This is a genomic window from Plantactinospora mayteni (assembly GCF_016862935.1).
GTDB classification, from domain to species: Bacteria; Actinomycetota; Actinomycetes; order Mycobacteriales; family Micromonosporaceae; genus Plantactinospora; species Plantactinospora mayteni.
The window spans coordinates 113,447-170,582 of the sequence record NZ_BONX01000012.1; the positions used below are offsets into that span (position 1 = coordinate 113,447).

General features: G+C 71.7%; 46 protein-coding genes and 1 pseudogene (2 of these 47 cut by a window edge). 22 read left to right on the forward strand and 25 right to left on the reverse strand.

The window, feature by feature from the left end; translation table 11 throughout:
- The 3 genes from Pma05_RS11585 to xylA all read right to left on the reverse strand — a co-directional run.
- Nucleotides 1-634 carry the 5' portion of a hypothetical protein gene (locus tag Pma05_RS11585; RefSeq protein WP_203857352.1) on the reverse strand. Its footprint begins 425 nt before the window's first position, so the window shows 634 of its 1,059 coding nt (coding positions 1-634); it begins with the start codon at nucleotides 632-634; its stop codon lies off the left edge, out of view.
- Nucleotides 635-789: 155 nt separating this feature from the next.
- Nucleotides 790-2,205, reverse strand: coding sequence for a xylulokinase (gene xylB / locus Pma05_RS11590; protein ID WP_203857353.1), 1,416 nt, complete (start codon nucleotides 2,203-2,205; stop codon nucleotides 790-792).
- A gap of 299 nt (nucleotides 2,206-2,504) precedes the next feature.
- Nucleotides 2,505-3,692: a xylose isomerase gene (gene xylA / locus Pma05_RS11595; protein ID WP_203857354.1), complete on the reverse strand. Its 1,188-nt coding sequence runs from the start codon at nucleotides 3,690-3,692 to the stop codon at nucleotides 2,505-2,507.
- Nucleotides 3,693-3,827: 135 nt separating this feature from the next.
- On the opposite strand from xylA, the gene Pma05_RS11600 reads away from it, so the two are divergent.
- Nucleotides 3,828-5,141, forward strand: coding sequence for an ROK family protein (locus Pma05_RS11600; protein ID WP_239312205.1), 1,314 nt, complete (start codon nucleotides 3,828-3,830; stop codon nucleotides 5,139-5,141).
- Nucleotides 5,142-5,652: 511 nt separating this feature from the next.
- On the opposite strand, the gene Pma05_RS11605 is transcribed toward Pma05_RS11600, so the two are convergent.
- On the reverse strand, nucleotides 5,653-6,129 hold the full coding sequence (locus Pma05_RS11605) for a MarR family winged helix-turn-helix transcriptional regulator (RefSeq protein WP_203857355.1): 477 nt from the start codon (nucleotides 6,127-6,129) through the stop codon (nucleotides 5,653-5,655).
- Between the two features lie 116 nt (nucleotides 6,130-6,245).
- Between Pma05_RS11605 and Pma05_RS11610 the strand changes: the two genes are divergently transcribed.
- A complete protein-coding gene (locus Pma05_RS11610) occupies nucleotides 6,246-7,427 on the forward strand; it encodes a PP2C family protein-serine/threonine phosphatase (protein ID WP_203857356.1) in 1,182 nt (393 codons plus the stop codon).
- Between the two features lie 373 nt (nucleotides 7,428-7,800).
- On the opposite strand, the gene Pma05_RS11615 is transcribed toward Pma05_RS11610, so the two are convergent.
- On the reverse strand, nucleotides 7,801-7,989 hold the full coding sequence (locus tag Pma05_RS11615) for a hypothetical protein (protein WP_203857357.1): 189 nt from the start codon (nucleotides 7,987-7,989) through the stop codon (nucleotides 7,801-7,803).
- Nucleotides 7,990-8,354: 365 nt separating this feature from the next.
- Between Pma05_RS11615 and Pma05_RS43970 the strand changes: the two genes are divergently transcribed.
- The 4 genes from Pma05_RS43970 (at nucleotide 8,355) to Pma05_RS11635 (ending at nucleotide 11,812) form a co-directional block, all read left to right on the forward strand.
- On the forward strand, nucleotides 8,355-9,722 hold the full coding sequence (locus Pma05_RS43970) for a helix-turn-helix domain-containing protein (protein ID WP_203857358.1): 1,368 nt from the start codon (nucleotides 8,355-8,357) through the stop codon (nucleotides 9,720-9,722).
- A complete protein-coding gene (locus Pma05_RS11625) occupies nucleotides 9,719-10,270 on the forward strand; it encodes a GNAT family N-acetyltransferase (RefSeq protein ID WP_203857359.1) in 552 nt (183 codons plus the stop codon). Before Pma05_RS43970 ends, Pma05_RS11625 begins: the two co-directional genes overlap by 4 nt.
- A 260-nt stretch (nucleotides 10,271-10,530) precedes the next feature.
- Nucleotides 10,531-10,863, forward strand: coding sequence for a PCC domain-containing protein (locus Pma05_RS11630; protein ID WP_203857360.1), 333 nt, complete (start codon nucleotides 10,531-10,533; stop codon nucleotides 10,861-10,863).
- 190 nt (nucleotides 10,864-11,053) lie between these two features.
- A complete protein-coding gene (locus tag Pma05_RS11635) occupies nucleotides 11,054-11,812 on the forward strand; it encodes an SDR family NAD(P)-dependent oxidoreductase (protein ID WP_203857361.1) in 759 nt (252 codons plus the stop codon).
- 97 nt (nucleotides 11,813-11,909) lie between these two features.
- Here the strand turns inward: Pma05_RS11635 and Pma05_RS11640 are convergent, their stop codons facing one another.
- The 3 genes from Pma05_RS11640 to Pma05_RS11650 form a co-directional block, all read right to left on the reverse strand.
- Nucleotides 11,910-13,394 carry a sugar transferase gene (locus Pma05_RS11640; RefSeq protein ID WP_239312208.1) on the reverse strand — a complete coding sequence of 495 codons (1,485 nt, stop codon included), beginning with the start codon at nucleotides 13,392-13,394 and terminating at the stop codon, nucleotides 11,910-11,912.
- Between the two features lie 325 nt (nucleotides 13,395-13,719).
- Nucleotides 13,720-15,429 (reverse strand): substrate-binding domain-containing protein, encoded by a 1,710-nt coding sequence (locus tag Pma05_RS11645; RefSeq protein WP_203857362.1) that lies wholly within the window; start codon nucleotides 15,427-15,429, stop codon nucleotides 13,720-13,722.
- 241 nt (nucleotides 15,430-15,670) lie between these two features.
- Nucleotides 15,671-16,723: a lactonase family protein gene (locus Pma05_RS11650; protein ID WP_203857363.1), complete on the reverse strand. Its 1,053-nt coding sequence runs from the start codon at nucleotides 16,721-16,723 to the stop codon at nucleotides 15,671-15,673.
- Between the two features lie 202 nt (nucleotides 16,724-16,925).
- On the opposite strand from Pma05_RS11650, the gene Pma05_RS11655 reads away from it, so the two are divergent.
- From Pma05_RS11655 to Pma05_RS11670, 4 genes are all read left to right on the forward strand, one after another.
- Nucleotides 16,926-17,669 (forward strand): GntR family transcriptional regulator, encoded by a 744-nt coding sequence (locus Pma05_RS11655; RefSeq protein WP_239312211.1) that lies wholly within the window; start codon nucleotides 16,926-16,928, stop codon nucleotides 17,667-17,669.
- On the forward strand, nucleotides 17,660-18,403 hold the full coding sequence (locus tag Pma05_RS11660; protein WP_203857365.1) for a (Fe-S)-binding protein: 744 nt from the start codon (nucleotides 17,660-17,662) through the stop codon (nucleotides 18,401-18,403). Before Pma05_RS11655 ends, Pma05_RS11660 begins: the two co-directional genes overlap by 10 nt.
- A gap of 139 nt (nucleotides 18,404-18,542) precedes the next feature.
- Nucleotides 18,543-20,018 carry a lactate utilization protein B gene (locus Pma05_RS11665; RefSeq protein WP_203857366.1) on the forward strand — a complete coding sequence of 492 codons (1,476 nt, stop codon included), beginning with the start codon at nucleotides 18,543-18,545 and terminating at the stop codon, nucleotides 20,016-20,018.
- Nucleotides 20,019-20,224: 206 nt separating this feature from the next.
- A complete protein-coding gene (locus Pma05_RS11670; RefSeq protein WP_203857367.1) occupies nucleotides 20,225-20,764 on the forward strand; it encodes a LutC/YkgG family protein in 540 nt (179 codons plus the stop codon).
- Between the two features lie 51 nt (nucleotides 20,765-20,815).
- On the opposite strand, the gene Pma05_RS11675 is transcribed toward Pma05_RS11670, so the two are convergent.
- From Pma05_RS11675 to Pma05_RS11695, 5 genes are all read right to left on the reverse strand, one after another.
- Entirely contained in the window at nucleotides 20,816-21,418 is a 603-nt protein-coding gene (locus Pma05_RS11675) for a GTP-binding protein (protein ID WP_203857368.1), read from the reverse strand.
- Nucleotides 21,399-21,791, reverse strand: coding sequence for a DUF742 domain-containing protein (locus Pma05_RS11680; protein ID WP_203857369.1), 393 nt, complete (start codon nucleotides 21,789-21,791; stop codon nucleotides 21,399-21,401). The genes Pma05_RS11675 and Pma05_RS11680 overlap by 20 nt, the downstream gene beginning before the upstream one ends.
- Nucleotides 21,781-22,203 (reverse strand): roadblock/LC7 domain-containing protein, encoded by a 423-nt coding sequence (locus Pma05_RS11685; protein ID WP_203857370.1) that lies wholly within the window; start codon nucleotides 22,201-22,203, stop codon nucleotides 21,781-21,783. The genes Pma05_RS11680 and Pma05_RS11685 overlap by 11 nt, the downstream gene beginning before the upstream one ends.
- Nucleotides 22,204-25,089 (reverse strand): sensor histidine kinase, encoded by a 2,886-nt coding sequence (locus tag Pma05_RS11690; RefSeq protein ID WP_203857371.1) that lies wholly within the window; start codon nucleotides 25,087-25,089, stop codon nucleotides 22,204-22,206.
- Nucleotides 25,090-25,551: 462 nt separating this feature from the next.
- Nucleotides 25,552-27,012 (reverse strand): MFS transporter, encoded by a 1,461-nt coding sequence (locus Pma05_RS11695; protein ID WP_203857372.1) that lies wholly within the window; start codon nucleotides 27,010-27,012, stop codon nucleotides 25,552-25,554.
- A gap of 397 nt (nucleotides 27,013-27,409) precedes the next feature.
- On the opposite strand from Pma05_RS11695, the gene Pma05_RS11700 reads away from it, so the two are divergent.
- From Pma05_RS11700 to Pma05_RS11710, 3 genes are all read left to right on the forward strand, one after another.
- Complete coding sequence (locus Pma05_RS11700) at nucleotides 27,410-28,000, forward strand: hypothetical protein (RefSeq protein ID WP_203857373.1); 591 nt, start codon at nucleotides 27,410-27,412, stop codon at nucleotides 27,998-28,000.
- A gap of 14 nt (nucleotides 28,001-28,014) precedes the next feature.
- Nucleotides 28,015-29,415 (forward strand): hypothetical protein, encoded by a 1,401-nt coding sequence (locus Pma05_RS11705; RefSeq protein ID WP_203857374.1) that lies wholly within the window; start codon nucleotides 28,015-28,017, stop codon nucleotides 29,413-29,415.
- Between the two features lie 230 nt (nucleotides 29,416-29,645).
- The gene (locus Pma05_RS11710; protein WP_203857375.1) at nucleotides 29,646-30,014 is read left to right on the forward strand and encodes a hypothetical protein; all 369 of its coding nucleotides are present in this window, start codon (nucleotides 29,646-29,648) and stop codon (nucleotides 30,012-30,014) included.
- A 100-nt stretch (nucleotides 30,015-30,114) separates the two neighbouring features.
- Here the strand turns inward: Pma05_RS11710 and Pma05_RS11715 are convergent, their stop codons facing one another.
- Entirely contained in the window at nucleotides 30,115-31,866 is a 1,752-nt protein-coding gene (locus Pma05_RS11715; protein WP_203857376.1) for a glycoside hydrolase family 6 protein, read from the reverse strand.
- Between the two features lie 611 nt (nucleotides 31,867-32,477).
- Here Pma05_RS11715 and Pma05_RS11720 point away from each other — a divergent pair.
- From Pma05_RS11720 to Pma05_RS11735, 4 genes are all read left to right on the forward strand, one after another.
- Nucleotides 32,478-34,106 (forward strand): hypothetical protein, encoded by a 1,629-nt coding sequence (locus tag Pma05_RS11720; protein ID WP_203857377.1) that lies wholly within the window; start codon nucleotides 32,478-32,480, stop codon nucleotides 34,104-34,106.
- A complete protein-coding gene (locus Pma05_RS11725; protein WP_203857378.1) occupies nucleotides 34,090-34,821 on the forward strand; it encodes a class F sortase in 732 nt (243 codons plus the stop codon). Before Pma05_RS11720 ends, Pma05_RS11725 begins: the two co-directional genes overlap by 17 nt.
- Before the next feature lie 241 nt (nucleotides 34,822-35,062).
- Nucleotides 35,063-35,797: a hypothetical protein gene (locus tag Pma05_RS11730; protein ID WP_203857379.1), complete on the forward strand. Its 735-nt coding sequence runs from the start codon at nucleotides 35,063-35,065 to the stop codon at nucleotides 35,795-35,797.
- Nucleotides 35,781-36,575, forward strand: coding sequence for a class F sortase (locus Pma05_RS11735; protein WP_372441455.1), 795 nt, complete (start codon nucleotides 35,781-35,783; stop codon nucleotides 36,573-36,575). The genes Pma05_RS11730 and Pma05_RS11735 overlap by 17 nt, the downstream gene beginning before the upstream one ends.
- Before the next feature lie 118 nt (nucleotides 36,576-36,693).
- Here Pma05_RS11735 and Pma05_RS11740 read toward each other — a convergent pair whose 3' ends face one another.
- Complete coding sequence (locus Pma05_RS11740) at nucleotides 36,694-41,745, reverse strand: NAD-glutamate dehydrogenase (RefSeq protein ID WP_203857380.1); 5,052 nt, start codon at nucleotides 41,743-41,745, stop codon at nucleotides 36,694-36,696.
- Nucleotides 41,746-42,139: 394 nt separating this feature from the next.
- On the opposite strand from Pma05_RS11740, the gene Pma05_RS11745 reads away from it, so the two are divergent.
- Nucleotides 42,140-44,104 (forward strand): penicillin-binding transpeptidase domain-containing protein, encoded by a 1,965-nt coding sequence (locus Pma05_RS11745; RefSeq protein ID WP_203857381.1) that lies wholly within the window; start codon nucleotides 42,140-42,142, stop codon nucleotides 44,102-44,104.
- Nucleotides 44,105-44,201: 97 nt separating this feature from the next.
- On the opposite strand, the gene Pma05_RS11750 is transcribed toward Pma05_RS11745, so the two are convergent.
- The 3 genes from Pma05_RS11750 to Pma05_RS11760 all read right to left on the reverse strand — a co-directional run bounded on the left by Pma05_RS11750 (nucleotide 44,202) and on the right by Pma05_RS11760 (nucleotide 46,033).
- Nucleotides 44,202-44,435: a TM2 domain-containing protein gene (locus tag Pma05_RS11750; protein WP_203857382.1), complete on the reverse strand. Its 234-nt coding sequence runs from the start codon at nucleotides 44,433-44,435 to the stop codon at nucleotides 44,202-44,204.
- A 106-nt stretch (nucleotides 44,436-44,541) separates the two neighbouring features.
- Nucleotides 44,542-45,099 (reverse strand): TetR/AcrR family transcriptional regulator, encoded by a 558-nt coding sequence (locus tag Pma05_RS11755; RefSeq protein WP_203857383.1) that lies wholly within the window; start codon nucleotides 45,097-45,099, stop codon nucleotides 44,542-44,544.
- Between the two features lie 85 nt (nucleotides 45,100-45,184).
- The gene (locus tag Pma05_RS11760; RefSeq protein ID WP_203857384.1) at nucleotides 45,185-46,033 is read right to left on the reverse strand and encodes an oxidoreductase; all 849 of its coding nucleotides are present in this window, start codon (nucleotides 46,031-46,033) and stop codon (nucleotides 45,185-45,187) included.
- Between the two features lie 119 nt (nucleotides 46,034-46,152).
- On the opposite strand from Pma05_RS11760, the gene Pma05_RS11765 reads away from it, so the two are divergent.
- The gene (locus tag Pma05_RS11765) at nucleotides 46,153-47,055 is read left to right on the forward strand and encodes a LysR family transcriptional regulator (RefSeq protein ID WP_203857385.1); all 903 of its coding nucleotides are present in this window, start codon (nucleotides 46,153-46,155) and stop codon (nucleotides 47,053-47,055) included.
- Between the two features lie 716 nt (nucleotides 47,056-47,771).
- Here Pma05_RS11765 and Pma05_RS42505 read toward each other — a convergent pair.
- From Pma05_RS42505 to Pma05_RS11785, 4 genes and pseudogenes are all read right to left on the reverse strand, one after another.
- A pseudogene (locus Pma05_RS42505) lies at nucleotides 47,772-48,735 on the reverse strand (arginase family protein); the annotation flags it as partial.
- A 65-nt stretch (nucleotides 48,736-48,800) separates the two neighbouring features.
- Entirely contained in the window at nucleotides 48,801-49,739 is a 939-nt protein-coding gene (locus Pma05_RS11775; RefSeq protein ID WP_203857387.1) for a tetratricopeptide repeat protein, read from the reverse strand.
- A 190-nt stretch (nucleotides 49,740-49,929) separates the two neighbouring features.
- Entirely contained in the window at nucleotides 49,930-51,618 is a 1,689-nt protein-coding gene (gene icmA / locus Pma05_RS11780; protein WP_203857388.1) for a coenzyme B12-dependent isobutyryl-CoA mutase large subunit, read from the reverse strand.
- A 272-nt stretch (nucleotides 51,619-51,890) separates the two neighbouring features.
- Nucleotides 51,891-52,325, reverse strand: a complete 435-nt coding sequence (locus Pma05_RS11785; RefSeq protein ID WP_203857389.1) for an Asp23/Gls24 family envelope stress response protein — start codon at nucleotides 52,323-52,325, stop codon at nucleotides 51,891-51,893.
- Nucleotides 52,326-52,616: 291 nt separating this feature from the next.
- On the opposite strand from Pma05_RS11785, the gene Pma05_RS11790 reads away from it, so the two are divergent.
- Nucleotides 52,617-53,069, forward strand: a complete 453-nt coding sequence (locus tag Pma05_RS11790) for a DUF2000 domain-containing protein (protein ID WP_203857390.1) — start codon at nucleotides 52,617-52,619, stop codon at nucleotides 53,067-53,069.
- Between the two features lie 12 nt (nucleotides 53,070-53,081).
- On the opposite strand, the gene meaB is transcribed toward Pma05_RS11790, so the two are convergent.
- Nucleotides 53,082-54,026: a methylmalonyl Co-A mutase-associated GTPase MeaB gene (meaB, locus tag Pma05_RS11795; RefSeq protein WP_203857557.1), complete on the reverse strand. Its 945-nt coding sequence runs from the start codon at nucleotides 54,024-54,026 to the stop codon at nucleotides 53,082-53,084.
- A gap of 200 nt (nucleotides 54,027-54,226) precedes the next feature.
- Complete coding sequence (locus Pma05_RS11800; protein ID WP_203857391.1) at nucleotides 54,227-55,426, reverse strand: acetyl-CoA C-acetyltransferase; 1,200 nt, start codon at nucleotides 55,424-55,426, stop codon at nucleotides 54,227-54,229.
- Nucleotides 55,427-55,491: 65 nt separating this feature from the next.
- Between Pma05_RS11800 and mce the strand changes: the two genes are divergently transcribed.
- Nucleotides 55,492-55,962, forward strand: a complete 471-nt coding sequence (gene mce / locus Pma05_RS11805; RefSeq protein ID WP_203857392.1) for a methylmalonyl-CoA epimerase — start codon at nucleotides 55,492-55,494, stop codon at nucleotides 55,960-55,962.
- Between the two features lie 27 nt (nucleotides 55,963-55,989).
- Here mce and Pma05_RS11810 read toward each other — a convergent pair whose 3' ends face one another.
- The gene (locus Pma05_RS11810; protein WP_239312213.1) at nucleotides 55,990-56,919 is read right to left on the reverse strand and encodes a phytanoyl-CoA dioxygenase family protein; all 930 of its coding nucleotides are present in this window, start codon (nucleotides 56,917-56,919) and stop codon (nucleotides 55,990-55,992) included.
- 154 nt (nucleotides 56,920-57,073) lie between these two features.
- Between Pma05_RS11810 and Pma05_RS11815 the strand changes: the two genes are divergently transcribed.
- On the forward strand, nucleotides 57,074-57,136 hold the 5' end (the start) of the coding sequence (locus Pma05_RS11815) for a TIGR03621 family F420-dependent LLM class oxidoreductase (RefSeq protein WP_203857393.1). 981 nt of this gene lie beyond the right edge of the window; only the first 63 of its 1,044 coding nucleotides appear in the window; the start codon lies at nucleotides 57,074-57,076; its stop codon lies beyond the right edge, outside the window.

Here is a 57,136-nt window from a genome sequence, read left to right on the forward strand (position 1 = left end):
CGAGCAGCTTCTGCCGGCCGATCACCGCGTGCTGGTTCCGCTGCATGTACCGGTCCAGCCCCAGTGGATCGTCCGGAAAGTCGAACGCGATCTCGGCCAGCGCCTCCACCCGGTCGTGCCGGCCCCGGTCGTTGTAGTAGGTGATCATCCAGCTCATCGCCTTCGGGGCGTACTGCGGATCGCTGGTGGCCCGCGCCTTCGCCATGGCGTCGCGGGCCCGGTCGGGCTCGCCGGCCCGCTCGTGGTTGAGTGCGATGTGGAACCACGCCACCGCGCTGTACCCGAGCCGGTACGGCCCGGCGAGCTGGTTCCAGAACCGGTTCGCCAACTCGTAGTCCTCGACCCGGGTGGCGTGCCCGGCGAGCAGCAGCTTCGCCGCCGGGGTGTAGATCGGATGGTCCCCCTCGGCGGCGATCCGCAGCGCCTCCGCGCCGCCCTCCAACTGCCGGTGCGTGTACGGCACCGCCTTCGCCAACGCGAGGAGGAACGCCGCCTCGGTCCGGTACGGGGCGCCGGGCGCCGCCTCCGTGAGCCCCTTGAGCTGCGCGGCGGCCGACTCCGGCTCTCCGGTCAGCAACAACTCGAATGCGTCCCGGCACACCGCCGCGCGCCGGACGCGTTCGGTCTCCTCCATCAGTGCCTCCTCGGACAGTTTCACCAGCCCGTAAGGAAGCTACACACCTCGCCGCCATCCGACTACCCACCGTGTCTGCGGTTGGCGCTCCGGCACCGCCTGCCACTCGGTGTCGAAGCCTCGCGGAGCCTCGCGGAGCCTCGCGGAGCCGCCCGCTAGTCCGCCGGCCGGTCCAGGACCAGGTCACGGGCCCGGGCGTACTGCTCCCGGATCTGCGGGACGGCACTGCCGACGTACTCCTGGGACTCACCGGCCGACCAGGCGGGCGGCTCCGCTCCACCCCGGACGACCCAGGCGGCCTGCCGGGCTGCCCCGTCGGCGACGTACTCCCCCGGCTCCGGCACCAGCACCGGGCACCCGAAGACCTCCGGGGCGATCCGGCGTACCGCCTCGGAGCGGGCCCCGCCACCCACCAGGATGATCCGGTTCACCGTCGCCCCCTCGGCGAGCAGCGCGTCCAACCCGTCCGCCAGGGCGCAGAGCATGCCCTCCACGGCGGCCCGGGCCAGGTGCCCCGGCGTCGACGTCCGCAGGGTCAGCCCGTGCACCGCACCCGTCGCCAGCGGCCGGTTCGGGGTCCGCTCACCCTCCAGGTAGGGCACCATCACCAGCCCGTCCGCACCGGCCGGCGTGTTCAACGCCAGCTTGGCCAGCTCGTCGAGCCCGACGCCCAGCATCGCCGCCGCCGCGTCCAGCACCCGGGCCGCGTTCAGGGTGCAGACCAGCGGCAGGAACCGCCCGGTCGCATCCGCGAAGCCGGCCACCGCACCCGACGGGTCCGCCGCCGGAGTGTCCGCGACGCTGAACACCGTGCCCGAGGTACCGATCGAGACGACCACGTCACCCGCGACCGCACCGACCCCCAGCGCCGCCGCCGCGTTGTCCCCGGTCCCCGGCCCCAACACCGCCCCGCCCGGCAACCGCCCGGCCACCTCCGCCGGCCCCAGCACGGTCGGCACCGCCAGCGCCCGCCCGAACGCCCGCTCCAGCAGATCGATCCGGTACTCACCGGTCGCCGGTGACCAGTATCCGGTCCCGCTCGCGTCCCCCCGGTCGGTACGCAGCGCGGCCAGCCCGGCCGCGCCAGCCAGCCGCCAGGTCAACCAGTCGTGTGGCAGGCAGACCGCCGCCACCCGCGCCGCGTTCTCCGGCTCGTGCCGGGCCAGCCAGCGCAACTTGGTGACGGTAAAGCTTGCCACCGGCACGCTGCCGACCGCCGCCGCCCAGGCCCGCCGCCCGGCCTCGCCGCCGCCCAGCTCCTCGACCAGCTCGTCCGCCGCCCCCGCCGACCGGGTGTCGTTCCAGAGCAGCGCGGGCCGGACGACCTCACCCGCCTCGTCGAGGCAGACCATCCCGTGCTGCTGCCCGGCAACCGCCACCGCCGCCACGTCGTCGAGCCCACCGGCCTCGCCGATCGCCGATCGCAACGCGTCCCACCAGGCTCGGGGATCGACCTCGGTCCCGTCCGGATGCGCCGCCCGGCCACTGCGGACCAGCGCCCCGGTCTCGGCGTCCCGGATCACCACCTTGCACGACTGGGTCGACGAGTCGACCCCGGCAACGAGCGCCATCTCCCGCCCTCCTTCTGGGCTCACGTCAACGTTGTCGCAGTCCCGGCCTCAACCGGCTGTCGCAGGTCAACATCGGAAAGTTGGTCGTACCCATAGGCGTACCCACATCGGAGCGCGAGCCTGGTCCCGCACCCCGACCAGGTCAGGGGTTGGGGGCCGGATCGCCCGCGTCGGGATCAAGCCTGACCGCCCAGAGCGGGTGATCCGGCCCCCAACCCCAGCCACGACGCACAGCGGGCAAACCCGAAACCCCCACCCCCGCGGACAGCGAGCAAGACCTCAGGCAGTGGGCAAGGAACTCAACGAGCCCCGAGCAGATGCTCCACCGCAAGCTGGTTCAACCGCACGAACCCAAATCCCCGCGCCGCCACCGCGTCGACGTCCAGCTCCTCGAACGCACTCCGATCGGCAAGCAACTCCGCGTACGTCTCCCCCGGGTTCAAGGTAGGCGTCGACAACTCACCCACCTTGCTCGCCGCCAGCGCCTCCCGTACCTCCGGATCGGCCCGGAACGCCGCCGCCCGCTCCTTGAGCAGCAGGTACGTCCGCATGTTCGCCGCCGCCGACGCCCACACCCCGGTGTAGTCCTCGGTACGCGACGGCTTGTAGTCGAAGTGCCGGGGCCCGGTGTACGCCGGTCCGCCCTGCGGCCCACCGTTCTCCAGCAGGTCCACCAGGGCGAACGAGTTCAGCAGGTCACCGTGCCCGAAGACGAGATCCTGGTCGTACTTGATCCCGCGCTGCCCGTTCAGGTCCAGGTGGAAGAGCTTGCCGGCCCAGAGTGCCTGCGCGATCCCGTGCATGTAGTTGAGCCCGGCCATCTGCTCGTGCCCGACCTCGGGGTTCAGCCCGACCAGCTCCGGGTGCGCCAGCTCGTTGATGAAGGCGAGCGCGTGCCCGACCGTCGGCAGCAGGATGTCGCCGCGCGGCTCGTTCGGCTTCGGCTCGATCGCGAACTTCAGCCCGTACCCCCGGTCGATGACGTACTCGGCGAGCAGGTCGACCGCCTCGCGGTAGCGGTCCAGCGCCGCCCGGATGTCCTTGGCGGCGTCGTACTCCGCGCCTTCCCGGCCGCCCCACATCACGAAGGTCTGCGCGCCCAGCTCGGCGGCGAGGTCGATGTTGCGCAGCACCTTGCGCAGCGCGAACCGGCGTACGTCCCGGTCGTTGCTGGTGAAGCCGCCGTCCTTGAAGACCGGGTGGGTGAAGAGGTTGGTGGTGACCATCGGCACCACCAGACCGGTCTCCTCCAGCGCCTTGCGGAACCGGGAGATGTGCTGCTCCCGGGCGGTGTCGTCGGAGCCGAACGGGATCAGGTCGTCGTCGTGGAAGGTGATCCCGTACGCGCCCAGCTCGGCGAGCCGGTTGACCGCCTCGACCGGGTCGAGGGCCTCCCGGGTGGCTTCCCCGAACGGATCCCGGGCGGTCCAGCCCACGGTCCAGAGGCCGAAGGAGAACTTGTCGGCTGGGGTTGGTTGGGCTGCCATGGCTGACCTCCAGGGGAACCGACTCGACGTCGAGGTGAGGGGCACAGGTGTGAAATCCCGGGTTGACGCTCCGGCAACCCGGCCGATTTGTTTATCGGTTGAATTATTTGAGCACCGTATGGCATTGTCAATACCGTGGCGCAACCCGCGGCGGTGCCGGTCGGCGCGGCGGTAACCGCCGTCCGCCAGGCGAGCCTGCGCGAGCACAACCTGGCCCTGGTGCTGCGGCAGATCGCCGCCGCCGGGCGTCCACCGTCCCGGGCCGACCTGGCCACCGCGACCGGCCTGACCCGGGCCACCGTCTCCGCGCTGGTCGACGACCTGATCACCGGACGGCTGCTCACCGAGGTCGCCCCGACCCCCCGGTCCGGCGCCGGTCGGCCCGCGGTCGGCCTCACCCTCGCCGGGCACGGGCCGGCCGGACTCGGCCTGGAGATCAACGTCGACTACCTCGCCGCCGTCCTGGTCGACCTCGCCGGGACGGTACGACACCGCACGGTGCGCCGGGTCGACCTCCGGCTGGTACCCCCCGCCGAGGCCCTGGCGCTGGTCGGCGAGCTGATCACCGAGGCGGGAGCCGAGGCGGACCGGCAGGACCTGGCGCTGGCCGGTACGGCGCTCGCGGTGCCCGGCCTGGTCACCGCCACCGGGCTGGTCCGGCTCGCACCGAACCTCGGCTGGCGGGACGTGGACGTTCCGGCGCTGCTCGGCGGGCATCCGGTACTCGGCGGACGCGGGTTGGGAGTGGACAACGAGGCCAACCTCGCCGCGCTCGGCGAACTGCACGCCGGCCCGCCCGACTCCGCCAACTTCATCTACATCTCCGGCGAGGTCGGCATCGGCGCCGGGATCGTGCTGCACGGGACCCTGTTCCGGGGCGCCCGGGGCTGGAGCGGCGAACTCGGCCACGTGCCGGTACACCCGGAGGGCCGGCCCTGTCGGTGCGGCGGTCGCGGCTGCCTTGAGCAGTACGCCGGTCAGGAAGCCATCCTGGCCGCCGCCCGCCTGACCGACCCACCCACCGTCGACCCCGCATCACCCGACGAAGGGACCGGCCCCGCTCCACGGCGACCGGCGGTCCCGGCTCCGGTCCCGGCTCCGGGCGTGGCGATCGGCCGGCTGGTCGAGGCGGCCACCCGGGAGGATCCGGTCGCCGAACGGGCACTGGTCGAGGCGGCCACCGCGCTCGGGGTCGCCGTCGCCGGGGTGATCAACCTGCTGGACGTGGACACGGTGGTGCTCGGCGGCGTCTACGCGCCGCTGGCCCGCTGGCTGGCCCCGACGGTGGAGGCCGAGATCCGCCGGCGGGTACTGACCGCCGCCTGGTCCCCGGTGACCGTCCGGGCCGCCCTGCTCGGCGGGGACGCCGCCGCGCTCGGCGCCGCCGGCTCGGTCGTCCGTACGGTGCTGGAGCAGCCCGCCCGGTGGCTCGGTCGCGCCGGCCGGTAGCCACCCGCGGGCGCTGCCCCGACGTCCGCCCGACCGATCAACCCGCGGGGGTGCTGCCCGGACGTCCGCCCAACCGAGCCATCCGCGGGTGCCGCTCGGACGTCCGCCCGACCCAGCAACCTGCGGGGGTGCTGCCCGGACGTCCGCCCGACCGGGCCACTCGTTACCCGTTCGGCCCCGCCGAGCCTGCCCCGCACAGGCACCATGGGATCGGCCACGGCAACCGGGGCGACCGCGGCGCCGGGGCCGGACGCCGCTCGCTATTGTTGCCCCCGGACAACTATTCCGACCATCAACCATTGGACCTTCGGCAACCTGGACAGCGCGGCGCATGCGCCCCGACTTCCACCTGCGGCCACGACGGACCGCAGGGGGAGGTGGCAGGAGGGTCCATTCTGTGGCGACAGGAGTGCCAGCGCCGATGTGCACACCTCGACAACCCGGACGACGGGCTGCGGACCTTCCCGCCGCCCCGCGTCCGGACAGCGCCGACGGACGGCCGACGGCCCGCTCAGGCCGATCGTTCGGTCGGCGCGATGTTGGCCCGGAACGCCCGGTCGAACTCGACGAGCCCACGCAGCAGCGCCTGCCGGCCGGCGGGACTCATCCCGGCGAGCGTCTCGGCCAACCGCTCCCGACGGTCGGCGCGGACCTCGACGAGCAGCTTCTGACCGACCGTGGTGAGATGCAGGGAGATCTCCCGGCGATCCGCCCGGCCCGGCTCGCGTTCGAGCAGCCCGGCCGCTACGAGCCGGTCGCAGAGCCGGCTGGCCGAGGAGAGCAGCATGCCGAGGATCCCGGCCAGTCCCCGGAGGTTGATCCCGTCGAACTGCTCGACCACCATCAGGGCCCGCAACTGGGAGCTGGACAGGCGCCCGCTCGTCCGCTCCCGGGCGGCGTCCCAGACCGACAGCAGCGCCGCCGCGGCATTGTCCACCGCGGTGGCGAGGGTCGGATCCGGTCCGCCAGGACCGCCGGAGTCAACCATGGTGATCCTGACACTACCGCCGCCACGCGGCCGACCGCATCGGTGCGCGCCCGCACAGCCCGTCCGGATCACCCGGAACCGTACGCCGGTACGCCCTCGCCAGCGGCGGACCGCAGATGACGGGCCGAATGGCCGACATCCGCCGTACCCTGGCCGAGGCTCCGGCGGATCTCGTCGTCGAGCGGCTCGGCACGGAGCTGACCAGGGCGTACGGGATGGTGGAGACCGAACTGCTCCAGGTCGACTACCGGTTGGCCGCCCTGGTGCCGCTGCACGGTGGCGATCCGGTGGTCGGGGCCGGCACCCCGGCCTGGCGGTGCTTCGACCACCAGACCGAGGTGCTCCAGGACGAGGCGCTGTATCTCCCGGTCACGATGCGCGGCGAGCGGCTCGGCGTACTCCGGCTCACGCCCGCGCCCGGGGACCCGGACCGGCGCGACGAGTTGGCGCAGGTCGCCACCGCGCTGGCGCACGAGCTGGTCGCGGTGCGGCCCGGCACCGACAAGTACGCGGTCGGCGCCCGGACCCGCCGACTGACCCTGGCCGCCGAGATGCAGTGGGAGTTGCTGCCCGGCCGGAGCCGGATCCGTCCCTCGTTCAGCCTGGCCGGCCAGCTCGAACCGGCGTACGCGGTGCGCGGCGACAGCTTCGACTGGGCCGACGACGGCCAGCGGCTCTGGCTCTCCACCGTCAACGGCATGGGCGAGGGGGTGACCGCCTCGATGCTCACCTGTCTCGGCACCAACGCGCTGCGCAACGCCCGCCGGGCCGGTCTCGACCTCGCCGACCAGGCGGCCCTGGCCGACCAGGCGATCTACGCCTACCACCAGGGCATCCAGCACCTCTCCGCGCTGCTGCTGGAGCTGGACCTGCACAGCGGAGTGGTGACAGCGGTGGACGCCGGCTCGCCCCGGCTGCTCGTGCTGCGCGAGGGCGAGATACTCGAACAGCCGCTGGACGACCAGTTCCCGCTCGGCATGTTCGACGGCACCATCTACCAGTCGCAGAGTTTCCGGTTGTCCCACGGCGACCGGCTCTTCGTGGTCAGCGACGGAGTCCTCGACGCGAGTTCCCGCACCGCCCGGTACGGCGACACCGCGCTCTACCGCTCCGTCCGGCGGACCAGGTCGATGGCACCGCTCGAGGCGGTACGGTCACTCCTCGGCGACCTGCGGGCGTTCGTCGGCAGCGACCTGATCGACGACGCCGTGGTGGTCTGCCTGGACTGGCACGGCAGCCGGACCGAGCCCTCCCGCTCCGGCGACCGCCAGCCCGACCCGGACGACCGGGGGCAGTAGGCGTTCCCAGAAAGCAACCCGCCCCGGACCGGGGAGACAGTCCGGGGCGGGTCACCATCGGGTGATGAGTGGAAAGTCAGTGTCGGCGGCGGGGAACCCAGTGAACGATCTGGCCGACGATCAGCGCGGGATGCGTGTCGGGTAGTGCCTGCAACGCGCGGGTGAGGTGCACTCCGAGGTACGTCATCAGAGCCATGCGATCGCCTCCGAAGCTCTTGAGAAGCCTCGTACGGGCCTCCGAACAGGGCCAGGGGGTGTACTCGCACTTCTGGCAGTTGTAGCGCTCATCGGGCTCGTGTTCAGCGACTCCGGCCGCTCTGGCGCGTCGCCGCGCTGCGAACCGCTCCCATCGTGCCGATGGCCCGATCACGCGTCACGCTCGCGCGTCGAGCCGGGAGCGGTGTTCCTGGGCCGGGGTCAGCGTGCCTGCCCTGCCGTTGTTCAGGTGTGAGCTGGTGGGTGCATCCCACCGAGGCCGCCGGTTGCTCGCCCGGGGACGGCTCGGCGGTGGAGCGTCCGACAGGGCGAGAATCTCGGCCCGTTCCGCCTCGGTCAGGTCCATGGGAGTCTCCCGAGGGCTGGACCAACAGTCCCGTTGCGTCAGCGGCGGAACGGATGGACGATCGGGCCTCGGCAGCAGTTCGACCGAGTCCGGGCAGATCCAGCGGTGGCCGCACCGGCAGTAGCGCCATAGGCGCCACCACGCCCGGCGGTGCCGGGACTTGACCTTGTGAGCATGCTTCACGTCTTGCCTCCCGTCGGCGTAAGGGGACGAGGGCGGCGCCACGGCTCCAGTTCCAAGCGCCACCACGTGGGCGCCTCCGCTTCTGTTCTGGGCAGGGGCGCGTGCTTTCACTCTGTAGGCAGAACACATACGCTCGGGAGTCGAACCCATGCGGCAACAAACGTGCGGCAACCGGAGTAAAGATGCGGACTGGGCCACAGCTACGTCACGCGAGACGCGCCGCAAACCTCACGCTCGCCGAGGTCGCACGGCTCGGAGACCTGTCCGCAGGCCACCTCTCGCGTATCGAATCCGGGAAGCGGCCGGTCACGCCGGCCACCGTCGATCTGTATCAACGGGCGATACGAGGCGCTATCGCTGAGCTTCCCTCGCCGCCGATGGTGGACGACGTGAGACGATCAAGCTTCTCGGCACTCGCTGGCGCCACCGCCGCAAACGTCGTCACGGGCGACCCACCCGAGATGAACCAAAGTTGCGGATGTCCTCCCAGACCCAGAGATGAGGATAGTTCGGTGAATCGTCGCGCGGTTCTGTACGGTCTTGCAGGAGCGGCTGGCACGCTGAGCGGTGCGGCAGGACCACTTGCCGACCGCTTGGAGTCGCTCCGGCGTGGCGTCGATAGAGAAATGGATTCCGACACCACCAACGCAGACGTTGACGAGTGGGAGCGAGTTGCATTCGAACACGCACACGAGGTCGGCCTGCTGTCGCCTGAGCGTGTGCTTCCCGAACTCGTAGCGGATCTAGACGAGGTACAGGCACGATTGTTGAGGGCCTCCGGAGATTTGCGTGTCGGCCTGGCACGCGTTTGTGGTCAACTGAGCGCACTCATCGCGATCACCCTTCTCAATCTCGATAACGCGCAGCCGGCAAGGCGCTACTGGCGCACAGCGATACGTGCCGTTGACAGCACAGCAGACCGCAACCTTCAATCATTGATACGAGGCCGACGTGCGGTGTACGCACTATATGACCAGCGCTCTGCATCAACTGTCCTCGCACTTGCCGACGAAGCAGTTGGCGCCTCGCAGGGAATCGTGTGTGCGGGCACAGTGAGTGGCCAGGCGGCTCGCACTCAAGCATTAGCCCTATTGGGCCGACACGACGAAGCCCGAGCTGCACTTCGCCAGCTGTTCACGTTATTTGCCCAGCTACCACAGGATACGACCACAGACCGACGCTCCCAATGGGGATGGAGTGAACAACGTCTACGGCACGTCGAAAGTCACGTACATTCATGTGCCGGTCGCACTAGTGACGCAACAAGCGCGCAAGACGCGGCGCTGTCGCTGTACCCGCCTCGCGCCTACCAGGGTCCAACTCAAATCGAACTACACAGGGCCATCTGTCTAATTGCCGCCGGCGACCCATCCGAGGGTGCCCGCCACGTGGTTCGAATCGTAGGCGCGCTTCCGGATCCCTTGCGTCGGGACGCACTCGTGCGCCGGACAGCCGCACTGGCACTTGATGTGGTGCCGGCCAGCGCGGCGAAATTGCCGGCTGTTTCTGAAGCACATGAACTGTTGGCGCTGCCGATTGGGATGCCATGATCAACACACCTGAGATTGCGTTTTCTCATTACGATGCAGAAAGCACGGAGGAGATTCTTGACACAATCGTTGTCCCAATATACGAAGCAACACACGCCGACGTTATCGGCAATCCTTTCTACAGCGCGGGGCGGTTCATCGAGCGGGTCCTCGGCTACCTGAAGGCACCTAACTTCGAAATTGTTGCGGGGCAGGTCGACGGACATCCAGTTGGACTGGCCTTTGGATATACCTTGCCCGAGGCCGCCCGATGGTGGCAGGGCCTCACGACGCCAGTGGAATCGGACCTGATTCGAGAGGACGGGCGGCGCACCTTCGCCTTGTGCGAACTGATGGTGCACCCCGATTGGCAGCGCCACGGTATCGCCCATGCACTACACAAGGAGCTTTTGCTTCACCGATCCGAGGAACGCGCGACGCTTTTGGTTCGCGAGGATAATACCGCCGCCCAGAAAGCGTACGCCAAATGGGGTTGGAACAAGATAGGAGAGCTCAAGCCGTACCCAGACTCACCAAACTATGACGCTCTAGTTCTGCAAATAGGATAATCGGCAAGGAGGGACGTTAAGCCCCGATCGACAGTCGGTTCAAGCGCAACCTCGCCCAAGAGCTGCGCAATATCTCCGCGACGAGGCGGATCGGTGGTGCAGTGTCGTGCTCTTGCGTCAGGCGGCGCAGCCAGCCAGGAGGCGGTGAAGCTCGCTGTTGCCGAGGCATCACGGGTCGAGCAGGCCCCCGAGAACTTGCGCACCATGGCCGCGCTCATGGTCGGTGCGGATCTCATCACGACAACGACGGAGAATGCCCGATGATCCTGGTATCCGTACTGCCCGGCCAGGAGGTCATGGCGACGTTGACCGCCGAGCTTGATACGCGGGGCGTGGCGAACGGCGCGATCGTGTCTCTGATAGGGGCGGTCGAGGGCTGCGCGATCTCAACGATGGCAGCCGACGACCACACAAAGGACATCGTCACGGAGTACGGCGAGCCGATGGAGTTGACCGGGACCGGAGAGGCAAAGGACGGCGTGGTCCACGTTCACGTCGTGCTCGGCCGCCAGGACGACGAAGCGAAGGCTGGACACCTGCACTGGGGCAAGGTCGAACACTTTTTCGTCAATGCCTACGTCGTCCCACTGTGACTGGAGCTGACGCCGCCGATTGGGATGCGTGGTCAGCTCGGTGGCGAGGTCCGTGCCTCCGCCGCACGCGCCGTGATGCTGGGCCAGTAGGAATGGGCAAGGATTGGCGAGCTTTGTTGTACTGGCCGCACACCCGGAGATGTTGTTATTGCGGCGATCGAATCCACGAAACGGAACGGGTGGTTCAACCATGCGCGTCGCCATCATCACCGGGGGGAGCTCGGGCATCGGGCAGAGCGCCGCCGTCCAGCTCGCGCAGCACGGGACGGGCGTAATCCTGACCTTCCAGGGCAACGAGGCCGGAGCTTTGGACACGGTCGCGACGATCGAAAAGCGCGGCGGTACGGCCGTCGCACTCCCACTCGATGTCGGCCGCTCCGAGACGTTTCCGGCCTTCCGCGACTCGGTGGTCGCCGCACTGCGCGACACCTGGCAGCGGGACAGCTTCGACTTCCTCGTCAACAACGCCGGAGCCGGCCACATGGCCCTGTTCGAGGACACCACCGAGGAGGATTTCGACAGGCTTGCGCGGGTACTCCTCAAGGGACCGTACTTCCTGACACAGACGCTGCTGCCGCTCATGGTCGACGGCGGTGCGATCGTCAACACCACGAGTAGTTCGGCCCGGATCGTGGGCCTGGAGCCGGGGTACTCCGCGTACGGGAGCATGAAGGGCGGGCTTGTGGTGCTGACCCGCTACATGGCGAAGGAGTTCAGCAAGCGGGGCATCCGCGTCAACTCCGTCTCGCCCGGCGTCACCCGTACCCGCATCGGCGACAACGCGTTCGAACGTTTCCCCGACCTGATCCCCGGCATCGCCGCCCGTACCGCCCTCGGCCGGATCGGCGAGCCGGACGACGTCGGCATGGCCATCGCGATGCTGCTCGGCGAGGAAAGCCGCTGGATCACCGCGCAGGACATCGAGGTCTCCGGGGGGTACGACCTCTGACGACCGGGCCGTGTCGAAGGTGTACGCCCTCCGACACGGCCGCCGGTCGGCGGTGCACAGGTCCGGCGAGAACCAGAACTCCGGAGGAGGCCACGGGTCAGTACGCGCCCCGGGTCCGGACCACCGCGCCGAAGGTCTTCCACAGGATGGTCAGGTCAGCGGCGAGTGACCAGTTCTCCACGTAGTAGAGGTCCAGCCGGATGCCGTCCTCCCAGCTCAGGTCGGATCGGCCGCTGACCTGCCAGAGGCCGGTGATGCCCGGCTTCACCAGCAGCCGGCGGGCGACGTCGCCGTCGTAGCGGGCCACCTCGGACGGCAGCGGCGGGCGCGGCCCGACCAGGCTCATGTGCCCGAACAGCACGTTGGCGAGCTGCGGCAACTCGTCGAGGGACCACTTACGCAGGATCCGGCCGACCCGGGTGACCCGGGGATCGGCCCGCATCTTGAACATCAGGCCGTCGGTCTCGTTCTTGGCGGCCAGCTCGGCAAGCAGCGCGTCCGCGTTGACCACCATGGTCCGGAACTTGTAGACCCCGAACTCCCGGCCGCCCTGGCCGACCCGGATCTGCCGGAAGATCACCGGCCCTCGGCTGTCCAGCTTGATGGCGAGCGCGACGACGGCGAGCAGCGGCAGGGCGACCGCGAGCGCCGTCGCGGCCAGGGCCCGGTCCACGAACGCCTTGACGATCTTCCGGGCGCCCCGGAACTCGGGCGCCTCGACGTGGATGAGCGGCAGTCCGGCGACCGGCTGGGTGTGGATGCGCGGCCCGGCGACGTCGGTCAGCGCCGGGGCCAGTACCAGGTCGATCCCGGTCCCCTCCAACTGCCAGCCGAGCCGACGCAGCCGGGTGGCGGTCAGCTCGTTGGAGGCGGTCACCGCGACCGTGTCGGCGTTGATCGCCGCGGCGGCGTCGACGATCGCCCGGAACGAGCCGAGTACCGGCACGTCACCGAGGCGCTGCGGTACCGGCGCGAGCAGCGCGTCCGGGATGCACGCGCCGACCACCTGGTAACCGGCGTACGGCTCGCGGCGCAGCGTGTGCACCAGCTCCAGTACGTGCGCGGTGTCGCCGACCGCCAGGACCCGGCGGGACCAGCCGGCTCCCCGGGAGCGGGACCGGTGCAGTCGTTTCCGGGCGGCGAACCGGGCGGCGACCAGCCCGACCGTGCCGACCGCGAACGAGATGCCGAGGAATCCCCGGGAGACTCCCACGTTGGCGAGGTAGCCGGCGATCGCGATCCCGCCGGCGAGCCGCAGGCTGGCCGAGGTGACCCGCCGGTACTCGTCGGCGCCGTAGCCGAGCACCCGGTGGTCGTAGCAGCGCAGTGCCTTCAGCGAGACCAGCCAGGCGACCACCAGGGCCGGGCCGACGATCACGTACGGGATGTCGGAGCCGACCGCCTCGTCGCCACCGAACCGGGCGAAGTAGCCGCCGATCACCGCCAGCACCAGGATGACGGTGTCGAGTACGAGCAGCGCGCGGAGGTAGCCGCGCTGACGCGATCGGGATGACGTTGCGGATGCCCCCGAGCTGGACTCCGGAGGCATCGTGGCGGGGCTCAGCAATGTCGCCGACGTCACCGGCCCTCCCTCGCTCCAGGGGGCACCCGATCAGCCGCTCGCTGCCCTGGCAGAGCGGCCCGGAGGCACTTCGACATCTTCACCTACCAGGGGCATCACCGAGAGCTTCCGACAGATTACTGTCATTTGTTTGCGTCGTCGGCGATCCGGCTGCTCACGTACCGGGATGCGGACCGGAGGCCGATCGCGACCGAACATGTCTCGGCGTCGACGAACCGCGGCCCCCGGGGTACCACTGACGGCAGCCGGAACAGCACGACGCCCGCCGTACCGGCACGGTGGCCGGTACGGCGGGCGCGGTCGAACGGGTCGCGGCCGGCCGGGGTCAGCGCGGGGCGGTCGGCCGCCGGGCGATCGCCTGGAGGAAGATGTCGCCGATCTTCGCCGGGTCCTCGGTGACGAAGGCGGCCCCGCCGGTCACCTTGGGGATCGGGTCCAGTTCGGCCTTGCTGACCTCGGCGCCGATGCCGATGATGATCACCTGGACCGGACGGTCGGGGTCTTCGATCCGCTTCAGTTCGGCGAGCAGTTGCGACTGGCTGACCCCGTTGTCGTCCTCGTTCTTGCCGTCGGTGAGCATCACCACCGAGTTGACCCGGCCGGGCTGCCAGTCGTCCTGCACCGCCTTGTAGCCGGCGAGGATCGTGTCGTAGAGGCCGGTGTCGCCGCCCCGCTTCGGGGTGATGGTGGCGAGCTTGCCCTCCAACTCCTCGCGCTGGCTGGACATCGGGCCGATCGGTACCAGCGAACGGTAGTCGCGGGAACCGTTCAACTCGGTGGAGAAGACCCAGAGGCCGAGTGCCCAGGAGTCGTCGAAGAGCGCGAGGCCGCGCTTGGCCGCCTCCAGGGTCACCTGCATCCGGGTGGCGTTGTTGGCGGTCGGCACCTTCTCGAACATCGAGCCGGAGATGTCGATGATCGCCAGCATCCGCCCGGACTGGGTGGCGACCGCCCAACTGGAGAGCACCCGCTCGATGGTCGCACCGTCTCCGCCGCCGGCCGTGCCGCCGGGGTTGGGTGCGGCGGTGGTCGGTGTCGGCTGGGTGCCCGCCGGACTCGGCGCGCCCCGGGGCGGCGCGAAGCCGTCCGCCCAGGTGCCGTCCGGAGCCCGGAGCCCCTGCCCGGCCAACTGGCGGTGGAAGGCTCCGGAGTCGAGCGCGGCGAAGAGCTTCTCCGCAGCCGCCGCCTTGGCCGGCTCGATGCCGGGCATCACCGCGTACGGGTAGTCGAGCGAGATCGGCGCGGGTTCGAGGTAGAGGGCGGCGAGCGGTACCGGGGGCTTTGTCGCGTTGTACTCGATGACGTCCTCTTCGGAGAGTGCCGCGGCACCCAGTCCACGGGCGAGGGACGTCTGGTCGGTCGCCCGGGGGAACCGGGCGATCAACTCCTCGCGGACGGCCGAGACACCGGTGGCCAGGGCGCGCAGGGCGGCCGTGGTCGCCTGCTGGGCCTGGGCCCCGCCGCTGGACTGGGCGGCGGTGGCGAGCGAGACCAGTCCGGCCAGCCCGGCCGCGTCCCGGCTCGGCTCGACGAGGCCGGTCTTGAGCTGGGTACCGGAGGTGATCCTGCCCAGCAGGTCCTTCCAGCCGAGCTTCTTCTGCGGCCAGCCGACCGTGGTGGCGAGCGGCTCCGGCATGGCCACCACCACCGGGCTGCGGGCCACCGAGGTGTTGTTCTGCGGCGCGAACGCGGGAGCCTGCTGACGCAGCCGCAGCAGCCAGGTGGAGGAGTCGGGCAGCCAGACGTTGGGGAGTACGGCGCTGCCGCTGGCCTGTCCGACCCCGGACAGCGAGACGCCGTGCTGCCCGGCGACGGCCGCGGCCACGTCCACGGACGCGCTGGCGGTGACCCGGACGGCGACGCAGAGACCGTCGACCTCGGTCTCGGCGGCGCTCAGGTCGGCAGCGGTCTTCTCGACAGCCGGAGCGATCTCCGGCGCCGCGGCGACGGCGAGTTCCAGCTCGCCCGAGCAGTTGGAGCCGGCCCACTGCTGATAGCCATACCACCCTCCAACCGCGACAAGGACGAGCGCCATCGCGCTGGCGATGGCGCCCGCCCCTCGGATACGTCTACGAACGCGATGGCGGCCAGGCACCTGACCATCTTGCGGGCTTCTGCGAAGTCGTGCCAGGGCCGAAGGGCGGAATGTTACCGACGAGGCAAAGACTTTTCCGAAACTCGTTCACTTCAGGTAGTCGAGCAGCCTCAGAACGTCGAGAATGCCGCCCAACAGGGCCCCATCGGTCCACCACCCGCCAAAAAGATCTTATGGATATTTATACAAGAATTAAGGGCCGGTCCCCGAGTACGCACGTCGGACTCGGCACCGCGACCCGGCTGGGCGCCGCCGCCGGGAGCCCGGAGTCGGGGTCGACCGGAAAGACCGCCACCGCGTCGGCCCGCTCCTCCGCGACATAGAGGTGCCCACCGAGCAACGCCAGGTGCCGGGGCCAGTCCCCGATGCCGGAGACCTCCGCCAGATAGCGGGGCGACTCCTCGTCGAGCGCGAAGACCGTGACCGTGCCGACGCCCCGGTTTGCCAGGTAGAGAAACCGGCCGTCGGGCCCGACCGCGATCTCGGAGGGCTGCGCGTGGCCCGGCCGCCGGCTGGCCTCGACCCGGCCCCGCTCGACCAGCCGGTCGGCGCCGTCGACGGCGTAGGCGGTGACGGAGGCGTCCAACTCACCGGCGAGGAAGCAGCGCCGACCGTCGGGGTGCCGGGCCAGGTGCCGGGGGCCGGTGCCGGGTCGGGTCGGGATCCGGGCGGTGGCGCGCAGTCGCCCGTCCGGGTCGCGGACGTACCGATAGAGCGAGTCGGTGCCGAGGTCGACCGCGAGCAGCCCGGTACCGGCCGGATCGGGCGAGACCATGTGCGCGTGCGGCCCGGCCTGGCGGTCCGGCACGGGCCCGCGTCCGTCGTGCCGGACCAGGTCGGTCCGGTCACCCTGCGCCCCGGTCGGGTCCAACGGGTGTACGGCGACACTGCCGCTGCCGTAGTTCGCCACGAAGAGGTACTCCCCGGCCGGGTCGACGGCCAGGTGGCACGGGTCGGCGCCACCGGTGGACCGGACCGCGAGCGGGGTCAGCACACCGTCGGGGTGGATCGTCCAGGCGCTGACCGTGCCGTCCGGCAGCTCGTTGACCGCGTACAGCACGGGTAGCCGGGGATGTCGGGCCAGGAACGACGGCGACGGCGTACTCGCCACCACGCCGAGTACGTCGAGCCCGCCGGTATCGGCGTCCCGGCGGGCGGCCACGATGCCCGTACCGCGCCCTCCGCTCTGCCCGGTGTAGCAGCCGACGAACACGATTCCGGCATCGCCCGACATGCGTCGCTCCGTTCCCCGGCCGACCACTCCCGGCCGCGCCTCTCCGGGACGATCCAACCAGAGCCCGCCCCGCCGACCCGGCGATCACGCCCGGCCGGGCTCGGCGATCCTCCAGCCGGGCCGGGGCTTGCCGACGTGCGCCACGGCGACGGCCGGAACCGGGCCTTCCGGCGACGGCACCGTTCCTATAGGATCTTCGATCGTGAAGGGTCTGCTCCGACCGGCTCGCCGAACCACCCTCGCCGACGACGTCTACGAGTCGGTACGAGCCCTCGTGATGGACCACGCCGTGGCCCCCGGCGAGCGGATCAACATCGACGCGCTGGCCCGCCGGTTGGAGGTGTCGCCGACCCCGGTCCGCGAGGCCCTGGCCCGGCTGGAGTCCGACGGGCTGGTCCGGAAACGGCCGCTGGTCGGTTACACCGCCGCACCGCTGCTCACCCGGACCGAGTTCGACGAGCTGGTGGAGATGCGGCTGATCCTGGAGACCGCCTCGGCGCGGCGGGTGGCCGAACGGTTCGCCGGGCAGCGCACCGGCGGCGACACCAACAGCGGAGACGGTGGCGGTGAGGCGTCGGCCGGGCTCGCCGGCGAGCTGGCCGAACTCCGCCGCGAGGCCGAGCTGCCCGACCAGATGCCCGGGACCGAGGGCTTCGCCGCGATAGCCGCGTTCACCGCCCAGGATGCCCGCTTCCACCACCTGCTCGCCGAACGCTCCGGCAACCGGATGCTGCACGCGGCCGTGGTCCGGCTCCGCGCCCACCTGCACCTGTTCCGGCTGCACTTCCCCACCGCGCACTATGGGACCAGCGCCCGGGAGCACCTGCGGATCGTCGACGCGATCGGCACCGGCGACCCGGACGCCGCCGGCACCGCCATCCGGGACCACCTGCTCGCCGCCGCCGACCGGCACCTGCCGTTCTTCCAAGGAAACCGATGCGGATAGCCCTCTTCGTGACCTGCGTCAACGACCTGGTCTACCCGGCCACCGGCCGGGCCGTGGTACGCGTACTGGAGCGGCTCGGCCACACCGTCGAGTTTCCGGCCGAGCAGTCCTGCTGCGGGCAGATGCACGCCAACAGCGGCTACCGGGCCGAGGCGCTGCCCCTGGTACGCAACTTCGTCGACACCTTCGGCCGGTACGACGCCGTGGTGGCCCCGTCCGGCTCGTGCGTGGCGATGGTGCGGGAGTCGTACCCCCGGCTCGCCGGCCCGGATCCGGGGCTGGCGGCGGCGGTCGCCGACCTCGCGCCCCGGGTGCACGAACTCTCCGAGCTGCTGGTCGACGTGCTCGGGGTGACCGACGTCGGTGCCGCCTTCCCGCACCGGGTGACCTACCACCCGACCTGCCACGGACTGCGGATGCTGCGGCTCGGTGACCGCCCGCTGCGGCTGCTCCGGGCGGTACGCGGGCTGGACCTGGTGGCGCTGCCCGGTGCCGAGGAGTGCTGCGGCTTCGGCGGCACGTTCGCGGTGAAGAACGCCGACGTCTCGGCGGCGATGCTGGCCGACAAGTGCGCGGCGGTCTGCGACACCGGGGCGGCGTACGTGGCGGCGGCCGACAACTCCTGCCTGGCGCACATCGGCGGCGGCCTGTCCCGGCGCGGCGGCGGGCGGCCGGCCGGACCCCGCGCCATCCACTACGCGGAGATCCTGGCGAACACCGGGGAGCGGGCGTGACCGGGCGGACCGGGGCCGGTCACGGGGGAACGGCCGTGATCGGGCGGACCGGGGCCGGTCACCGGCGCGGTCGGCGAGGTCCCGGGCTGCGGCGGTCGCCGTCGACCCCCGGCGGCGCCGGACGGAAGGAGCAGCGGGCATGACCGCGGGTACCGGGAACATCGTGGCGCCGCTGCCGTTTCCGACGGCGGCCCGGCGCGAACTCGCCGACGGGCAACTCCGGGCCAACCTGCGCCGGGCCACCCACACGATCCGGGACAAGCGGCTCCGGGTGGTCGGCGAGGTGCCGGACTGGGAGGCGCTGCGCCGCTCCGGTGCGGCGATCAAGGACGACGTACTGGCCCGCCTGCCGGAGCTGCTGGAACAGTTCGAGGCCGCCGCCACCGCCGCCGGGGCCACCGTGCACTGGGCCCGGGACTCGGCCGAGGCGTGCGCGGTGGTCACCGAGCTGGTCCGGCGGACCGGCAGCACCGAGGTCGTCAAGGTCAAGTCGATGGCCACCCAGGAGATCGGCCTCAACGAGGCGCTCGCCGAGGCCGGCATCGCGGCGGTCGAGACCGACCTGGCCGAGCTGATCGTGCAGCTCGCCGACGACACCCCGTCACACATCCTGGTACCGGCGATCCACTACAACCGGCGGCAGATCCGGGACATCTTCGCCAGCCGGATGCCCGGGGTCGACCTCGACGCGCTCACCGACGACCCACCGGCGCTCGCCGAGGCGGCCCGCCGGCACCTGCGGGCGAAGTTCCTCGGTGCGAAGGTGGCGATCTCCGGCGCCAACTTCGCGATCGCCGAGACCGGGACCCTGGCGGTGGTGGAGTCCGAGGGCAACGGCCGGATGTGCCTGACCCTGCCGGAGACGCTGATCTCGGTGGTGGGCGTGGAGAAGCTGCTGCCGACCTTCCGCGACCTGGAGGTCTTCCTGCAACTGCTGCCCCGCTCCTCGACCGGCGAGCGGATGAACCCGTACACCTCGCTCTGGACCGGGGTCACTGCCGGGGACGGGCCGCAGACGATGCACATCGTGCTGGTCGACAACGGGCGTACCGAGACGCTGGCCGATCCGGTGGGGCGGCAGGCGCTGCGCTGCATCCGCTGCTCCGCCTGCCTGAACGTCTGCCCGGTCTACGAGCGGGTCGGCGGGCACGCGTACGGGTCGGTCTATCCGGGCCCGATCGGCGCGATCCTGTCGCCGCAGCTCACCGGCCCGGACTCGGGCGCGAACCGCACCCTGCCGTACGCCTCGACGCTCTGCGGCGCCTGCTTCGACGCCTGCCCGGTCCGGATCGACATCCCCGAAGTACTCGTGCACCTGCGCCAGCGTGGCGTGGACGCGCGCCGGGGCCGCCCGTCGGCCGAACGTACCGCGATGCGGGCGCTGTCCTGGACGATGCGGGACCGCCGCCGGTACGCCGCCGCGCTCCGGGCCGCCCGACGCGGCGCCGCCCCGCTGCGCCTGGTCACCGGCCGACGCGGTCAGGTACGCCGACTGCCGTGGCCGCTGTCGGCCTGGACCGCCAGCCGGGACGCCCCGTTGCCGGCCAGCCAGACGTTCCGGGACTGGTGGGCCGGGCGGGAGCGGACGAGCGAGAAGGAGGCGGGCGGGTGGTGACGGTGCCCAGTTCGGCCCGGGAGGAGATCCTGGCCCGGATCCGGGCCGTTCGGCCCAGCGGACCGGTGCCGGTGCCCCGGGACTACCGCACCGCCCCGGCCTCCGACACTCCGATGAACCTTTTTCAACCTGAACCGCACGGCGCCCACACACCGCGTCCGACCCTGCGGTCCGTCGGACCGCAAGGGGAGGTTGAAAAAGGTTCAATGGGGACACCGGCCGACGGGGAGCTGGTGGAGTTGCTGGTCGATCGGCTGGTCGACTACCGGGCCACGGTGCGCCGCTGCGGGCCACGGCAGGTGCCCGAGGCGCTCGCCGAGTTGCTGGGCGAGGTGCCGACCGTGGTCGTACCCGGGCCGGCGCCGGCGGAGTGGCTGTCGGCGTACCTCGGCCGGATCCGCCGGGACGGCGACCCGGACCCGCTGACGGTGGCCGACCTCGACGCGCCGGGCGTGGCCGTGGTCACCGGCTGCGCGGTGGCGATCGCGCAGACCGGCACGCTGCTGCTGGACGGCGGCCCGGACCAGGGACGCCGGCTGCTCAGCCTGGTACCCGACCGCCACCTCTGCGTGGTCCGCGCCACCCAGGTGGCCGGCGGGGTGCCGGAGGCGCTCGCCCGGCTCGCCGACCCGACCCGGCCGATCACCCTGGTCTCCGGGCCGTCGGCGACCAGCGACATCGAACTCGACCGGGTGGAGGGCGTGCACGGGCCACGCCGCCTGGACGTGCTGGTGGTCACCGACTGACCGCGTCTTCGATCGGCCACCCCTGGCCACCGCGACCGCGCGGGGCGGCGGTCAGTTCGCCGCGACCCGCTCGGCGCGGCGGGCGGCGACGTGCTCCACCAGGGCGACCAGGACCTCCTTGCCGGACTGCCGGCTGCGCGCGTCGCAGAGCACCACCGGCACGTCCGGATCCAGGTCGAGCGCGCTGCGCACCGCCTCGACACCGAACCGCTTGGCCCCGTCGAAACAGTTGACCCCGACCACGAACGGGATGCCCCGGCGTTCGAAGTAGTCGACCGACGGGAAGCAGTCGGCGAGCCGCCGGGTGTCGGCGAGCACCACCGCGCCGAGCGCGCCGAACGCCAGCTCGTCCCAGAGGAACCAGAACCGGTCCTGCCCCGGCGTACCGAAGAGGTAGACCTGGAGATCCTCGTTGATGGTGATCCGCCCGAAGTCCATCGCGACGGTGGTGGTCTGCTTGCCCTCCACGCCGTAGAGGTCGTCGGTGCCGGACCCGGCGTCGGTGAGCACCTCCTCGGTCTGCAACGGACGGATCTCGCTCACCGCGCCGACCAGGGTCGTCTTGCCGACCCCGAAGCCACCGGCGATCAGGATCTTCAGGGCGAGCGGGATCCGCCGCTTCGCCACCGGCTGGTCAGAGAGCCCGGAGTCCATTGACCACCGCCTTGAGGATGTCGTCGTCGGGGAACTGGCGCGAGGTGGGTGGGTCGTACATCGAGATCCGGCCGCTGGTGAGCAGGTCGCCGAGGAGAACCCGGACCACCCCCACCGGCAGGTTGAGATCGGCGGCGAGATCGGCGACGGTGATCGGCTGCTGCGCCCGCGCGATGATCGCCCGCTGTTCCGGCTGCGGCTGCGGACCGTCGTCGCCGTCCTCCTCCGGCGGCCCGGCCACCACGAACGCCATCAGGTCGAACCGGCCCGCCGACGGCTGGACCCGACCACCGGTCACCGTGTACGGCCGGACCACCGGCCCGGCGTCGTCGTCCAGCCAGTCGTGGTGCGGTCCGGGTGCGTCACTCCGCATCTGCCGGCGCCCGCGATGTTCGACTCGGCGCGGACAGGTTCTGCCCCACCCGGGTCACCAGCATCGCCATCTCGTACGCGATCACGCCGATGTCCGACGCGGCACTGGCCAGTACGGCGAGACAGGCGCCCTGACCTGCGGCGGTGACGAAGAGGAAGGCGGACTCCATCTCGATCACGGTCTGCCGGACCGGTCCCGCCTGGAAGTGTCGGCTGGCGCCCTTCGCCAGGCTCTGGAAGCCGGCCGCCATCGCCGCCATGTGTTCGGCGGCCTCCTGGGCCAGGTCCCGCGACGCGGCCATCAACAGACCGTCCGCCGAGAGCAGTACGGCCTGCTGCGCGGACGGTACGCGCTCCACGAGGTCGTCGAGCAGCCAACTGAGATCCGCACCCGGCTTCGTCGTGTGCACCACTCACCCGTCCCCTTCAGAAGTCGTGACACCCGGATCGGCGACCCGGGCGGTGTCCTCGGCGGTGTCGCCGGGCGGCGTCTGGTCCTCGGCGTCCCGCCGTCCCCGCGCCGTGCCGGACTGCAACGCGGCCATCACCGCCCGGATCTGCTCCGGGGTACGCGGCTGCGGCTCGTCCGGCTCCCCGGCGCCGGTTCCGCCGGCAGCGGCGGACCGGTCGGAGCCGGCCACCGGTCCGTTGCGCAGTTGCGGGGCGAGACTCTTCTGCCGGATCCGCCGGGGCAGGCCGTCCGCGCCGACCGGGCCGGCGGCCGGGCGTACCGGGCCGGCACTGGCCCGGACCGCCGGGAGGACGACGGTGTCGTCGTCCATCGCCGGCCGGGGCGCCGGCCCGGCGGGCGCCGACGGGCCGGCCGCTTCCACCGGAGCGGCGGTCGCCGGGGTGGCGGTCGCCGGGGTCATGGTGGCCGGAGTGGCAGTCGCCGGAGTGGCGGTCGCCGGGGTCGGGGTCGCGGTGGTCGGGGCGGCTGTGGTCGGGGCGGCTGCCGGATCGATGCCGCGCCGCCGCAGCCCACCGGTCTTCGGCATCCGCACGCCGCCGGCCCGGCCGGTCTCCGGCCCGTCGTCGGGAGCGGCGCCACCCGGGCCGGCGGCGGAGTCGGCCGGCTCGGAGGTCGGCGCGTCCCGCGTGGTCCCGGCCCCGGTGAGCCGCTCTCCGCCGTCGGCCGACGGGGTCGGTTCCGGGGTCTCCGGGCGGCTCGCGGCGACCAGCGCCGCCAGGGCGGCACCCGCCTTGCGCCGGGGCCCGAGCCCGGTGGTCGAGTCGGGTTCGGTGTGCGGCTCGTCGCCGTCCGGGGAGACCCGGGCGGTCCGCCCGGGCCGCATCGGCAGTTCGATCGTCTCCGAGCCGTCCGCGCCACCGGCGATCCGGCCGGGACCGGTGCGCCGGGTCGTACCGTCCGGCTCCGCGCCCGACGCGTCGCCCCGGTCGCCCGCCGAGCTGGAGGTGTCGGGTACCACGAGGTCACCGGGGATGAGCGCGACCGCCGTCACCCCGCCGTACGGGGAGGAACGCAACTGGACCCGTACCCCGTGCCGGGCGCCGAGCAGGGCGACCACGAACAGCCCGAGCCGGGCGCTGTTCGCCGGGTCGAAGTCCGGTGGGTCGGCCAGCCGGCGGTTCGCCTGGTCGAGCGCCTCGGCGGCCATGCCGAGGCCCCGGTCCTCGATCTCGATCGCGTACCCGTTGGAGACCACCTGCCCGACGACCTGCACCCGGGTGTGCGGCGGCGAGAACGACGTCGCGTTCTCGATCAGCTCGGCGAGCAGGTGGATGACGTCGCCGACCGCCCGCCCGGCGGTGGCCGCAGGTGCCACCGTGACCAGGTCGACCCGGGCGTAGTCCTCGACCTCGGAGATCGCGCCCCGGATCACGTCCATCATGGAGACCGGGTTGCGCCAGCCCCGACCGGGCGCCGCCCCGGCGAGCACGACCAGGTCCTCGGCGTGCCGCCGCATCCGGGTGGCCATGTGGTCGAGCCGGAAGAGGTCCTCCAACTCGTCCGGCTGGGCCACCCGCCGCTCCATCCGGTCGAGCAGCGCGAGCTGGCGGTGCAGCAGGGTCTGGCTACGCCGGGCGATGTTGAGGAAGACGTCCCGGAGACCACGGCGCAGCGCGGCCTCGTCGATCGCCGACGCGATGGCGGTACGCTGCACCTCGCTGAACGCCTGGCCGACCTGGCCGATCTCGTCCTGCCCGTAGTCGAGCGGTGGCGCCTCGGTCTCGACGTCCACCTCCTCGCCCCTGCGCAGCCGCCCGACGACGTCGGGCAGCCGTTCGTCGGCCATGTTCAGCGCGGCGGCGCGCAGGCTGGTCAGCCGCCGGACCAGGGAGCGGCCGATCCGCAGCGCGATGACCGCCGAGAGCAGTACGGCGAGGAAGCCGACCAGGCCGGCGAGACCCAGCCGGAGCAGGATGCCGGCGGCCACCGGGCGGCTGCGCTCGGTGAGCGCCTCGGCACCGCTCAGCTCGAAGTCGCGCAGTTGCCGCTGGACCGAGTCGTAGCTGCTCTGCCACTCCCGGGCGTCGACCGGCAGCGTGCCGCCGCCGCCCCGACCGATCAGGTTGTCCTCCATCTGGCGCAGCCGGACGTACGCGTCCCCCTCGGTGAGCTGCTGGTATGCGACCCGCTCGGCGTCCGGCAACTCCGCGGTCGCCGCCGAGTAGAGGAACCGCTGGGTGCCGACGATCTGGACGTACTGGGCGTGCTCGCCCGGCGCGAAGCGTCCCGTGCTGAACGCCCCGGCGAGCAGCGCGTCGGCCTGGGCCATGACCTCGCGGGCCCGGCCGAGTTCGGTCAGGCTCCGCGCCTCCCGGGCGAGCGTGTCGTCCGGCAGCGTGTTCAGCGCGGAGAAGGTCCGGAACGCGGCGTCGATCACCCCGCTGTAGAGGCCGAGCGCCCCACTGGCGTCGACGGTACGCCGGTCGATGAAGGTGCGTCCGGACCGCAGCGCGTCGATCGAGGTGAGCAGTTGGTCGATCCGGGCGTCGAGCAGCGCGCCGGTGGTGTCCCGCAGATCGGCGTCGGAGGTCCGGCGACGGAACTCGGCTATCGCCCGGTCGGTACGGGTCCGCTGGTCGGCGAGGGCCGTGGTGGCGGCCGGGTCGACCAGGTGCCGTACCGAGAGCCGCCGCTCCTGCTGCAACTCCACCACCAGCGTCTCGCCCGGCCGGCCGACCTCGTCCAGCAGGGTCTGGGCGGCCAGCAGACTCGACGCGGGCCCGACGGTGAGCGTGGTCGCGAAGATCCAGAGCGCCGACAACGCGAGGATCGGCACGGCGACCAGCGCGACGATCTTCGAGCGGATCGGCCAGTTCTGGGTTTCCATCAGACCTCGCCGGGAGGGGATATGTCAGGGTCGACACCCGCACCGGCGGCCCGCGGCTCCGGCCAGAGTCCGAGGGTCACGGGCGCGCGTGCCTTCGGCAGGATACGTAATCAACGGCGCGCGCACTACCGGACGAGGGGCTTCCAGTTGATCCAATCCGACAAATAAATTGATAACTGTCTTCCTCAATTGATCTCGACACCCGTCGATGGGGTCGCCCGGCAACGGCGCCGACCCCATCCACCCACGCCGATCGGCTCCAGCGGCTGACCGCCGGAAACGCGACCGTACGCGTCGCCGTCGCGCCGGCCGCCGGGCCGAGCCGGGGAGCGCGTCGGCCGACCCGACAACCGGCACCGCCATCGCGGTGACCCGGGGTGGGCCGATCGGACCGACCCACCCCCACCAGCAATTCCTGCCGGATATGTCACTACGGGACGACGGTCCCGTACGTCGCCGACGTCAGCGCGACCCGCCGGCCACCGTCCGCCGCCGATCCCCACCCGCACCGGCCCGGCCCAGCCCGACCGCCAACACCAGGTACGGCAGGGCGAGCAGCCCGAAGACCACACCGTGCCCGGCGACCGTCGAGGCGAGGGCGTACCCGCCGTACACCGCGATGGTGACCAGTTCGGTGCCGAGCCCGGCCAGCGAGGTCACCGTGGCCCTGGCCGGTCCGGTGATGCTCTCCTGGAGGCGTACGTCCGCCACCAGGCTGGCCATCTGCAACGCGCAGAACGCCACCGCCACCAGTACGAAGCCCGCCGGTCGGCCAGCCAGCGCCCCGACGGCCAGGGCGATCGCGGCGGCACCGACCGTCACGGCGAACTGCCGTGCCGTCAGCCGCTGCCCGAGCGGGGTGAGCAGGCCGCCCAGCATCACGCCGACCCAGACCAGCAACACCAGCAACGGCACGTTGGACGCCGGGACGACCTCGCCGGCCAGCAGCGGCACGTACTCGTCCAGTCCGCCCCAGATGCCGAGCATCGCCGGCAGGAGCAGCAGGGCCCGGCGTACCGCCCGGCTGTTCCGGGCCTCGGCCAGCGCCACCCGCAGGATCGCGAGAGGGCCGGACGGCTCGACCTCGGCGACCGGCGCCGGGGCGACGACCTGGACCAGCTCGCCGGGCGCCACGGCGATGCCGCCACGCCCTCCGCCGGGCCCGGGGTCGGCGGTCTCCTTCTCCCGCAGCGTGACCGAGCTGGCGTCGACGGTCTCCGGGCCGACCCGGCCGTGGGCGTCGGCACCGCCGGCGGTCACGGCGACCGTGGTCTCCGGAACGGCGGGCACGGCGACGGCAGCCTCCGGGAGGGCGGGCACGGCGGCCGATGCCGGTGTCCGGTGCTCCGGCAACGCCAGTGCCACCAGCGCACAGAGCAGGCTGGCCAGCACGCTGGCGACGCCGACCGCCGGGTAGCCGCCGACCGCGAAGACCGGGGTGGCGACCGCGATGGCCAGCAGCACGCCGAGCAGGCTGACGGTGCTGGCCCGCCCGATCACCCGCCCGTACCGGTCGGCGAGGCCGAGCCGGTCGAGTTCGTCGTAGAGCAGGGCCTCGGAGGCGCCGGACTGGAGCGCACCCCGGGCGCCCCAGAGCACGAAACCGAGCGCGAAGACCCAGTAGGAGGGTGCCGCGACCCAGAGCCCGAAGCCGACCGCGCCGAGCAGCGGGGCACCGGCGAGCAGCAGTCGCCGGGACACCGCGTCGGCCCAGACCCCGGACGGGACCTCGAGGACGATCCCGGTCAGCGACCAGATGACGAAGAGCGAGGAGATCTGCGCGACGGAGAGCCCGGTGTCGGTGAAGAGCAGCGCGTACAGCGGGTAGAGCAGGACGAAGTCGTCCAGGAACGCGTAGAGGTAGAAGGTGGTGGTCAATCGCCGCGCGCGAGCTGTCGGCGCGGATGACGAGGTGACGGGCATGAGGCCTTCCCACGGGGACGATTCGGACTCGGAAATCGGGTCACGAACGTCCCGGGCGGGCCCCGGCAGCGCGGGCCGGGCCGGCCTCCGGCGGGGAATTAATGTCGGTGCGTCATGCGGGACAGTCTAGGCGGTGACCGGGCCGGCCGGGGGTCCGAGAAACGTACGACCCGGTCCGGGTGTTGTGCGGCGACCCGCCCACCCGTCCCCGCCCGGCCGGCCGTCCTAGCTAGCCCGGCTGTCCATGCCCGGCTGTTCCGGCCGTTTATCCCGCTCGGGCACCTAACGGCCAGTTCCTACCGCTCCGCGCCGGTTCCCGTCGGCGGGCACGAAAGTGTGGCGGATCTGGATTGGTGATCAGGGCCGAGCGGGAATACCAGGAGACGAAGGAGGAGCCATGTCGCCCATAGAAGTCGTCCTCATCGTCCTTGTCGTCCTCGTCGTCGCCGCGGCCGTACCGGCCATCTGGGTGGCCAGCCGCCGTCGCGCCCTGCGCAGCCGGTTCGGCCCCGAGTACGACCGGGTGGTGGCCGAGCAGCAGAGCCGGTCCGCCGCCGAGCACGAACTCCGGGAGCGCGAACGCCGACACGCGGAGTTGACGCTCATTCCGCTCTCCGCCGAGTCCCGCCGGCAGTACGCGGCCGACTGGGAGGAGATCCAGGCCCGGTTCGTCGACTCTCCGGCCGAGGCGGTGGGCGCGGCGGACGAACTGGTCACCCGGCTGATCGCCGAGCGTGGCTATCCGATCGGCGAGTACGACGACCAACTCGCCCACCTCTCCGTCGAGCACTCCCGCACCCTGACCCACTACCGGGACGCGCACGAGATCCAGCTCCGCAACGAGCGCGGCGAGGCCAGCACCGAGCAGCTCCGCCAGGCCGTCGTGCACTACCGGGAACTCTTCGCCGACCTGCTCGGCGAGGACCCCGTACGCCAGCCCTCGGACGGGACCCGTCCGGACACCCCGCAGGACGTACCGAGCCGGTGAGGAGGCACTCCGCCATGCGTCACCAGGAACAGCAGACCGACAACGGCGACACCGAGGTGGTCCGGTCGGCGCCGGTACCCGTGACCGGCTCCGGCCACGCCGATCCCGAGATCCGGCACCGGAACCGGTACCCGGAGGGCACCGGCGACCAGGGCCCGGACGCGCTCGACGAGCGGGGCTCGTACGACAACGACCTGGCCACCAGCGGATCGGGACCGGCCTTCTCGTCCGACCCGGCCGCCGACGCACGGGCCCGGGACGACCGGCTCGGCGGGAGCCGGTCGGCGGACGACCAGGCCGAGGACGCGGCGCTGGACGACGACGCGCTCGCCGACCGCTCGCCGACCGGCCTCGGCGGAGGTCCCGACGGCGCCACCCTGAGCACCGGCGACCGGGGTGACCTGGCCGACGCCAGCCAGGCCGACGCGGCCGGCGGCACCGACGAGCCGGCCGACGACGAGACCAGGAAGGTACCCGCCACCGCCGGGGCGGACGCCGCTGGCAAGGACGCCGCCGGAGATCCGGTCGGCACTCTGAGGGCCGACGACCCGGAGCGGACCGACGACACCGACGGGGCCGGTAGCGGCGCCCGGGACCGCTCCGGCACGCCGGAGTTCCACGAGCCGGCACCGCTGCCCACCACCTTCGGCGCCACCACCGTCAGCGGTGCGGCCGCAGCCGCCGCGCTGGCCGGCAGTCACCGCGACCCCCGCAACGACGACACCGTCCGCTCCGGGGACGGGCCGGCCAACGACCGGATCGACGGGGTCGGCGACGAGCCGGCCGAGTCGGGGGTACCGGACCGGAGTCTCGGCGCGGCCGACGCGGCCACCGCCACCCGGCCCGGCGTACCGGCGGCCGACGGTGTCGAGCCCGACCCGCCGGTGGATCCGTTCGGCCGGGCCGTGCCGGGCTCGGCGGTCGGGGTGGCACATCCGGTGAACCCGGACGTACTCAGCGCGGGCGACCCCGACGCGCTGACCGGCGGAAGCCGTACCCCGGCACAGGTCGGCAGGCGGGACGAGACCGCCACGGGCAACGAGCCGGCCACGACGGACGAGACCGCCACGGGTGGAGAGACGGCCACGACGGATACGACCGGGACGGCGGACGGCGGGCTGCCACCCGGTGCCGCACCGGCCGAACCGATCGTCGCGATCCTCGACCAGGAGGCCGTGCGGGGCTTCCGGGACCGGTGGCGGGAGGTGCAGCTCCGGTTCGTCGACGACCCGCCGGGCGCCACCGAGGAGGCCCACCGGCTGGTACGGGAGTCCGTGGAGGCGGTCACCGCCGCCCTGACCCGGCAGCGTGACGAACTCGGCGGCTGGCAGAGCGACGGCGCGACCGACACCGAGCGGTTGCGGATGGTGGTCCGCCGGCACCGGGACTTCCTGGACCGCCTGCTCGGCTGGTAGTCGGCTCCGACGCTGGGGCTCATGCAGCTCGGGGGGCCGGCCGCGGCGACTGACGACGCTGGGCTCATACCGCTCTGGGGGCCGGCCGCGGCGGCTGAGGGCGGGTCGGCGGACCCGGCTCGGAGCGGGCGGGAGGTGGCGGGTGCACAGGCATGGCGCGGGTCGTCCCGGGTAGTCGATCCGGAGGACCGGTCAGCCGCACGCCGCATCCGGACAGGAGGCAGCAAAGCATGACGGAGCGCGATCCGACCCCGAACCGGCCGCTGGAGGAGAGCCCCGAGGTGGCCGCCGCGATCGAGGACGACACCGCCGTACCGCAGCTCGCCGCCGACGGCGGGCCGGGCGCCGACAACCCGGACTTCGTCGACCCGGAGGACGTTCCCGGCGACTTTCCGCCCACCGAGGACCTGCTCGGCGACCCGCACGGGCAGGGCGCGGGCAGTGCGGGCGACACGCGTACCGGGGCCGAACAGCCGTGGGATCCGGAGGACCTGGCGGTGGCACAGGGCCGCGATCCGACGCCGGAGAACGTACGGCGGGCCGGCGAGGAGTTGGACCGGCAGGGTACGGCGGCGACGGTGGAGAAGACGGTGCCCTGACCGACGTACCCTCGCCGGAACAGCGGCGGTCCCCGTCCGGCGCGTTGCCGTGCCGGACGGGGACCGCCTTGGTGTTCGTTACCCCAGTCGGATCAGCGGATCAGAGCGCCGGGTAGGCGTTCTGCATCAGCTGGCTGAGCTGCGCCGGGAACCAGGCACCCGAGATCGGGGCACCGGAGAGCGCGCCGCTCATGTTGTTCTGGTTACGCGGGTTACCGGTGTAGGTCGGGTCGCACATCCGGTCGAAGCCCTTGCCCTCGTCGTTGTCGATCTGGGTGCTGGAGCCGTCCGACTCGCCCGGGGGCTTGATCCAGACGTACGCGTCGATCCCGCTGGCCGGGTTGGCCCGCGGGCGCTCGCCCAGGCCGGCACCGCTCTGGTTGCACCAGTTGCCGAGGTGGATCCGGCGGTCGATGCGGGAGCCGTTGACCTGCTGGTTGATGTCGCCCGAGGTGACCGGGCCGGTGGGCCGGGCCGAGCCGCCCCAACCGTTACGCGAGGTGTCGATCAGCATGCCGATGCTGGAGCTGAAGCCCTGGCTGACGAGTTGCGTCCGGAGTGCCTGGGCGAACCGCTGCTCGTCCACGTACCGGTTGTAGTCGATCCAGGTCGAGAGCCGGTTCTGCTCGGTCACGTTCAGGTAGGGCTCGATCGTGGCCGAGTAGTTGGCGGTGTTGGCGATGAAGCCGTGCACGTTGGCCTGGGTGCTGCCCTCGGCGCGGGCGGCCTCGGCGAAGATCTGCGCGGAGGCGTTGAAGTTGTCGTCCCACCCGATCCAGCCGTGGTGGCCGGCGTCGATGTAGTTGTAGACGTTCGGGACCGCACCGAGCTTGGCCAGGGCGTAGCCGACACCCTTGACGTAGTTGCCGTTCGCCTTCATGGTGTCGCACTGCGCCGTCGCGGTCTCCCGCGGCGCCACGTTGGTGACCAGGTTCGGCAGCGAGTCGATCTCGATGATCGTGATGATCCGCAGGCTCCGGTACGCCGGGTCCGCCATGATCGCCGCGATCGGGTCGATGTACGCCGTCTTGTACCTGGGCAGGTCGGTCGCGCTGAGCTCACCGTTCGAGGCCAGCGCCGCGCAGTCCCGGCCGGGCAGGTTGTAGATGACGATCTGGATGTAGCCGGCACCCTGCGCCAGCGCCTCGTCCAGGTGGTCCCGCAGGCCCATCGGGCCGTTCGAGCTGCTGTCCGGGGTGCCGGTGATCGCGGCGATCCGGTCGAGCCAGACACCGGTCGGGTTGTTGGAGATCCGGTTGCCGCCGGAGACGCTCTCCGCCTTGGCCTTCCACTCCGGGTTCACGTAACCCCGGGCGCCCGCGTACGGGTTGTCCACCCGGGTACCGGGGTTGCCCGTCGGCGGGGTGGTGGGGTTGCCGGTCGGCGGGGTGGTCGGGTTGCCGGTGGGCGGGGTGGTCGGCGCGGTGCCGTTGCAGGTCGTCCCGTTGATGCTGAAGGACGTCGGCGCCGGGTTGCTGCTGCTCCAGGAACCGTTGAATCCGATGCCGGTGGAGGCGCCGGTGGCGAGGCTGCCGTTGTACGACATGTTCGTCGCGGTCACCTGGGTGCCGGACTGGGTCCAGTTGGCCGACCAGCCCTGCGACACCCGCTGGCCGCTGTCCGCGAAGTTGAAGCGGAGGGTCCAGCCGTTGATCGCGTCACCGACGTTCCGGATGGTGATGTTCGCGGTGAACCCACCCTGCCACTGGTTGGCACTGTAGGTGACGCTGCACCCGGGGGCCGCCTGCGCCACCGACGCCGGGATGGTGACCAGACCGGCGGCGACCAAAGCGCTCGCACCGGCCACCGCGACGGCTTTCTGCCGGACGGACAATCTACTCCGTAAATTCATGCCACTGATCTCCTTGGGCCAGCCGGTCACGCCAGGCGGAAACCGGCGCGGCGGTCACACGGACGTCGCGTCAAGGTGGGTGAGTCCGTGGACGCCATGGGGGACTGCGGTATGCCCGACCCGGACGGGCGCAACTGGTGGTGGTGCCGGCCGCGGTCGGCGGCCGTGGTGACGCCGTCCGGTGAACCGGCTGCCCTCGGCGTCTGCTGCGCGGTGTGGCTCCCCCAGCACAGTGGATGAATTCTTGCATGGGAGCGCTTCCACCACAACACCTCGACAGTGACGGATGACGATTCCCTGCTCACGGTACGAACGGGACGAGCCCGCCCGATCGCCCGGTTGGGCCCGATCACGGCCCAACCGGCCGCTCGGCACCCGTTCGGCGTCGAGCGGGGAGCAGGAAGCGGAATCCGCCCTGTGCCGCCGAGCCGACGCAGCCGGGTCCGAGCCGTCAGGTACCCGCCAGAGGTCCCCAGGCAGCGCCTCCATACGCCTTCTCCACCCGTTCGGGGAAATGGCGAGAAAATCCGATGAAAGCTCACAAATTCGCTAATCTCGGTCATGGCTCGTCTCCCGACGGGCTGAGGCAAGAGGGAAGGATGACGAAAGTCATGTCCAAGAAGTTCCTCGGCAAGGTGATCGCAGGAGCCGCCCTCGGCGGCGCTTCTCTACTCGTTTTCTCCCCCTCGGCCGCCCTCGCGGACGGCGGCTACCACCCAGAGGGGTACAAAAAGAACAGCTCGGGCCGGGCCTTCGCGAAGCCGCACGCGGCGAAGCCCGGAGACAAGATCGGACTCATCGAGGTCTGCCCCGAGGCGCAGGAGCACGCGTGGTTGTGGTCGAAGGTCACCGGAAAGGTGGACCTGGCCCCCAAGGAGCACAAGGACGACAAGAAGGCCGAAGAGCACAAGGGCGGCTGGGAAGACGGCAAGAAGGCCGAAGAGCACAAGGACGGCCGGGAAGACGGCAAGAAGCACGAGGACGACAAGAAGGCCGAAGAAGGCAAGAAGCCCGAGGAGAGCAAGGGCGGCTGGGAGAACGGCGACAAGAAGGCCGAAGAAGGCAAGAAGCCTGAAGAGCACAAGGGCGACTGGGAAGACGGCAAGAAGCACGAAGACGACAAGAAGGCCGAAGAAGGCAAGAAGCCCGAGGAGAGCAAGGGCGGCTGGGAAGACGGCAAGAAGCACGAGGAGGGCGGCGGGTACGCCGAGAAGTCCGAGGACTCCGCCGGCCACGAGAGCGGCGGCGAGGAGTACCAGGGCGGGGAGGAGTACAAGAAGGAGGGCGAGTACCAGGACTTCCTGAAGTACAAGGAGTACCAGGAGTACCAGGAGTACCGCCGCTACAAGGAGAAGAAGGACGAGTCGGCCCCGGCGGAGAACGGGGCGCCCCGTACCGAATCCGCTCCGTCGATCGGCGAGGAAGCACCGCTGGCACCCGGGCCGTCGGCCGACTCGGTACCGGCACCCTCCCCCTCGATGGGTGGCCAGCCCCAACTGCCCGCCGAGGGCTACCAGCCGCCGAGTGGCCAAACGGCACCGGGCGGCACCGGCGGGACGATGCTGGACGACGGCGGGCACGGCTGGGAGGAGAGCAAGAAGGCCGAGGAGCCGAAGCACGGCTGGGAGAAGGCCGAGCAGAGCAAGGGCGGCTGGGAAGAGAACAAGGACGGCTGGGAAGACGGCAAGAAGCACGAGGACGACAAGAAGGCCGAAGAGCACAAGGGCGGCTGGGAGAACGGCGACAAGAAGGCCGAAGAAGGCGAGAAGGCCGAAGAAGGCAAGCGGCCCGAGGAAGGCAAGAAGGCCGAAGAGCACGAGCGCGGCTGGGAGAACGGCGACAAGAAGGCCGACGAAGGCGAGCACGGCTGGGTCGAGGAGAAGGCCGAGGACGCCGAGCGCGGCTGGGAGAAGGCCGAAGAGAGCAAGGGCGGCTGGGACGCGGAGAAGAAGGCCGAGGAAGGCAAGGACGGCTGGACGGACAAGAAGGCCGGCTTCGAGTACTGGAGCAGCGTCACCATCCCGTGGGACGCCAAGCCGGGATCGTACGAGCTCAAGGGCTCCTGCGGCGAGGGTGAGCTGATCATCATGCCGAAGGGCTGGGTCGACGGCGGTGACGGCGGGGCGACCGGTGGCAGCAGCGACAACCTCGGGGTCGCCGGGGTCGGGATGCTCGGGATGGCCGGGCTCGGCGGACTGGTGCTGATGCGGCAGCGGCGTACCGATGAGTCAGCCGCCTGACACGACGGCGAGCAGTGCCGGCGGCCGCCACAGGCAACCGTGGCGAGTCGCCGGCCCTGTCCTCGTCGCCCTGCTCGCCCTGGTCGGCGCCGGCCTGATCGGGGCCGCACTCAACGCGCCGGAACCGACCCGGGCACCACAGCCGAGCGCCGGTGCCGCGCCGAACTACCCGGACCCGGCGACCGGAACGGACCTGGAAGGTACCGCGCCGTCGTCCACGGCGGCGCCGGAGAGCGGGACCGGCGCCTCTCCGGTACTGGCCAGATCGGAACCAGTCAAGATCATGATTCCGAGGATCGGTGTGGACGCGACCATCATGCCGCTGGGGCTCACCCCGGACGGCATGGTGGAGGTACCGCCACTGGTCAAGGCGGACCTGGCCGGCTGGTATCAACCGGGTCCGACTCCGGGCGAGGCGGGCAACTCGGTGATCGTCGGCCACGTCGACTCGAAGGAGATCGGACCGGCGGTCTTCTTCCGGCTCGGGGCCCTGCTTCCCGGGGACGGCATCGAGGTGGTCCGCAAGGACGGCAGCCTGGCCACCTTCGTGGTGGACGGCGTGAAGTCGTACCCGAAGACGGCCTTTCCCACCGAACTCGTCTACGGCCCGACCGAGGAGCCGGGGTTGCGCCTGGTGACCTGCGGTGGGGACTTCGACGAGCAGACCGGCTCCTATCCCGACAACGTCATCGCGTTCGCCCGGCTCGCCGGGTAGCCGCGACGGCACTCGCCCGCCAGGACCGGGCCTACGGGGGACAGCGGTGCGCCGCTGTCCCCCGTACCTGTCTCGGTCATGACGATCCGGACATCTCTGACGTGAGGGCCTCTCTACCACTCAGGAGTGGGCTTTCGGAAGGAACAACCATAATCACGACATCCACTCACAAACTAGCTAGCGTCGGTTCTGGCTCGGCTGGCCGCCGGGCAAACCAACGGGGAAGGAGTGACTACGAGTCATGAGTAGGAAGTTGCTGGGGAAGGTGATGGCCGGCGCCGGCCTCGGTGCCGTGTCCCTGCTGATCTGCGCGCCCGGGGCTGCCCTGGCGGACGACGCCCTGCAAAAGCCGGAGAACAAGGGCCACATCTCCACCGTGCCGAAGGGGGTGAAGCCGGGACACAAGTTCAAGCTCATTCTGGAGTGCGAGCACCCGGTGGAGAAGGCATGGGTCGAGTCGAAGATCACCGGCAAGATCTCGCTCGCGCTCCTGGCCGAGGACGGCGTACTGGTGCCCAACGCCCCGCTCGGGAACGGCGGGCGGCCCGACGACGGCGCCCCGGCGCCGGCCCCGTCGAACGGCGAAGTGCCCCCGCTGCCGCCGGAGGGTGAGCTGCCGCTCTTTCCCCGGAACGGCGAGCAGCCGCCGTCGTCCGAGGGGACGCAGCCGGACGAGGACGACGCGCAGGCCGACGACGGCCAGGGCGAACCGGCCGCGTCCGGCGAGGCGGCCAAGTACTGGGCCTGGGCCACCGTGCCCGAAAAGACCAAGCCCGGGAACTACCGGGCCACGGGCGCCTGCAACGGAACGGGCACGATCGTGGTGCCGCCCCAGGGCTCCGTACCCGGTGGTGACGGCGGTGTCGTCGGCACCGACGCCGGTCGGACCGCGGCCGGCGCGGGCCTGCTCGGAGCGGCTGTGATCGGTGGCTTCCTGATGATCCGCCGGCGTCGTACCGATGGCTCACCCGCCTGACGTGCCGACCGGGCGCGCCGGCGGCCGGCACGGGCAACCGTGGCGTGCCGCCGGCGTCGCCCTGGTCGCCCTGCTCGCGATCAGCGGAACCGCCCTGCTCACCGCCGGCCTGAATCCGGCACCGGCGCAGCCGCCGCAGCCCGCCCTGACCGAGGCCGGCGAAGCGAGCCCGCGGCCCGGGCGGACCCCGGAACCGCTGCCGTCGTCGCCATCGACCCCGGGCACCGCGTCCGGCGTCCCGGTCACCCCGTCCGGCGCCGCCGTCACCCCGTCCCGCCAACCGGACAGCCGGGCCGGTGAGCCGTCCGGGCCGGTGGCACTGCCGCGCTCGGAACCGGTCAGGATCACCATCCCGAAGATCAAGGTGAACGCCGAGATCATGTCGCTCGGGGTGAACGACGACGGGACCGTGCAGGTACCACCGCTCGACCGGGCCCACCTCGCCGGCTGGTACGACGTGGGGGCCAGCCCCGGCGAGTTCGGCAACGCGGTCGTGGTCGGGCACGTCGACTCGGCCGTGACGGGGCCGGCGGTCTTCTTCCGGCTCGGCACGCTCAACCGGGGCGACCGGATCGAGGTCACCCGGAAGGACGGCACGGTCGTCCGATTCGCGGTGGACGCGGTGAAGTCGTACCCGAAGACGTCTTTCCCGTCCGAACTGGTCTACGGGGCGGAAGACACCGCCCGGCTCCAGGTGGTGACCTGCGGCGGCACCTTCGACCGCAAGAAACGCAGCTACCGCAACAACGTGATCGTCTCCGCGACCCGGGTCCCGTGACCGGCAACTCCGGCCGGTCCGCCGACCCGCCGGTTGGGCGGCGTACCGGACCGGCCTGCGCCGACCCGTCGTCGGGGTGCCGCCGCCGGGTCGGGTGCCGGTTGGCCGGCTCGGCTACTCAGCCGGCTGCCGAGGTCCGGACCAGGGTACGGATCTGCCGCAGCAGTACGGAGAGTGCGGCCAGGTCGGCCCGGGACTCGTCGAACTCCCCCATCGCCTTGCGGGTACGCCCGATCGAGATCGAGTTCGACCGCTCCCACTCCTGTACCCGCTCGTCCGGCGACAGGTCGGCCGAGGTCCCGTCGAGCACCTCGGCGGTGAGCGCGGCCAGCGCGGCGTAGAGGTCGTAGCGCAGGGCCATCCGGGCCAGCGTCTGCCAGCGGTCCTCCCGGGGCAGCAGCGAGATCTTCGACAGCAGCGAGTCGACCCGGAACCGGTCGGAGAGCACGAAGTAGACCGCCGCCACCTCGCCGACGTCCCGCCCGGCCGCCTTCGCCGTCTCCACCACGTCGAGCAGGCCGAAGCTGTACATCAGCCGGGTGGCGCGCTCGGCCAGGTCCCGGGGCAGTCCGCGCCGGACGCACATCTCGACGTGCGCCTCCAGCGCCTCCCGCTCGCTGCCGTAGAACAGGTTGCCCAGTTCGGGCAGGAGCCGGGAGATCCCGTCGCGCAGCCGGGCGGTCTCGGCCGGTACGTCGATCGGGGATCGGCGGTTCGTCACCAGCCACCGGACGGCCCGGTCGAGCAGCCGCCGGGTGTCCAGGTAGACGCCGGTCTGCACCTCGGTCGGCACCCTGTTGTCCAGCGCCTCGACGTCGGCCCAGATCTCGCGCAGCCCGAACACCTCGCGGACCACCAGGTACGCCCGGATCACGTCGGCCGGGGTCGCGCCGGTCTCCTCCACCACGCGGTAGATGAACGAGATGCCGCCCCGGTTCACCGCCTCGTTGACCAGTACGGTGGTGACGATGTCCCGGTGCAGCCGGTGTTCCGGCATCCGGTCGGCGTACCGCTCGCGCAGCGGGGTCGGGAAGTAGTTGGAGAGCACCTCGAAGGTCCACTCCTCGTCCGGCAGCCGGTCGGCCAGGATCTCCCGCTCCAGCACGATCTTGACGTACGCCAGCAGCACCGCGAACTCCGGCGCGGTCAGCCCGGTGTCGGTGCGGTTCGCCAGCTCCTCGTCCGGCGGCAGCGCCTCCAGCTCTCGGTTGAGGTGACCGGCCCGCTCGAAGTCGGAGATCATCCGGCGGTGCACCGGCAGCAACGAGGCCGCCTGGGCCAGCGCGTTGCCGATCGCCCGGGCCTGGTCGTAGTTGTCCCGGAGCACGAGCTGGGCGACCTCGTCGGTCATCTCGGCCAGCAGCGCGTCCCGGTCCGGCACGCTCAGCTCGCCGTCCGCCACCGCCGCACCGAGCAGGATCTTGATGTTGACCTCGTGGTCCGAGGTGTCCACCCCGGCCGCGTTGTCGATGAAGTCGGTGAAGATCCGGCCGCCGGCCAGGGCGTACTCGATCCGGCCGACCTGGGTGAAGCCCAGGTTGCCGCCCTCGCCGACCACCCGGGCGCGCAGGTCCTTGCCGTCCACCCGGATGGCGTCGTTGGACTTGTCCCCGACCTCGGCGTTCGACTCCGACGACGCCTTGACGTAGGTGCCGATCCCGCCGTTCCAGAACAGGTCGACCGGGGCGGAGAGGATCGCCTTCATCAGCTCCGGCGGGGACATCGACTCGACGCGGTCGCCGAGGTCGAGCACCGCGCGGACCTGCGGGCTGATCGGGATCGACTTCGCGGTACGCGGATAGATCCCGCCGCCCTCCGAGATCAGCTCGGCGTTGTAGTCGGACCAGGAGGAGCGCGGCTGGTCGAAGAGGCGACGACGCTCCACATAGGAGGCGGCCGGGTCGGGGTCCGGGTCCAGCACGATGTGCCGGTGGTCGAAGGCCGCCACCAGCCTGATGTGCTCGGAGAGCAGCATCCCGTTGCCGAAGACGTCCCCGGACATGTCGCCGACACCGGCCACCGTGAAGTCCTGGGTCTGGGTGTCGATCCCCATGTCCCGGAAGTGCCGCTTCACCGACTCCCAGGCGCCCCGGGCGGTGATCCCCATCTTCTTGTGGTCGTAGCCGGCGGAGCCGCCGGAGGCGAACGCGTCGGCCAGCCAGAAGCTGTTCCGGACCGAGATCTCGTTGGCGATGTCGGAGAAGCTGGCCGTACCCTTGTCGGCCGCGACCACCAGGTAGGGGTCGTCGGCGTCGTGCCGGACCACGTCCTCCGGCGGCACGATCTGCCCGCCGACCAGGTTGTCGGTCACGTCCAGCATGGCCGAGATGAAGCCCTGGTAGCAGGCGACCGCCTCGTCCCGGTCGCCCGGCTTCTGCTTGAGCACGAAGCCGCCCTTGGCGCCCACCGGCACGATCACGGCGTTCTTCACCATCTGCGCCTTGACCAGGCCGAGCACCTCGGTCCGGAAGTCCTCCCGCCGGTCCGACCAGCGGATACCGCCCCGGGCCACCGGCCCGAACCGCAGGTGTACGCCCTCGAAGCGCGGCGAGTAGACGAAGATCTCGTACTTCGGCCGGGGCGCCGGCAGGTCCGGCACCATCTGCGGGTCGAGCTTGAACGCCACGTACGCCTTCGGCCGCCCGTCGGTACGCCGCTGGTAGAAGCTGGTCCGCAGGGTCGCCTGGATCAGCGTGAGGTAGGACCGCAGGATCCGGTCCTGGTCCAGACTGCTCACGTCGTCGAGCTGCTGGTTGATCGAGGTGACCAGTTCCTTGCCGCGCAGGTTGCGTTCCTCGGCCGAGTAGCCGAGCGTCGGGGAGAACCGGGTCTCGAAGAGTTCCACCAGCGAGGCGGCGAGCTGCGGGTACGCGATGAAGGTGGACTCCATGTAGTCCTGCGAGAAGACCGTGCCGGCCTGCCGCAGGTATTTCGCGTACGCCCGCAGCACGACCACCTGCCGCCAGGTGAGCCCGCCGCGCAGCACCAGCTCGTTGAAGCCGTCGACCTCGGCCTCGCCGCGCCAGGTGGCGGAGAAGGCGTTCTCCACGTGCGGGCGTACCTCGGCCAGCTCCCGGGCGCCGTCCGGCAGTTCGAGGCCGAAGTCGTAGAGGTAGATCCGGCCGTCGATCCGGTCCACCTCGTACGGGTGCTCGTCGACCACCCGTACGCCGAGGGAGTGCAGCACCGGCAGCACCGCGGAGAGCACCATCGGCTCGCCGTACCGGTAGACCTTGAACCGGACGTCCTCGACGGTGGTGGCCGGGGCCGGGCCGCCCGGCCGGACCGGCTGCTGCTTGCGGAACATGTGCATTTCGAGCTGGCCGGGCTCTTCCAGCAGTTCCAGCTTGGCCAGGTCCTTCATCGCCTCGTACGGGGTGTGCCCGTCCTTGTAGCCCTCCGGGAAGGCGTCGGCGTACCGGGTGAAGAGCCGTTTGGCCTGTTCGTCGCCGAGCTTGCGCTCCAGCACCAGCCGGTAGTCGTCGTCCCAGAGCCGGGTGGCGTCGGCGAGTTCCTCGGCGAGCAGGTCCGCGTCCACCTCGCCGGGCGGGCTGGCCGGATCGGTCCGGACGATGAAGTGCACCCGGGCCAGCATCGACTCGGTGACCCGGGTGGTGTAGTCGACGCCGATCCCGTTCAGCTCGCGGAGCAGGATCTCCTGCATGCGCAGCCGGTTCTGGGTGGTGAACCGGTCCCGGGGCAGGTAGATCAGGCAGGAGATGAACCGGCCGTACCCGTCGCGGCGCAGGAAGACCCGGAGCTGGCGGCGGCCCGCCATCCGGAGCACCCCGACGACCGCGTGGTAGAGATCGTCGGTCTTGATCTGGAACAGCTCGTCCCGGGGATAGGTCTCCAGGATCTGCAACAGGTCCTTGCCGGAGTGGCTACGTGGGCTGAGCCCGGACCGGTCCAGCACCTCGGCGACCTTGCGCCGGACCACCGGCAACTCCCGGACGCTGGTCCGGTACGCCGCCGTGGCGAGCAGCCCGAGGAAGCGCCGCTCCCCCACCACCTCGCCGCGCTCGTCGAAGATTTTGAAACCGATGTAGTCCAGATAGGCCGACCGGTGCACCGTGGCCCGGGAGTTGGCCTTGGTGATGATGAGCAGGCGCTTCTCGGTCACCTTCTGGTGCGCCTCGGGGGTCATCGAGGAGAGCGCCCGGGGCGTGGTGGAGTCCTGCCGCAGGATGCCCAGCCCGGTGCCGAGCACCGCCTCCAGCGCCGACCCCTGCGCGGTCTGGGTCAGCCGGTATTCCCGGTAGCCGAGGAAGGTGAAGTGCTCGTGCGCCAGCCAGCGGAGCAGCTCCACCGAGTCGGTGATGTCCTTCTCGGGTACGGGTGGGCGGTTCTCCGAGGTCCGCGCGGCGGCCAGTTCGTCGGCGAGGGCGAGGGCGCGCTGCCGCATCTTGGGCCAGTCCTCCACCGCCTCGCGTACGTCGGTCAGCACCCGCTGCAACTCGGCGCGCAGTCGGTCCCGGTCGGCGGCGCCCCGGACGGGGTCGATCTCGATCCGCATCCAACTCTCGACGATGTCACCGTCGATCGCGTCGTCCGGTTCGACGTCGGCGGCGACCTCGGTCAACCGGCCGAGCGGCTCGCGGCGGACGACCACCAGCGGGTGGACCAGCATGTGCACGTCGAGGTGGTGTCCGGTCAGCAGCGCCGTGATGGAGTCCACCAGAAAGGGCATGTCGTCCGTGACTATCTCGATCACGGTGTGCTGCTGGTCCTCGTCCGGCTCGTGGATCCGCAGCTTCAGCTCGCCCGGCACACGCTGCTGGGCGAGGTCTCGGTGCGCCTGGGCGGCGGCGAGCATCTCCGCCGCGGTGAAACCGATCAGCTCCTCGTCCGGGGCGAACCGCCAGAACCGGTCGACCAGGGTGGCGGCGTCGTGGTCGTCACCGGCCAGCACGACCGCCTGGGCGACCAGCCGCTCGGCGTTCGGTACCGGCTCGTCCAGATCCGCGTCCTCGACGTCGTCGGCGAGGGCCTCCGGGGGCAGTCCGAGGTCGTAGAGGGTGTCGATGCTGGCCCCCGGCACACCGGTCGCGCCGGAGGCGAGGCGAGAGCCCGCCCCGTCGTCGTCGACCGCCGCGTCGTAGCTGTCGTCTCGGCTGGCATTCGCCGGCCGGAGAACGGGTTCCGGTGTGATCGCCGGACGCCGGTCCATCGTGCCACTCCCCTCGACCCACCACGCCGTGGGTCACTCTCCCGCCCAGACTAGGCCCTACCGATAAGCCCCTCTGCCGGTGGACCGGCGGCCGGATGTCGGATCTGGAGTCTGTCCTTTCATCCGTTGCGGACGCCCGACACGCCCGCCTCGGAGTACCCACGCACGCTCGGCCATCACCCGATCCGTCCCGCCGGAGCTGCGACGGGACCGCGCACCGGGCGACCACACATGCTCTGACCAGCGGCGGAGCGCGTCAAATCGGGCCGGAAGCGGGCGTGATGCAGCGCTCGCGGAGAGCACCGGGGCAGCCGTGATTCGGCACCGCGTACTACCGTCAGGCTGCCGTCGGAGCGACCTCCGGCGGTGCGCCGACCTGGAAGGTAACCGCGGCATGCGCTTCCCGAATCCCTCCCAACGCCCCCTATTCCGGCAAACGACGCGTCGGGGGACGGCCGCCGCACTGACCGGCCTACTGCTCGCCGTCGGGGCCCTGGCCGGCTGCTCGGACTCGGACGGCCCCGACCGGGCGGTGGACGCGTTCCTGGCCGGTTGGCTCGGCGGCGACATCAACAAGGTCGGCTTCCGCAACCCGGCGGGAGAGCGGGTACCGGCCGAGGAGGTGGCCGAGCAGCTCAAACAGCTCTCCGGCGAGCTGGCCAAGACGCCACCCAAGCTCCGCCGGGAGGGCGAGGCGAAGATCACAGAAGACACCGCGACCGCGACGGTACGGGTGGACTGGACACTCCCCGGTGACACGCACTGGACGTACCCGTCGGAGATCCACCTCAAGCGTGGCGAGGACGACGAGTGGCAGGTGATCTGGGAACCGAAGGTCGTCGAGCCGCGCCTGACCAGCGGTGACGAGCTGGTGCTACGCCGGCTCCCCGCCAAGCGGGCGGCGCTGACCGACGGGGCCGGCCAGCCCGTCGTGGCGCCCCGACCCGTGGTACTCGTCGGCGTGCAGCCCAACGAGGTGACCGACGTACCCGGCCTGGTGAAGCAGCTCGACACGGCGTTCAAGGCGATCCGGCCGCCGATCACCCCGCCGGTCGACCTGACCGACCTGCCGGGCCGGATGCGGGAGGCGAAACCGGACGCCTTCGTCGACGTGGTGACACTGCGCCGCGAGGCGTACCTCCAGATCAAGCCGCGCATCTACGACCTGCCCGGCACGAAGTTCCGCGACGAGCAGCGGGAACTCGCGCCGACCCGGGACTTCGCCCGGGCACTCGTCGGCTCGGTCGACCCCGTGCAGGCCGACGACATGACGGCCAACCCGGGACTCTTCGAGGAGGGTGACCTGGTCGGCCACGGCGGCCTCCAGGGCCGGTACGACAAGCAGTTGCGCGGCGGGGTCGGACTGAGTGTGATCATCGCCAGCAAGCGCCCGGACGGTACGGTCACGCCGACCGGTACCGAGGTGTTCCGGCGCGAGCCGCAGGCCGGAGTACCCCTGAAGACCACCCTCGACGTGCCGACGCAGAACGCCGCCGACGACGCCGTACGCGGGTCCCGGCAGCGTGCCGCCCTGGTCGCGGTACGGATCAGCGACGGCGCCGTGCTCGCCGCCGCGAACGCCGGCAGCGCCGAGAACCTCGCCTTCACCGCACAGGTCCCGCCGGGCTCGACCTTCAAGATGGTCAGCGCGCTCGGCCTGCTCGACGCCGGGGCGGTCACCCTGGACGGGCCGGTCGGCTGCCCGAAGACGTTCACCGTCGAGGGGCGTCCGTTCAAGAACTCCGACAACTTCGCGCTGGGTACGGTGCCGTTCCGGACCGACTTCGCGAAGTCCTGCAACACCGCGTTCGCCGCGCTGGCCCCGAAGCTGGGGCCGGACGGGCTGGCCAACGCCGGCCGGAGCCTGGGTCTGGAGGCCGACTGGAAGTTCGGGGTCGACGCGTTCACCGGGAAGGTGTCGGCGGGCGGCTCGGCGGCCGAGCGGGCCGCCGCCGCCTTCGGCCAGGGCACCACCGTGGTCAGTCCGCTGGCGATGGCGGCGGCGACCGCCGGGGTCGCCCGTGGCCAGTGGCAACAGCCGAAGCTGGTGCTGGAGCCGGCACCGGGTGAGCCCGCCCCGCCCGGCCCGCAGCTCAAGGCCGGCTCGGTCGAGCCGCTCCGGACGATGATGCGCGAGGTGGTCACCAAGGGGACCGGCAGCGCGCTGGCCGACGTGCCGGGCGATCCCGTGTACGGCAAGACCGGCACCGCCGAGTACGACGACAACCCGGCACACACCCACGCCTGGTTCGTGGGCTGGCAGGGGGACGTCGCGTTCGCGGTCTTCGTCGAGAAGGGCGGATCGAGTACGGCCACCGCCGTGCCGATCGCCGAGAAGTTCCTCCGCGGCCTCGACTGAGCCTCGACTGAGCCCGGGCGCGGGCCGGTGAAACGCGCCGGCCGGGGCGGTCGACGGGGTTTCCCCCGGACCGCCCCGGCCGTCGGTGCGAGTCGCCTCAGCGGGCGAGCGCCTGGCCCTGCTTGTCGTCGAACTTGCCGACCAGGATCATGATGAGGTCGATCAGCGTCCAGATGCCGAATCCGCCGAACGTCAGGATCATCAGGATGCCGGTGCCGATCTTGCCGACGTAGAACCGGTGCACGCCGATGGTGCCGAGGAAGAGGCAGAGCAGCACCGCGACGAGCCAGGACTTCTGGCCGACTGCCGGACCGGCAGCGGTTGTGGACATGGTCTATTCCTTTCAGGACTTTCTCAGGAAAGGCGAACGTCCGCGCACATTACCGGAACCCGATCGGCTCCGCTGCCCCGGTCACCCGGGCGCGATCAGCCAAAAGTCATCGGCGCGGCAGACTGGCGACGTACATCGCGATCAGTCGCTCGTACGTCTCGTCCAGATCCTCCGACAGCCCGAAGCCGCCGGCGGCCTCCAGCGAGGCGAATCCGTGCGCGATGGCCCGGCCGCACCGGGTGGCGTGGATCGCCGCCGAGTCGGTGAGCCCGTACTCGCGCAGCGTGGCGAGGAAGACCTGCAGCATCCGGGTGCCGGCCTCGATCATGGCGGGCTCGTGCAACGGATCGGGTGGCATCGCGGCATATCGGGCCGGATGCTCGCGGACGTAGTCGCGGTAGGTGCGCAGCAGCACCGCCACCGCCTCGTCGCCACCGCGGCCGAGCACGGCCGCCACGGACCGGTCGGTCATCTCGGTGATCACCCGAATCCCCACCAGCGTGCGCAGTTCGGCAAGGCCGGCGACATGCTTGTAGAGCGAGGGCGGGGCGACTCCGGTGCGCGCGGCGACGGCCGCCAGGGTCAGGGCGTCGACGCCCTGCTCGTCGATCACCTCGATCGCCGCGCTGACCACGGCCGCCGCGGAGAGTCCGACCCTAGGCACCGCGCGACCCGTGCCAAGCTTCCCCTGGGCAGGCCAGCTTGCTATCTTCCATAGCTTAGAAGCTAGTCAGCATAGCCAGCCCCTGTCAACTGGCGGAGCTTTCGAGATCCGTCGACCGGCTCAGCTTCTCCCAGCCGTCCAGATCGGCCCGACGCCGGTCCTGGCTGGCCCGGATGCTCTCCACCGCGTCGTGCCCCAGCGCCAGCCGCAGCGGCGGCTCGGCCGCATCGAGTACCTCGACGACCGCCCGGGCGGCCTTCGCCGGGTCGCCGGGCTGCGTGCCGTCCATCCCGTCCACGGCGGCCCTGGTCATCCCGGTCGACACCCGGTACGCCTCGATCACGCCCGAGCGGTGCATCCGCCGCCCGCCGAACTCGGTACGGAACGCGCCCGGCTCGACGATCAGCACCCGTACCCCGAACGGTGCCACCTCGGCGGCCAGCGCCTCCGAGAGGCCCTCCAGGGCGAACTTCGCCGCGCAGTACGCGCCGAACCCGGGCATCGTGACCTGGCCACCCATCGAACTCATCTGCACGATCGCCCCGGCGCCCTGCCCGCGCAGGTGCGGCAGTACCGCCTTGGTCACCGCCACCGCGCCGAAGAACATCACGTCCAGCAGGGCGCGCAACTCCGGCATGGTCAGTTCCTCGACGGCGCCGACGGAGCCGTGCCCGGCGTTGTTCACCAGTACGTCGATCCGACCGAACGCGGCGAGGGTCGCCGCCACCGCACTGTCGACCGACGCCTGGTCGGTGACGTCGAGCCGGGCCGTCCGGACCCGGTCCGGTGCGCTCTCGACGAGGTCGGCGAGCTGTCCGACGTCCCGGGCCGTCGCCATCACCCGGTCTCCGGCGGCCAGCGCCGCCAGCGCGAGATGCCGGCCGAACCCGGCCGAGCAACCGGTGATCAACCACACCCGTTCCTGTCGTGCCACCGCTGACCCTCCCTGGTCCGTCCGACCGGCGGTGCCGACCACCGCCCGGGTCCCACTCTGGCCAGCGCGGCGACCGTGCCGCCAACACACATTCCCGGCGGCCGTTACAGTCGTGGACTGTGACCCCCGAGCTGCGACACCTGCGGTACTTCGTCGCGGTCGCCGAACACCTGAGCTTCACCCGGGCGGCGGTCGCGCTGCGGGTCGCCCAACAGTCGCTGTCGCAGCAGGTCGCCGTCCTGGAACGCGCGCTCGGGGCGCGGCTGCTCGACCGCGACACCCGGGGCACCCGGCTCACCGAGCTCGGCCAACTGTTCCTGCCGGAGGCGCGTGCCGTGCTGGCCCGGGCCGACGAGGCCGTCGCCACCGTCGGGCGGGCGGCACGCGGCGAGATCGGCCGGCTCAACCTCGCCTTCCTGGTCTCCACCGCCAACTACATGCTGCCGCCGGTCGTCCGGGCCTTCCGGGAATGCTTTCCCGAGGTCGAACTGAGCACCGAGGACGTCAGCATCGGCCAGTTGGTGACCGGACTCCGCCAGCGGCGGTACGACGCCGCGTTCACCCGCCCACCGCTGGTGGACGACCTGGCCACCCGTACCCTGGTCACCGAACCCGTCTGCGCGGTCCTGCCCAGCGGGCACCCGCTCGCCGAACGGGCCGAACTGCACCTGCGCGACCTCGCGGACCAGCCGTGGGTGCTCACCTCACCCGCCTCCTGGCCACCCTGGCACCGCAAGTACGACCGGGACTTCCACCGGGCCGGGTTCGAACCGGACGTCGTGGCCCGGGCCACCGGGGTACCCCACCTGCTCGGCCTGGTCGCCGCCGGGGTCGGTGTCTCCCGGCTGGCCAGCTCGGCGCGGAGTCTGCGGCGTACCGGGGTGGTGTTCGTGCCCCTCGTCGGCGAGCGGGCGGAGACCGTCGTGGTGTGGGACCCGGACGTGCAGAAGCCGGTGCTGCGAAACCTGCTCGACGTGGTCACCGAGTTGGCCTCGACGGTCGACCTGACGCACTCCGGGTAGCCCCGGCTCACCCGTGTCCCCGGCGAGCCTTCAGGCGATCTCCGCCGCCGATCCCGGGGCGGGGTCACGGGTCGGCGTGTCACCCGGCGCCGCGGGCTCGTCGCCGGCCGGGCCAGGGCTCGACGGAGCCTCGGCGGCCGGTTCCTCGGCCGGCGGTGGCGGGTTGCGGCGGAGCCGTCCCGGACCGGCCGAGGCGGGTGGGCCGACCGGCTCCGACCAGCGGGTGGACAGATCGGGTACCTCGGACCGGGCTCCATTGGCACCGTTCGACCCGGCGCCCGGGAGGGGATTCGCGGCCGATCCGTCCGCCGTACGATCCTCCGGGTCGAGGTCGGCGCCGAACTCGTCCCGCTCCGCCCTCGCGTCCGGCGAACCGGCTGACTCGACGGGACGCGGACCGACCGACTCGGCACCCCACGACTCCGCAACCTGCTCGGCACCCCGCGACTCGGCAACCTGCGGGCCGGCAACCGAAGACTCGGCAACCTGCGACTCGGCAGGCTCGGCCGACTCCGGCTCGGCCGACTCCGGTACCGCCGGTACGGCGCCGAGCGCCGTCGCGGCCGGGGAGGGTCGGGAGAAGGCGGGAAACTCGATCGCCGGTACTCCACGCCGGGCGGTTGCCGGCGCCGCCCCGATCGACGGCACCGTCGACTGCCGGGCCGGCGCCGTCTGCATGACGGGGGAGACCGTACGCGGCCCCGGCACGGCCGGGCTCCGCCCGGGAGCGGTGGGCCGGCTCGGGGCCAGCCGGGGCGGGACCGCCTCTGGCGCGGCCACCGGGGCGAGGCCGGCGACCAGCGTGTCGACGATCTCGGCGGCGTAGAGCCCCTCCGGGTCGTAGTCCGGGTCGAAGACGGTGATCTCCACTCCCAGGCAGTGCGGGGTGTCGACCAGCCCGGCCAGCAGCAGTTCCAGCTCGGCGAAGGCGATCCCACCCGGGTCCGGCGCGTCCACCGCCGGCATCACCGCCGGGTCGAGCACGTCGACGTCGACGTGCACCCAGTAGCCGGCGCAGTCGGTCAACTGGTCGTGCGCCCACTGGGCGGTCCGGGCCGCCCCCTCGACCCGCAGTGCCGGCACCGGCCGGGTGACGATGCCGGCCGCCTGGAGGTCGAGCCGGTACTCGTCGTGGGCGCGGATGCCGAGCACCACCACGTCGATGTCCCGGAAGTACGGCCGGCGCCCCTCGATCGCCGCCAGGTCGGCCTGGCCCCGCCCGGTGACCAGGGCCAGATCCTCGCCCGCCGCCGCGCCGACGTACGAGGCGTTGCCCGGGTGCCGGAAGTCGGAGTGGCCGTCCACGAAGACCAGCCCGACCCGGCCGCCGACCGCCTCGCCGAGCCGGTGCATGGCGAGCGCCGAGCCGAGCAGGATCGAGCAGTCCCCGCCGAGCACCAGCGGGAACTCACCCTGGTCGATGATGCCGCCGATCCGCTCCGCCAGCTCCATCGAGTAGTGCGCGATCGCGCCGGCGTGACACACCCCGTCCCCGGGACGCCAGTCGCCCGGGTCGTACCGGGGCGGGGTGAGACAGCCGGCGTCCCGGGCGGCGAGCCGGGCGATCAGGTCGTGGTCACGCAGCGCGCCCGGCGCCTTGGCACAGCCCGGCACCGACGTGGCGGTCGGCGGACGCAGGCCCAGGTTGGACGGGGCGTCCAGGACGGCGATCCGGCGCATAGTGTGCTCCCGTCCGGTATCGCGGCTGCCAGGCCGGCACGCGCGCTGCTCGTACTGCCTATTGTCTAGAAGAGCGCACGTGAAAGGGCCCTCCGGGCGCTGGCCACCGCAGGATCGTCCGGACCGGCGATGGCGAACAGGGACACCAGGTGCTGCCGGGCGGCCTCCCGGTCATCGCCGGCCGTCCGACGGACCAGCTCGACCAGCCGGGCGTACGCCTGCTCGGCCTGACCGCTGAGCACCTCGATGTCGGCGGCGAGCAACTGCGCCGGTACGTCCGCCGGAGCCGCCTCGGCCGCGGCCAGCGCCGCCGCCGGGTCCGCACCGCTCACCCGGCGGGCCAGCGCGACGTGTGCCAGGCCGGCCTCGGCCGCCGTGTCCGCCGGAGCATCCGAGAGGATCTTCTTGTACGCCCGCTCGGCCGCGTCCAGGTCGCCGCTGATCAGCGCCTCGTCGGCCTCGGTGAGCCGAGGATCCTCCGGCGCCTCCACCGAGACCCCGCCGGCCTTGAGCACGGCGCCGATCCACTGCCGCAACTGCGCCTCGGGCACCACCCCGGCGAAGGCGTCGACCGGCTGGCCGCCCACCACCGCGTAGACCATCGGGATGCTCTGCACCCGGAACATCTGCGCGAGCCGGGGGTTGGCGTCGACGTCGACCTTGGCGAGTATCCACGCACCGGCGCCCTCGACGGCCAGCCGCTCCAGCACCGGGGAGAGCTGCTTGCAGGGCTCGCACCACTCGGCCCAGAAGTCGATCACCACTGGGGTGGTCAGGGAGCGTTCCAGCACCTCGGACTGGAACGTGGCTTCGGTGACGTCGATCACCGCGACTCCACCCCCGCTCCCGGGAGGTGTGCCCGGCGGCGTCCCGCCGGGGACGCCGGGGCCGGCCGACGGGGTGGCTGCCGCCGCCGGCTTCGCGGGTGTCTGTGCGGCGCGCAGCGCGCCGAGGTCGACCGCGCCGCGGGTGAAGATCGACGAGGTGATCCGTGGGTCGCTCATGGTTCCCTAGTCTCGCACGCGGCGTCGCGAACCCCGACCAACCGCCGCTGCCCGACAAATGCCAACCCGGCCCGGATGCGCGACCGCCGTCCAGGCCGGGTGTGCGACTGCCGTCCAGGCCGACTGCCCGAGTGCCGTCGCGGCCGGCTTCCGTCGCGGCCGGCTTCCGTCCGGGCCGGGTGCGCGACGGTCAGAACCGGGCTGGCTCGCGGTAGACGCCCCACTCGGCGCGGAGCGCGTCGCAGATCTCCCCGAGGGTGGCCTCGGCGCGTACGGCGGCCAGCATCGGCGGGATCAGGTTCCCGCCGGTACGGGCAACCTCGACCATCCGGGTCAACGCCTCGGTGACCACGGCTGCGTCCCGGCCGGCCTTGCGGTCGGCGAGCACCCGCCGCTGTTCCAACTCCACCTCGTGCGATACGCGCAGGATCTCCAGCTCCTTGGCGACCGTGCCGGTGTGGCAGTTGACGCCGACGATCTTCTTGTCGCCCTTCTCCAGCGCCTGCTGGTAGACGAAGGCCGACTCGGCGATCTGGCCGGTGAACCAGCCGTCCTCGATGCCGCGCAGGATGCCGGAGGTCATCGGGCCGATCGGGTGCGGGCCGTCGCCGCCGAGTTGCCGGATCCGGTCGAAGATCGCCTCCGCCTCGGCCTCGATCTTGTCGGTCAGCGCCTCGACATACCAGGAGCCGCCGAGCGGGTCGGCCACGTTGGTGACCCCGGTCTCCTCCATCAGCACCTGCTGGGTACGCAGCGCGATCTCCGCCGACGAGTCGGTGGGCAGCGCGAGGGTCTCGTCCAGCGCGTTGGTGTGCAGCGAGTTGGTGCCGCCGAACACCGCGGCCAGCGCCTCGACGGCGGTACGCACCACGTTGTTGACCGGCTGCTGCGCGGTCAGCGACACCCCGGCGGTCTGGGTGTGGAAGCGCAGCCAGAGGGCCCGCTCGTCAGTGGCGCCGTACACCTCGCGCAGCCAGCGGGCCCAGATCCGCCGGGCGGCCCGGAACTTGGCGATCTCCTCGAAGAAGTCGACGTGCGAGTCGAAGAAGAAGCTCAGCCCGGGCGCGAAGACGTTGACGTCGAGTCCCCGGGAAAGCCCCAGCTCGACATAGCCGAACCCGTCCGCCAGGGTGTACGCCAACTCCTGTGCGGCGGTCGAGCCGGCCTCCCGGATGTGGTAGCCGGAGACCGAGAGCGGCTTGTAGCGCGGGATCTCCCGGGCGCAGTACTCCATCAGGTCGCCGATCAGCCGCAGGTGCGGCTCGGGGTCGAAGAGCCACTCCTTCTGCGCGATGTACTCCTTGAAGATGTCCGTCTGGAGCGTGCCGTCCAGTGTGGAGATGTCCGCGCCCTGCCGCTCGGCGGCGACTAGATACATGCAGAAGACCGGCACCGCCGGCCCGGAGATGGTCATCGAGGTGGTGACGGCGGCCAGGTCGATGCCGTCGAAGAGCACCTCCATGTCGGCGGCGGAGTCGACGGCGACCCCGCAGTGCCCGACCTCGCCGAGCGCCTGCGGGTCGTCGGAGTCCCGGCCCATCAGGGTCGGCATGTCGAAGGCGACGGAGAGCCCGCCGCCGCCCGCGCCGAGGATCATCCGGTAGCGCTCGTTGGTCTGCCGGGCGTTGCCGAAGCCGGCGAACTGCCGGATCGTCCAGGTCCGGCCCCGGTAGCCGGTCGGATACAACCCCCGGGTGTACGGATATTCGCCCGGCCAGCCGATCCGGGCGAACCGGGGATCGGTGCTCCCCTCGGGCGGGCCGTAGACCGGATCGACGGGCATCCCGGAGAGGGTGGTGAAGTCCGCCTCCCGCTTGCGTGCCGCGTCGTACCGAGCCTGCCAGCGGGCTCTACCGGCGGCGATCTCGTCGGCGTTCATCGCAGGGGGCCTCCTCGCGCTCCTCGACTGAGCCCGAGTGTAGAGGGGACCCTGAACGATCGCTAAGGTAGCCCGCGATCAAGGCCGGGGTGGCCCGCGATCAGGGGATCTTCCGGCACCGAGCCGGTGCGATTCCGGGCGGAAGATCCCTGATCACGGCGATTGCGGCGGGGACCGGCCGAAGCTCCGCCATCCGGCGGTCGGACCCGCGCCATCCGGTGCTCGGGTACCGGCCCGGGCCGGCCGGCGGTCGGGCGCCGCCCACCGCGCGGTCAGGCTCCGGTGGCCGCCGGTGGGTTCAGCTCGATGTCGTCCACCTTGACGTTCACCTCGGCGACCGTCAGGCCGTACTTCTCCACCGCCTCGATCACCTTCGCCCGGACCGCCTCGGTCACCTCCTGCACGACGTGACCGGCCTCGATCACCAGTACGACCTTGATGGTCGCGCTGGTCCCCTTCACCTCGGCCGAGACGCCCCGCCCGGCGTCGCCCACCTCGTCCAGGCCGACCTTGTCCAGCACGCTGTTGAAGAACCGGGCGACGTCGCCACCGAGATCGGCGACGCCGGGCACCGAGCGGGCCGCCGTACCGGCGATCTTCTCGATGACCTCTTCGGACACTTCGGTGCCGCCCCTCGGTGCCGCTGCGGGCGCCGCCGCCGGTGCGGTCTCCGGGGCCTGGCCGGAATCGTTCTGAACCTCGGTCATTCTCGTCTCTCTCCCCTGGTCTCGACGGCCTGCACGGCGCCGTCGGCGTTGACGGAGCCTATCCGCCGTGGGCAAACCAGCGGCGGAACTGACACATTCTCGGCTCTGTCGAGTCTGGCCCGCGAGCCGGTGACGGGTGGCGTGCCGCACGGCGGCTGGCCGGTGGCGGGTGGCAGGTGGCGGGTGGCGGGTGGCGACCGGCGCACGGCGGGTGGGGTGCGAGGAACGTACAAGACCTGCGGGCGGGGGCGGGACAGGATCCATCCGACCACCGACCAAGGAGGATCAACCATGACCGCAGCCGTCCCGACGGCCGGACCGGAGCCGGCCCGGGTCCGCTTCGACACCAAGATCGCCATCCTGCTCCGGGACGACCTCGCGACCTGGCAGCGGCTCAACGTCACGGCGTTCCTGACCAGCGGCGTCGCCGGGGCGGAGCCGGAACTGCTCGGCGCCGACTACCTCGACGCCGACGGCACCCGCTATCTGCCGATGTTCCGCCAGCCGGTGCTGGTCTTCACCGGCGGCCGGGACGTACTCGTCGGCGCGCACGGGCGGGCCGTCGACCGGGGAATGCGGGTCGCCATCTTCACCGGACAGCTCTTCGGCACCGGCAACGACCGGGACAACCGCGCCGCCGTCCGGGCGGTCGGGCGGGACCAGCTCGATCTGGTGGGGCTGGCCGTGCACGGGCCGAGGAACGCCGTCGACAAGGTACTGAAGGGTGCCGTCCTGCACCCCTGACCGCAGCGCCGGTCAGCCGGTGGCCCGACCGAGCTGGTCCAGCAGCTCACCGGCCGCCGCGTACGGGTCGAGCGAGCCGTCGGCCACCCGGGCGGCGAGCGCCCCGAGCGACGTACCCGCGCGAAGCGAGCCGATCCGGTCCCGGAGGGTGCCCAGCGCGATCGCCTCGACCTCGGCGGCGGCCCGGGCCTCCCGGCGGCGGCGCAACTCGCCGTGCTCGACCAGCCAGCCGTGGTGCTTCTCCACCGCCGTGACCAGGTCGTCGATCCCCTCGCCCCGGACCGCCACCGCGCGCACCACGCGCGGTCGCCACTGTCCGGGGCCGCGCTCGCCCAGCGCGATCATGCCGTTGATGTCCCGTACGGTGGCGTCGGCGCCGTCCCGGTCGGCCTTGTTGACCACGAAGACGTCGGCGATCTCCAGGATGCCGGCCTTGACCGCCTGGATCGCGTCGCCCATTCCCGGCGCCAGCAGCACCAGGGTGGTGTCGGCCAGCGAGGCGACCTCCACCTCGGCCTGGCCGACCCCGACGGTCTCCACGAGTACGACGTCGCAGCCGGCCCCCTCCAGCACCCGGACCGCCTGCGGGGTGGCCGCCGCCAGCCCGCCCAGGTGTCCCCGGCTCGACATGGAGCGGATGTAGACCCCGGGGTCGGTGGCGTGGTCCTGCATCCGGACCCGGTCGCCGAGGATCGCCCCGCCGGTGAACGGGCTGGACGGGTCGACCGCGAGCACCCCGACCCGGTGGTCCCGGGCCCGCAGCGCCCGGACGAGTTCGTTGGTGGTGGTCGACTTCCCCACCCCGGGCGAGCCGGTCAGCCCGATCACCTGAGCCCGCCCGGTGTACGGCGCCAGCGCCGCCGCGACCTGCGGCAGCAGCTCGTCACCGGACTCGACCAGGGTGATCAGCCGGGCCACCGCCCGAGGATCGCCCTGGCGGGCCAGGTCGACCAGCATCGGCACGTCCCGGCTGCGCCGCACCGACCCGCTCGGCCCGGCCGACTGCTGAGCCGCCGACTGCGACTCCGCTTGCCGCGAGTCAGCCTGCCGCGACTCCGCTTGCTGCGAGTCCGGCTGCTGCGAGTCCGGCTGCCGCGAGTCTGCCTGCTGTGGCCCGGCCGGCTTCGGCTCGGGCCGGTCCGCAGCCGACGCTGCCGTCACTCCCGCCCGCCGGCCTGTCCCGGCACGTGCACGATCAGCGCGTCGCCCTGGCCACCTCCGCCGCAGAGCGCCGCCGCGCCGGTACCGCCGCCCCGGCGGCGCAGCTCCATCGCCAGGGTGAGCACGAGGCGGGCCCCGGACATCCCGATCGGGTGGCCGAGCGCGATCGCACCGCCGTTGACGTTGACGATCTCGTCGGAGACACCGAGATCCCGGATCGACTTGACGCCGACCTGCGCGAACGCCTCGTTGATCTCGATCAGGTCGAGGTCGCCGACGGCCAGCCCGGCCTTGCGCAGCGCGTGCGCGATGGCGTTCGCCGGCTGGGCGTGCAGGGAGTTGTCCGGACCCGCCACGTTGCCGTGCGCGCCGATCTCCGCCAGCCAGGTCAGCCCCAGCTCCTTGGCCTTCGCCTTGCTCATCACCACCACCGCGCAGGCGCCGTCGGAGATCGGCGAGGAGCTGCCGGCCGTGATCGTCCCGTCCGGGGTGAACGCCGGGCGGAGTCGGGCCAGCGACTCGGCGGTGGTGTCCGGGCGTACGCCCTCGTCCTCGCCGATCACCAGCGGGTCGCCCTTCCGCTGCGGCACCGTCACCGGGACGATCTCCTCGGCGAAGGCGCCGTTCTTCTGTGCGGCGGCGGCCCGCTGGTGGCTCGCGGCAGCGAAGGCGTCCTGCTCGGCCCGGCTGATCCCGTGCCGGGCGTTGTGCCGCTCGGTGGACTCGCCCATCGCGCAGCAGTCCCACGGGTCGGTGAGCCCGTCCAGCGCCATGTGGTCCCGGACGGTCACGTCGCCGTACTTGTAGCCGGCCCGCTGGCCGAGCAGCAGGTGCGGGGCGTTGGTCATCGACTCCATCCCGCCGGCCACCACGATGTCGAACTCGCCGGCCCGGATGAGCTGGTCGGCCAACGCGATCGCGTCCAGCCCGGAGAGGCAGACCTTGTTGATCGTCAGCGCCGGTACGGACATCGGGATGCCCGCCTCCACCGCCGCCTGCCGGGCCGGGATCTGTCCGGCACCGGCCTGGAGCACCTGCCCCATGATCACGTACTGCACCTGGTCGGCGGGGACCCCGGAGCGCTCCAGGGCAGCCCGGATGGCGATGCCACCGAGCTTGGTCGCCGGGAAGTCCTTGAGGTTGCCGAGCAGCCGACCCATCGGGGTACGGGCGCCGTTGACGATCACGGATGCCATGGGAACTGTCGCCTCCGGGGGGACCTGGCGGAGCGCCTTAACGTCGGTTAGGTCAGACTAGCCTGGTGGACGACGACGACCCGGACGGCCCTGCTGCCGACTATCTCACAGGCATCGGCCTGCTCGGCATCGATCACGTCGGAGTGGCCGTACCCGACCTCGACGTGGCGATCGAGTTCTACCAGCGGGTCTTCGGGATGCGCTGCGTGCACACCGAGACCAACCCCGAGCAGGGGGTCCGGGAGGCGATGCTCCAGGTCGGCGCGGAGCCGTCCGGCGGCTGCGTGCAACTGCTGGCGCCGCTGACCCCGGACTCCACGATCGCGAAGTTCCTGGACCGCAGCGGGCCGGGGGTGCAGCAGGTCGCCTACACGGTGGCGGACATCGACGTCGCCTGCACGGCGCTGCGCGACCGGGGCGTACGGGTGCTCTACGAGACGCCGAGACGCGGTACCGCCGGCTCCCGGGTCAACTTCGTGCACCCCCGGGACGCCGGCGGCGTACTGGTGGAACTGGTCGAACCCGCCGCCTCCTGAGCACGGCGGGCGGAACGGCACCGATCGTCAGGCCGGCACGGTGTCGTACGCCTCGACCAGCTCGGCCGGCAGCGGCGCCAGGTCGGTGGCCCGATGGAAGTCGCCGAGGGTGGTGCCGGTGCACTCCGAGTCGACGTTGCGGGCGCCGGCCCGATCCCGCACGTCGCGCAGGTTGACCGCCCGGAAGTCGACGGAGAACCTGGTCCGGCCGGAGGTGTTCGGCACGGTGGTGTGCAGTTGGGCGCCGGAGAAGACCAGCACCCCGCCGGGCGGCGTGATCACCCTCAGGTCCGGCTCCCGCTCCAACTCCTGCTCCAGCCCGGGCTGCCGGCGGGTCTCGGCGTGCACCTGCGCGGCGGCGGCGGTCCGGCCGTGCGCCACCCACTGCGCGTAGTTGTAGTCCCGGGAACTGTTCCGTACCCCGGTGTCGAAGTATCTCGGGTGGAAGGCCATCACGTTGGCCTCGGTCACGTCGTAGACCGGGACCCAGAAGTTGAGCTGGGACATCGGCGCGGAGAACCAGGTGTCCCGGTGCGACTCGAACTGGAGCGTCAGCCCCGCGTTGAGGTATTCGCTGGTCATCGAGCGCAGCCGGGGTACGTCGAAGTAGGTCTGCACCGGGTCGGCGCCCAGGTCGGAGAGGAGCCCCCGGACGAGTTCGGCACTGCGCGGGTGGTTGATGAAGCTGGGCTTCAGCTCGGCCAGTACGCCGACGTAGTCGGGGCCGGCCAGGTGGTGCTGGGCCTCCGGCGGGAAGTGCGGCGCGAACGCGGTCTCGGTCATCTGCCGGGCGAAGGCGACCAGCGCCATCGAGTGCGGCGTCGGCGAGTAGACGAACAGGTCCCCGGCGAAGAGCCGTGCCCGACGCTCGTCGTCGGACATCGGCGAGTCGAAGTGCAGCACCGTCACTGCGGCCTCCTGCGGTAGCTCCCGGTAGGTCTGTGCCCAGCGGGTCACGCTGGGTCTGCGCAGCGGTCACGCTAGGCCGCCGGCCGGCGGCCCGGAATGCGCCGACCGGTCGGGCCGGGGCCCGTGTCGACAATCCGACTTCGCGTTCGGTGTCCGGCCGGAAACGCCCGGTGCGGGGCGCCGGGCCACATAGAGTCGGGCGATGCCGCCCGCGCAGCCCTTCGCGCCCGCCGCCACCCCGGCGACACCGACCCCGCGTACCGGG

What these genes read in the sequence shown, in the direction of transcription:
- Pma05_RS11690 (WP_203857371.1), bottom strand. Translation starts at nt 25,089, where the DNA reads ATGGAAACCCAGAACTGGCCGATCCGCTCGAAGATCGTCGCGCTGGTC.
- Pma05_RS11750 (WP_203857382.1), bottom strand. Translation starts at nt 44,435, where the DNA reads ATGTCCACAACCGCTGCCGGTCCGGCAGTCGGCCAGAAGTCCTGGCTC.
- Pma05_RS11610 (WP_203857356.1), top strand. Translation starts at nt 6,246, where the DNA reads ATGACGGGCCGAATGGCCGACATCCGCCGTACCCTGGCCGAGGCTCCG.
- Pma05_RS11645 (WP_203857362.1), bottom strand. Translation starts at nt 15,429, where the DNA reads ATGGCGCTCGTCCTTGTCGCGGTTGGAGGGTGGTATGGCTATCAGCAG.
- Pma05_RS11670 (WP_203857367.1), top strand. Translation starts at nt 20,225, where the DNA reads ATGGGGACACCGGCCGACGGGGAGCTGGTGGAGTTGCTGGTCGATCGG.
- Pma05_RS11675 (WP_203857368.1), bottom strand. Translation starts at nt 21,418, where the DNA reads ATGGACTCCGGGCTCTCTGACCAGCCGGTGGCGAAGCGGCGGATCCCG.
- Pma05_RS11650 (WP_203857363.1), bottom strand. Translation starts at nt 16,723, where the DNA reads ATGTCGGGCGATGCCGGAATCGTGTTCGTCGGCTGCTACACCGGGCAG.
- Pma05_RS11790 (WP_203857390.1), top strand. Translation starts at nt 52,617, where the DNA reads ATGACCGCAGCCGTCCCGACGGCCGGACCGGAGCCGGCCCGGGTCCGC.
- Pma05_RS11715 (WP_203857376.1), bottom strand. Translation starts at nt 31,866, where the DNA reads ATGAATTTACGGAGTAGATTGTCCGTCCGGCAGAAAGCCGTCGCGGTG.
- Pma05_RS11740 (WP_203857380.1), bottom strand. Translation starts at nt 41,745, where the DNA reads ATGGACCGGCGTCCGGCGATCACACCGGAACCCGTTCTCCGGCCGGCG.
- Pma05_RS11800 (WP_203857391.1), bottom strand. Translation starts at nt 55,426, where the DNA reads ATGGCATCCGTGATCGTCAACGGCGCCCGTACCCCGATGGGTCGGCTG.
- Pma05_RS11775 (WP_203857387.1), bottom strand. Translation starts at nt 49,739, where the DNA reads ATGAGCGACCCACGGATCACCTCGTCGATCTTCACCCGCGGCGCGGTC.
- Pma05_RS11625 (WP_203857359.1), top strand. Translation starts at nt 9,719, where the DNA reads ATGATCAACACACCTGAGATTGCGTTTTCTCATTACGATGCAGAAAGC.
- Pma05_RS11695 (WP_203857372.1), bottom strand. Translation starts at nt 27,012, where the DNA reads ATGCCCGTCACCTCGTCATCCGCGCCGACAGCTCGCGCGCGGCGATTG.
- Pma05_RS11730 (WP_203857379.1), top strand. Translation starts at nt 35,063, where the DNA reads ATGAGTAGGAAGTTGCTGGGGAAGGTGATGGCCGGCGCCGGCCTCGGT.
- Pma05_RS11665 (WP_203857366.1), top strand. Translation starts at nt 18,543, where the DNA reads ATGACCGCGGGTACCGGGAACATCGTGGCGCCGCTGCCGTTTCCGACG.
- Pma05_RS11635 (WP_203857361.1), top strand. Translation starts at nt 11,054, where the DNA reads ATGCGCGTCGCCATCATCACCGGGGGGAGCTCGGGCATCGGGCAGAGC.
- Pma05_RS11660 (WP_203857365.1), top strand. Translation starts at nt 17,660, where the DNA reads ATGCGGATAGCCCTCTTCGTGACCTGCGTCAACGACCTGGTCTACCCG.
- Pma05_RS11630 (WP_203857360.1), top strand. Translation starts at nt 10,531, where the DNA reads ATGATCCTGGTATCCGTACTGCCCGGCCAGGAGGTCATGGCGACGTTG.
- Pma05_RS11735 (WP_372441455.1), top strand. Translation starts at nt 35,781, where the DNA reads ATGGCTCACCCGCCTGACGTGCCGACCGGGCGCGCCGGCGGCCGGCAC.
- meaB (WP_203857557.1), bottom strand. Translation starts at nt 54,026, where the DNA reads ATGCTGGTCGACCTGGCCCGCCAGGGCGATCCTCGGGCGGTGGCCCGG.
- Pma05_RS11745 (WP_203857381.1), top strand. Translation starts at nt 42,140, where the DNA reads ATGCGCTTCCCGAATCCCTCCCAACGCCCCCTATTCCGGCAAACGACG.
- Pma05_RS43970 (WP_203857358.1), top strand. Translation starts at nt 8,355, where the DNA reads ATGCGGACTGGGCCACAGCTACGTCACGCGAGACGCGCCGCAAACCTC.
- Pma05_RS11705 (WP_203857374.1), top strand. Translation starts at nt 28,015, where the DNA reads ATGCGTCACCAGGAACAGCAGACCGACAACGGCGACACCGAGGTGGTC.
- Pma05_RS11720 (WP_203857377.1), top strand. Translation starts at nt 32,478, where the DNA reads ATGTCCAAGAAGTTCCTCGGCAAGGTGATCGCAGGAGCCGCCCTCGGC.
- Pma05_RS11680 (WP_203857369.1), bottom strand. Translation starts at nt 21,791, where the DNA reads ATGCGGAGTGACGCACCCGGACCGCACCACGACTGGCTGGACGACGAC.
- Pma05_RS11710 (WP_203857375.1), top strand. Translation starts at nt 29,646, where the DNA reads ATGACGGAGCGCGATCCGACCCCGAACCGGCCGCTGGAGGAGAGCCCC.
- icmA (WP_203857388.1), bottom strand. Translation starts at nt 51,618, where the DNA reads ATGAACGCCGACGAGATCGCCGCCGGTAGAGCCCGCTGGCAGGCTCGG.
- Pma05_RS11605 (WP_203857355.1), bottom strand. Translation starts at nt 6,129, where the DNA reads ATGGTTGACTCCGGCGGTCCTGGCGGACCGGATCCGACCCTCGCCACC.
- xylB (WP_203857353.1), bottom strand. Translation starts at nt 2,205, where the DNA reads ATGGCGCTCGTTGCCGGGGTCGACTCGTCGACCCAGTCGTGCAAGGTG.
- Pma05_RS11785 (WP_203857389.1), bottom strand. Translation starts at nt 52,325, where the DNA reads ATGACCGAGGTTCAGAACGATTCCGGCCAGGCCCCGGAGACCGCACCG.
- Pma05_RS11700 (WP_203857373.1), top strand. Translation starts at nt 27,410, where the DNA reads ATGTCGCCCATAGAAGTCGTCCTCATCGTCCTTGTCGTCCTCGTCGTC.
- Pma05_RS11615 (WP_203857357.1), bottom strand. Translation starts at nt 7,989, where the DNA reads ATGGACCTGACCGAGGCGGAACGGGCCGAGATTCTCGCCCTGTCGGAC.
- Pma05_RS11725 (WP_203857378.1), top strand. Translation starts at nt 34,090, where the DNA reads ATGAGTCAGCCGCCTGACACGACGGCGAGCAGTGCCGGCGGCCGCCAC.
- xylA (WP_203857354.1), bottom strand. Translation starts at nt 3,692, where the DNA reads ATGGCAGCCCAACCAACCCCAGCCGACAAGTTCTCCTTCGGCCTCTGG.